The sequence below is a fragment of the Halobacterium jilantaiense genome, assembly GCF_900110535.1.
In the GTDB taxonomy this organism is placed as follows: Archaea; Halobacteriota; Halobacteria; order Halobacteriales; family Halobacteriaceae; genus Halobacterium; species Halobacterium jilantaiense.
The window spans coordinates 2,634,359-2,688,644 of the sequence record NZ_FOJA01000001.1 but is presented as its reverse complement, the minus strand read 5'-3'; the positions used below and the strand labels follow the sequence as shown (position 1 = coordinate 2,688,644).

The following is a 54,286-nucleotide window of genomic DNA, read 5'->3' as shown; positions in this document are numbered from 1 at the left end:
CTCTACGGCGACGACCTCCTCCGCCTGAAGATGCGGGACTTCGACCGCGGGCGGGTGGAGTTGCTCATCGAAGTCGGGGACACGAAGCGCGCGCACGTCGCCGACCCGACCCACGTACCGGACGCGCCGGGCCGGCCGCCGAACTTCGCGAAGATGCTGCGGAACCGGCTCTCGGGCGCGGACTTCCACGAGGTGCGACAGCACGGGTTCGACCGCATCCTCGAGTTCGAGTTCCGGCGCGAGGACGCCGACACGACCGTGGTCGCAGAGCTGTTCGGAGACGGCAACATCGCCGTCCTCGACCCGCAGGGCGAGGTCGTCGACAGCCTCGACACCGTCCGGCTGCAGTCCCGGACGGTCGCGCCGGGCCGCGAGTACGGCTTCCCGAGCGCCCGCGTGAATCCGCTCGAACTCGACTACGAGGGGTTCGCGGCGAAGATGCGGGAGTCCGACACCGACCTCGTGCGCACGCTCGCCACCCAGCTCAACTTCGGCGGGCTGTACGCCGAGGAGCTGTGTTCGCTGGCCGGCGTCGAGAAGACGAAGGATGTCGGCGAGGCGACGGAGTCCGACCTCGAAGCCCTCTTCGAGGCGAGCGACCGCCTGCTCGGCGCAATCGAGGCGGGCGACCTCGACCCGCGCGTCTACTACGAGCCGGCCGACGACGAGGAGGACGCCGACCGAGGAGCGCGCGTGGACGTCACGCCGGTCGACCTGCAGGAGTACGACCACCTGCCGAGCGAGGCCTTCGACTCGTTCGACGCCGCGCTCGACGACTACTTCACGAACCTCGACACGAGCGAGGACGAGGACAGCGGGGAGACCGTCGAGCGCCCCGACTTCGAGAACGAGATCGAGAAACAGCAGCGAATCATCGAGCAGCAGGAGCAGGCAATCGAGGACTTCGAACGGCAGGCCGAGGCCGAGCGCGAGAAGGCCGAGGCGCTGTACGGCCACTACGACCTCGTCGACGACCTGCTGACCGCCGTCCAGGAGGCCCGGGAGGCCGGGCACGGCTGGCAGGACATCGCGGAGACGTTCGAGGACGCGGCCGGTGACGTGCCGGGCGCGGAGGCGTTCTCTGGCGTCGACGAGTCAGAGGGCATGGTCCTCGTGCGCATCGACGACCACACCGTCACCCTCGACCCGGAGTCCGGCGTAGAGAAGAACGCCGACCGCCTCTACACGGAGGCCAAGCGCATCGAGGAGAAGAAGGCGGGCGCTCGCGCGGCCATCGAGAACACCCGGGAGGACCTCGAAGCGGTCAAGCAGCGCCGCGACGAGTGGGAGGCCGAACCCGAACCCGAGTTCGAGGAGGACGACGAGGACGTCGACTGGCTCGCCCGAGCGTCGATTCCGATTCGCCACCAAGAGCAGTGGTACGAGCGGTTCCGGTGGTTCCGGACGAGCGAGGGCTTCCTCGTGCTCGGCGGCCGGGACGCCGACCAGAACGAGGAGCTGGTGAAGAAGTACATGGACCGCTACGACCGCTTCTTCCACTCGCAGGCCCACGGCGGCCCCATCACGGTGCTGAAGACGAGCGAACCCAGCGAGCCGTCGAACGACATCGAGGTGCCCGACCGCGACAAGCGCCAGGCCGCCCAGTTCGCCGTCTCGTGTTCGTCCGTCTGGAAGGACGGCCGGGGCGCTGGCGACGCCTACATGGTCTCTCCCGACCAGGTGTCGAAGACCCCGGAGTCCGGCGAGTACCTGGAGAAGGGCGGGTTCGCCATCCGCGGGGACCGCACGTACTTCCGGGACCTCCCGGTCGATTGGGCAGTCGGCATCACCTGCGAGCCGAACACGCGCGTCCTCGGCGGACCCACGGACGCCATCCGCGACCAGGTCGAGACGCTCGTCGAAGTCGAGCCCGGTCGGTACGCGCAGGGCGACGCCGCCAAGCGCATCTACCGGGAGTTCCGCGAACGCTTCGCCGACCAGTCGTTCGTCCGGAAGGTCGCCAGCCCGGGCGAGATTCAGAAGTACATGCCGCCGGGCGGCAGCCGCATCCGCGACTGACCCGGCACTCCGGCCCCTTGCGACTGGGCCGACGAACGACGCGCAGCGCGTCGCTGTTGGCCTCCGGCAGACGGCCGTCTCTGAACACACCAGCCGTCCTGTGGCGGGTGTCGTCGGATCACGTGCGGAACGTCTCCGGGGTCGACGCGGCCGCGATGCGACCCGGATTCGTCGTGGCTGGTGCTGACACGGACCAGAACGTTCACGTGGCGAGCGCGTCCACCACCGACCATGTACGGTTCCCGACGCGCGGACGCCGTCGCCGTCGGCCTGCTGGCGGCCGCGGCGCTCGCCGGCCTCGCGCTGTGGGCGTCGCTGCCCGACCAGATGGCGATTCACTGGAGCGGCAGCGAACCGAACTCCTACGTGTCGAAGCCGCTCGGCGTGTTCGCGGTGCCCGCGCTCGGCGTCGCGAGCGTCGTCCTCGTCCGCCTCGTCCCCGACTCGCTGACCAGCACCCCCGGCGGTGTCGGTCCGACAGTCCTCTTTCTCGGCGTCGTGCTCGCGTGGGTGCAGGGCATCGTGTACGCCTGGAACCTCGGCTACCGATTCGACGTTGGCCTCGCTGTCGTCCCCGTCCTCGTCGGCGCGGGGCTGCTCGTCGCGTACGCGACGACCCAGGGGTAGCGCGGCCCCGGGCGGCGACCAAAGGAGAGAGCCTTTTCTCGTGGGGGTCCTCGGTCCGGGTATGCAACTGAAAGACCGCCACACCGTCGAGGGCGGCCGGGAGCGAATCACGCTCGTCCCCGAGTCCCTCGACGACCTCTGGCACCTCGCGTACGTCCTCGAACCCGGGGACTTCGTGGCGGGGGACACCCACCGCCGCATCCAGCGCAACGACGACCAGATGCGGGACACCGGCGGCGAGCGCGAACACATGTTCGTCACGCTCGACGTGGAGGACGTGGAGTTCCACAAGTTCTCGAACCGGCTGCGGGTGTCGGGCACCATCGAGGACTGCTCGCGGGAGGACCAGCTCGGCCTGCACCACACGCTGAACGTCGAGGAGCGCGAGGAACTGGAGGTCGAGAAGCACTGGAAACCCGACCAGCTCGACCGCCTGAACGAGGCCGTCGAGGCCACCGACCAGCCGGACGTCGCCATCGCGACCGTCGAGGAGGGGGAGGCGCACATCCACGTCGTCCAGCAGTACGGCGTCGACGAGCAGGGATCGTTCACGGCGACCACCGGGAAGGGCGAGCAGAACGACCGCGGCCGCGACGAACTGTTCGCGACGCTCGCCGACGCGCTGGCCCGCATGCAGGCCGACGCCATCATCCTCGCCGGCCCCGGGTTCACGAAACAGGACGCCCTCGACTACGTCACCGAGGAGTACCCGGACCTGCAGGAGAAAATCACGATGGTGGACACGAGCGCGGTCGGGGGCCGCGGTGTCCACGAGGTCCTCAAGCGCGGCGCGGTCGAGGACGTCCAGGAGGAGACCCGCATCGCGGAGGAGTCCGAACTCATCGACGAACTCACGACGGAGATGGCGACCGACGGGAAGGCCGCCTACGGCATCGACGAGGTCCAGAAAGCCGTGGAGTTCGGTGCGGTCGAGGACCTCCTGATTCTCGACGAGCGCCTGCGACTGGAGCGCGCCGGCGAGGGCGAGTGGGTGGACGTCGACGTCAACGACCTCGTCACGAGCGTCGAACAGCAGGGCGGCGACGTGACGGTGTTCAGCCACGAGTTCGCGCCCGGCGAGCAGCTCCGGAACCTCGGGGGCATCGCGGCGGTGCTGCGCTACCGGCTCGACTAGCGGTATATTTCGGTTACCGTCGGTAAAGCATAAAAAGTGGCGACGGATACCGGAGGTATGGTCGCTGACAAGCCCCCCGCTGTGACCGACGACGTCCGACGCGGAGTCGACGGTGCAGCCCTCGCCGACAGAATCGGACTCGACGACGACGAGATCGCCTGGCGGAAGGCGTTCACGGGTCTCGACGACGACGACGAAACCGCGCTGGCCGACGAGGCCGACCTCTTCGACCGGATCGCCGACGACCTCGTCGACGACTTCTACGACCACCTCCAGCGCCACGACCGCACGGTCGACATCATGGGTCGCTCCACGAAGGCCGTCGACCAGCTGAAACGCACGCAGACGCAGTACCTCCGAGGGCTCGGCCGCGGCGAGTACGACCGCGACTACGTCGAGGGTCGCGCCCGCATCGGGAAGCTCCACGACTTCCTCGACCTCGGCCCGGAAGTGTATCTGGGCGCGTACACCCGCTACTATGAGGGCTTGCTGGACGCGCTCGCCGAGGACGTGACGGCCGACCGCGGCGACGAGGCGGCGGCCGCCGTCGACGAACTCGTGTCCCGGTTCCTCCCGATGCTGAAGCTGCTGACGTTCGACCAGCAGGTGGCGATGGACACCTACATCGACTCGTACGCCCAGCGCCTCCAGGAGGAGATCGACCGCCGTCAGGAGCTGGCGGACGCCGTCACGGAGGACGTCGAAGCGCCGCTGTCCTCGCTGGAGACGACCTCCCGGGACGTCGCGGAGCGGACGGACGACATGCGGGCCGCGACCGACGAGCAGGTCGACCGGATGACCGACGTCAGCCGCGAGATATCCAGCGTGTCGGCGAGCATCGAGGAGGTCGCTGCGACCGCCGACGACGTCCGCCAGACCAGCGAGGACGCGGAGGCGCTCGCACAGCAGGGCGAGGCCGCCGCCGACGACGCGCTGGACACGATGACCGAAATCGACGAGGCGACCGACGGTGTCGCCGCGGACGTCGAACAGCTCCGGGAGCGCGCGGCCGACGTGGAGTCCGTGACCGGCGTCATCGACGACATCGCGGAGCAGACGAATCTGCTCGCGCTAAACGCCTCCATCGAGGCCGCTCGCGCCGGCGAAGCCGGGGACGGGTTCGCCGTCGTCGCCGACGAGGTGAAGGCGCTCGCCGAGGAGTCCCGCGAGCAGTCCACGCGCGTCGAGGAGCTCGTCGAACGGATGCAGGAAGACACCGAGGAGACCGTCGACCAGCTCGACGAGGTGAGCCAGCGCATCGGGGAGGGCGTCGAGCGCGTCGAGGAGGCGATGGAGACGCTCCAGGACATCACGGACGCGGTCGAGGACGCCGCCACCGGCGTGCAGGAGGTGTCGTCGGCGACCGACGACCAGGCCGTGAGCGCCGAGGAGGTCGCGGGGATGGTCGACCAGGTCGACGACCGCGCGCGGGAGATTGCGGACGCTCTCGACGACATCGCCGACGCGACCGACGACCAGGTGCAGACCGTCGAGGAGGTCCGCGAGACGGTCTCGAAGCTCAGCTAGACGTCGACGCCGAGGCCGTCGCGGGCGACGTGAACCTCGCCGTCGAAGCCCGCCTCGCGAACCGCCTCCGTCATGGCGTCGTGTTCGCCGTCGGTGTGCGGGTAGAGGTGGGTGAGGTAGAGGTCCGGGATTTCGACGCCGTCGAGCGACGCGCCGAGCTGGGTGGGCGTCGGGTGGTTGGAGACGTCGACGGAGTCGGGGAACGAGCAGTCGTGGACGAGCACGGACGCGCCGTCCGCGAACTCGGCCATCCCCTCGAACGCCTCGGTGTCGGCGCTGAAGACGAGGTCGCCGTCCTCGCCGCCGTCGAACCGGTAGGCGAGCCCGGGCATCGAGTGCTCGGTCTCGATGGCGTCCACGTCGAAGCCCGCCACGTCGAAGCTGCCGACGTCGACCTCGCGCAGTGTCAGGTCCACCCGGTCTCGGAGGTACTCGTGAACGTCGAGGAGGTCCTCGACGAGCGCCTCGGTGCCGTCGGGGCCGACGACGGTCAGCGTCTCCTCACCAGCGAGCCAGCGCGCCTTCAGCAGCGGGAGGAGGTCGCTGACGTGGTCGAGGTGGTGATGGGAGAGAAGGACGGTGTCGACGCCCTCGTAGCCCACCTCACTGCGGGCGAGCGTGTGCAACACGCCGCTCCCGCAGTCCACCAGTAGTCGGTCCTCGCCGTCCTCGACGAGGAGGCCGGTCTGCATTCGCTCGCCCGTCGGCATCGCCGAGCCCGTGCCGAGGAACGTCAGTTGCATACTCGGAGTGGGGGTACCGCGCCCGTTAACGATTCCGGGGTCGTGCTGGTGAGGTGACTACATCTGCGTCGTCTCTGCCCAGACTTGGTACCAGAGCTCGAAAGCCCCTGCTCGCTCAACGAACCCGGCCGACGTAAGCACCGCAGGGAGCGCAGCGACCGAGGCGCGCAACGAGGCCCGGGAGTCGAGCGAGCAGCCCCGTTCAGTCCACCCAATGCCGGCTGATCAGCTGGCAGCGGACCGACTGAAGGGGCGAGGAGTTATAGACCACGGATGCGGCGGCATCAAGAGAACACGCAGTCCCAGGTCGTCGTCAGACACTTGTCGTGCGCGTCCCAACTCCGAGCCAGACAATGGGGAGCGAGTCGGGGGCGCTGGCCGGGTCGGCCGCCAGCGACCGCGAGATTCTGGACGTCCTCGACCCCGCCGTGCGCGACTGGTGGGTCGACCGGTTCGGCCCGCCGGAGCAGGACGGCGGCTGCCTGACGCCGCCGCAGCGCGAGGCCATCCCCCTGATTCACGAGGGCGAGAACGCGCTCGTCGCAGCGCCGACCGGGTCGGGGAAGACGCTGGCGTCGTTCACGGCGATTCTGAACGAGCTGTTCGAGCGCGAGCAGCGCGAGGACGGGCTGGACAACGGCGTCTACTGCCTGTACGTGTCGCCGCTGAAGTCGCTCGCCAACGACATCGAGCGCAACCTCGCGAACCCGCTCGACGGCATCGCCGACCGGCTCGCCGAGCGGGGCGTGGAGACGGACGTACGGCAGGCGATTCGCCACGGAGACACCTCCGACTACGAGCGCCAGCAGATGCTGGAGACCGCGCCCCACATCCTGAACACGACGCCGGAGACACTGGCGATTCTGCTGAACTCGCCGAAGTTCCGGGAGCGCCTCGCATCCGTGGAGTACGTCGTCGTCGACGAGATCCACAGCCTCGCGGACTCCAAGCGCGGCACCCACCTCTCGGTGAGCCTCGAACGGCTCCGGCGGCTCGCGGGCGAGTTCACGCGCGTCGGCTGCTCGGCGACCGTCGAGCCCCTGTCGGACATCGCGCGGTTCCTCGTCGGGTTTGACGCCAACGAGGACGCGAACGGCGACCCGGAGCCCCGCGACTGCGAAATCGTGGACGCGCGGTTCGCGCGGGACTACGACCTCCAGTTGCACTGCCCGACGCCGGACCTCGTGAACACCTCCCGTGGCGCGGTCAACGACGCGTTCTACGAGACGCTCGGCGGGCTCGTCGAGGACCACGAGAGCACGCTCGTGTTCACGAACACGCGGTCGGGTGCCGAGCGCGTGCTGGAGAATCTCCGGGGGCGCGGCGTCGTCGACGAGGGCCGCTCGGCGTGCCACCACGGCAGCCTCTCGAAGGACCGCCGGCAGGCGGTCGAATCCCAGCTCAAGGAGGGGGCGCTGGACGTGACGACGACGTCGACGAGCCTCGAACTCGGCATCGACATGCCTCACATCGACCTCGTGGTGCAGGTCGGGTCCCCGAAGTCCGTCGCCAGCCTCCTCCAGCGGGTGGGGCGCGCGGGCCACCGGCCCGGCCGGACGGTGACTGGCCGCGTCATCGCGCTCGACCGGGACGAACTCGTGGAGTGTGCAGTGATGCTCCGACAGGCCGAACGAGGGTTCGTGGACCGCGTCCACATCCCCGAGCGGTGTCAGGACGTGGCCGCCCAGCACGTCTACGGGATGGCAATCGAGGGCCCGCTTCGGGAGGCCGCGGTGGCGGCGACACTGCGGTCGGCGTACCCCTACCGCGAGTACAGCGAGGCCGACTACGAGTCGCTGATTCGGTACCTGCGCGCGGACTACGACGGCTTCGAGGACCGCAACGTCTACGCGAAAATCTGGCGCGACAAGAACGACGCCCCGGACGGGGAACACCACTACTCCGAGTTCGACGTGGGCGAGACACTCGTCGGGAAGCGCGGGCGGCTGGCGCGCCCGATTCTCCTCCAGAACATCGGCACCATCCCGGACTCGTTCTCGGTGAACGTCTACGTGCGCGGCGGCGACGAGTGGGTCGGCCAACTCGACGAGAGCTACCTCGACACCCTCGAATCCGGGGACGTGTTCGTGCTGGGCGGCGACCGGTTCGCGTACCGTTACCGCCGCGGGTCGAAGGTGTACGTCGACCGCACCAGCGAGCGCCCGACCGTGCCGTCGTGGTTCTCCGAACGGCTGCCGCTGTCCTTCGACCTCGGCCGCGAAATCGCGCGGTTCCAGGGCGACCTCGTCGAGAAACACGCGCAGGGCGGGGCGTCTGCGGTCCGGCGCTGGCTCCGAGAGTTCCCAATCGACGGCAACGCGGTGCGGGCGCTCGCCCGGATGTACGACGACCAGCTAGCCTACGCCAGCGTCGAGAGCGTGAGTACGGACGAACGCATCGCCGTCGAGACGGTAAAAGACCGCGACGACTACCGGCGGCGCTACCACGTCCGCACGCCGTACGGCCGGCGGTTCAACGACGGGCTCTCCCGGCTGCTCGCGTACCGGTGTGCGAACGAGACGAACGCGAACGTCGCCGTCTCCGTCGCCGACAACGGCTTCACGCTGGCGATGCCGCTGAACCGCAAGGTCGACGTCGCGGGGCTGCTGCGAGACACCGACCCGGAGAGCGTGAGGGAGACGCTCCGAGACGCGCTGGACGGCACCGACCTCCTCGAACGGTACTTCCGCATCGACGCGACCCGCTCGCTGCTCGTGCTCAAGCGCTACAAGGGCCGCGAGAAGTCCGCGAGCAAACAGCAGGTCGCCAGCGAGATGTTGCTCGCACTCGCCGAGGAACTGGAGGACTTCGCGGTCATCGACGAGACGTACCGGGAGCTCATCGAGGACAAACTCGACCTCGCTGGCGTCCGAGACGTGCTCGCGCGACTCCAGGCGGGCGACGTCGACGTGACCGAGACGAGCCTGGACACGCCGTCGCCGCTGTCGTTCGGGCTGGCGACGCTGTCCGCGAGCGACGTGGTGCTGGCCGACGACGAGGACGCCGTGCTGCGGGAGTTCCACGAGCGCGTCCACGAACAGCTCGAAGACTGACCGGGCCGCCGAACCCTCCGAGTGTACTTCCGACGCATTGACAGTCTGTGCGCCGATGTGTAGGGCTAGACTATGGGGGCACGCGCTCGTGGCTCGTCGCCGGCCATCCACTGGTGGTTCTACGCGTACGCGGTTCTCGGTGTGGTGGCCGGCGTCGCCTACGGGTTTCTCGCCGGCTGGACGCTCTCGACTGCGCTGGAAGTCCTCATCGTGCTCTCGCTCGCCTCGACGCTCGTGTACTCCGGAGTCGACGCCCGTGACCGGCCGCTCAGCGCCCGCGGACTCGCCCGCGCCGTCGGGCTGACCACCGCCACTGGCGCGAGCTTCGCGCTGCTGGCGGTCGCAATCGCGGCCATCTGGCTGCTCGAAGGCCACCCGGTCGTCGACGCCGAGTTCATGGTGGTGTTCGGGATGTGGCTGGGGCTCGCCGTCGGCGCGCAGGCCAGCCTCTACGTCGCTGCGTCCGAGGAGAAGCGCACGCGGCTCGCAGACCTCGTGAAGCTGTTGACGATGAACCAGCGCGTCCTCCGGCACAACCTCCGGAACCAGCTGTCGGTCGTGGACGGCCACCTCCAGAACCTCGAACGCGATGCGGGAACCGACGACCACGACATCGAGGTGGCGCGCCACCACCTCGAGAAGCTGCTCGAGACCAGCGAGAGCGCGCGCCGGATTCTGAACATCTGGGAGAGCGACGAGCGCCGGGCGCTGGACGCCGCCGCCGTCGTCGCGGCTGCCGCCGAGCGAGCGCAGGACGACTACCCGGACGCGGACATCGGGCTGGGAGCCAGCGAGGACGCGACCGTCTCCGCCCACCCCGCGCTGGAGGACGCGGTGTACGAGCTGCTCTCGAACGCCGTCGAACACAACGACGACGACGTGTCGGTCTCCGCGAGCGTGCGGAACCCACCCGGGAGAGAGGTCGTAATCGAGGTCGCAGACACGGGGCCGGGCGTCCCGGCGAGCGAGCGTCAGGTCTTCGACCAGCCCGAGGAGACCTCGCTGTCGCACGCGAGCGGGCTCGGGCTCTGGTTCGTCTACTGGACCGTCCGAGAGTCCGGCGGGCGCGTGGCGTTCGACGACACGTCCGGGGGGCAGGTCAGCGTCAGGCTACCGGACGCGGACGGGCGACAGTCTCCCTGGGCGAGCCTGCTCGGCCGGTAGGTATCAGTCGAAGAACGGTTTCACCACGGCACCGAAGCCGGCAGCGCAGTAGGGTCAGCCGAGAGTCGCCCAGTCGACCATCCGGTCGTACAGGGGCTCCGAGCGCAGCGCCGTCTCGTCGCCGACCAGGACGAGACTCTTCTTCGCGCGGCTGAGCGCGACGTTCACGCGCCGGTGGTCCTCGAAGATGGGGCCGTCGAGGCCGCCGCGAGCGACGAACGAGACGACGATGACCTCCTTCGAGGAGCCCTGGAAGCGGTCGACGGTGTCGACGGCGACGCCGTCGGGGGTGCGGCGGCCGATTTCTGCGACCTGCGCGCGGAACGGCGCGATGACGCCGACCTCGCCCGGGTCGACTCCAGCGTCGACGTACTCGGTCACAATCTCGGCGACGCGGTCGGCCTCCTCGGGGTCGACGTGCGCGTCGTCGGTGCCGGGCACGTCGCGGAACGAGACACCGTCGCAGACCATCCCGCCCGTGTCGACGCCGAGGTCGGCGAGGCGCTGGCCGGCGACCTCGCCGGTGGCGGGGCGGAGCTGGCCGTCGTAGAACTCCGTGCTGGAGAACGCCTGGATGCGCTGGCTCATCCGGTACTGCTGGTCGAGCATCGTCGACGCCTCGGGGTACGTCTCGTGGAGCCGCTCGAAGAGGGATTTCGAGAGGCGGCCGCCGGAGCGCACGACCGGCGGGAGCTGTTCGTGGTCGCCGACGAGCACGAAGCGGTCACCGCGGTTGATGGCGGCCAGCGTGTCCGGCTCGGTGAGCTGGCTGGCTTCGTCGACTAGCACCACGTCGAACTCCAGTTCGCGCAGGATGCGGGAGCCACAGGTCGCCGTGGTGGCCGCGACCACCGGCGCGGACTCCAGGGCGGCCGCGCGCTCCCCGGGGTCCCCGGATTTGTCGAGTCGGAGGTCCTGCATGTCCGGCCGCACGCCGGTCTCCGTACCGACTCGCACGATGTGGTCGGCGGCATCGCCGCCTCCCTCGTTCGGTTGCCCCTCCGGGCCAACCCCGTCCTCGAATCCCTGTTCCCGGAGCGCTTCGAGGGCGTTGTCGACCGCGCGGTTCGTGAACGCCGAGAGCAGGACGCGGTCGCCGCGCTCCACGAACGCCCGGATGAGCGTCGCGATGGTGTACGTCTTCCCGGTGCCGGGCGGCCCGTGGACGAGCGCGAAGTCCTCGGCGTTCAGCGCGCGGTTCACGGCCTCGTTCTGGGCGTCGTTGTTCGGAATCAGGCCGTGGTCCTCGCTCCCGAACTCGGGAGCGGCGCGGTCGAACAGGAGGTCCTTGCGGCGGGGCTCGCCCTTCAGCACGGCGTCGTGGAGCGCGGTCAGCATCCGGTCGACGGAGAGCTCGGAGGGGTAGACGTCGAGTCGCCGCAGCGCCACGGGCTCGTCTGCCGTGACCTCGACGCGGTCGGCGTCCAGTCGTTCGACGCGCGCCATCTCCGCCGTCCCCGTCACCGGGTCGCCGTCCGACGCGAGCACGCGGTCGCCCTCCCGAATCTTGGAGGCGGCGCTGCCGGGCCGGTCGGCGGCCATTCGCCAGCGGCCGTCCGGGAGTTCTTTCTGGCCGGCCGGCTCCAGGTCGACGACTGCGCGGTCGTCGTCGGCGCGCTCCTCGGGTGTCTGCTCCCAGAGCTTGCGGTACTCGTCGTGGACTGAGGCGCGCTCGGACTCGATTGCCTCGTACAGCTCGTCGAAGTACTCGCGTTCCTCCTCGGGGACGGGGTTCCCGAGCTGGCCGGCCTTCGATTCCTGGTCGAGCCGACCCGAGACCACCATGCAGGTGTCCTGCTCGAAGCAGTACTCGCACTTCGCGTCGGCCTCATACCCCGTCGGCGGGCCGTCGCTGGCTTCGAGGGCGGCGAGGTGGTTGCGCTCCCGGACGACGAACTCTAGGAACCCGCGACCGATGGAGAACTCTTTGGCGGGCGAGAGGTCGCCGGACTCCTCGTTCCGGTCCACCGCGGCGTTCTTCGTGTACAGCAGGGTGCCGGTGTCCGCGGGGACGCCGCGCTCGTCGAGCATCAGCGCGTAACACGCCGCCTGCACCTTGTCGTGGAACCGGGGGTCGCGGTTCGTGTTCTTCCCCGTCTTCAGTTCCACCGGCATCCCGCGCCGGATGGCGTCACACCGACCCTTGATACCGAAGCGCTCCGAGACGAGCGTGTACTCCGAGCGCCACTCGTCTTCGTCCGTGAGTTTGCCCTGCTGGAGCCAGCCCTCGATGGCGCTGGCGTTGTCCCGCACGTCGGCCTCGACCTCCTCGCGGCTCCGGCCGAGCAGCCCGAGTTCCAGGCCGGCCTCGTCGACGCGCTCCGCGACGGACTCGTCGAGGTCGCGGCCCCGTAGCAGGTCCCCGAACACCTCGTGGACGATGGTCCCCTTCGTCACCGGGTATTTGAGGGGGAGGCCCTGCAGTTTGTTCAGGTAGTACATCCGCGGGCACTGCACGAACTCCCGGATGTTCGTCACGTCCACGAGGAAGTCGGGTTCGACCACCACCAACGAGTCCTTGCCCGTGGAGAACTGCGTCTCCCCGTTCCACTCTTTCTCCTCCACGTCGGTCACCAGCAGGTCCATCCCCGCGTCGAGGTAGTCGGCCGTCTCGGTCCACTTCCCCCAGAGCGTGACCTGCACGGACTCGGCCCCGGGCTCCGGCCGCACCCACGCCTCGAAGATGTCCTTCTCGCCGTACTGCGTGCTCACCGAGCGAACCCCGTCCACGTCGGTGACCTCGCCCCGAACGTTCACGCAGCAGGTGTGGTTCGGACGGCGAATAACGGTGTCGCTCTCTGGAGTCTCTGGGTGTGGGTATGGTTGCGAATCGGTAGGACTCTCCAACACCTCGAAAGCCCCAGCGTGCTCGGCTCGCGCGGCTCGCTGCGCTCCTCGGTTGCTACGCTCTCTGCGGTGCTGCCGTCGCCGTGCTTCGCCGAGCACGCTGCCCCTTTCATTCCACCCGTCTACCGGGTTCTCAGTCGGCTGTAGCCAGCTGGGTGGCCGACATCCTGGCGGTCGCCGAGAGAGCTTCGCTCTCTCAAGACCTCGGAAATCTCTGATTTCCGGTGGACTGGAAGGGCGAGGCGGTGTCGGCGACGGCGGCCGACGAAAGCACTGCAACGACCGAACGAAGTGAGAGAGTGAAGCGCGCAGCAAGGCCCCCGAGCCGAGAACGCCGAGGGCTTCCTATCGGCGAAAACCCAGAGAATGCGAACGAACCAACTCCCAGCAAGGGAATCTAGCGAGGACACGACTTAAGTCTACGAGCAGTCAATGAGTGAGCGAGATGCGCGTACGGGACTGGGACGACATCGTGGAGGACGTCGTGGAATCGTCGGGCGACCCGGACGACTGGCGGGCCGTCGCGGGCGACCGGGCGTCCGGGGTCGGCGAGGACCTCTACCTCGGACACCCCGCAGAGGGCGTGTTCCACCTCAAGACGTACGCGAAGAACCCCTACGAGGTGCGCGGCGTGGGGACGCAGGTCGCCCGCAAAGTCGACGACGGACTCGCTGATTTCCTGCCGACCGACGACGACGCGGGCGGGCGCTTCGCGGTCCAGCAGCCCGTCGAGGAGGACGACGCCGAGGAGAAGGCCAGCCAACTGGAGCAGGTCGTGCAGGCGCACGCGGACGCGCCGACGACCCCGGACGACTTCTTCGAGGACGTGATGGACGCGCTGGACAGTCCGGCGTTCGGGCCGATGGAGTACGACCCCTACGACCGGCCGGAGCCCGTCGAGGGGCTGGCCGACGAGTTCCCCGACGCAGAAGAGTTGCTGGACGCGGAGCTCGACGACCTCGTCGACGAGGACGAGGTCGGCCGCGGCTTCCAGTAGGCGCTCGTCGACCCGACGGCGTTGGCTGTCACGCGACCAGCGGCGCGAGTTCCGCCCGGTAGCACGACCGACAGACGTACTCGTCGAGGATGCCGGCGTCGGCTTTCGTGTTCACGGTGACGTGGACGGCGTTCCGGACGCCGACCACCTCCCCGCAGACTGGACACGTCTCTGGCACTCCACTCACCTGCGGGATGGTACCACACCGAATGCAATAGAACCCCGGGTCGGTCGACGCACGCCACAGCCCCGAGAGCTACGCGGGAACGCGGGCGAGCCAGCGCGGCGGCACGTCGAGTTCGTCGTCGGTCGGGAGGTACTCGGGGTCGTCCCAGACGACCGACGCGCCCTCGAGCCCGCGCTCGCCGGCGACGTAGGTGAAGAACTCCTTGCCGCGCTCGTACTGCTCGCGCTTGAGCTGGAACCCCAGCAGGCGCTTCACGAGGTCGTTGATGGGGCCGCCGCCCTGTCGGCGGCGGGCGTCGAGTTTGCGCCGGAGGTCGGCGTACTCGCCGTCGAACGCCTCGTCCATGAGGAGTTCGGCGTACCCCTCGACGGCCGTCATCGCGACGTTCAGCTCGTCGAACGCCTCCGTCCGGAGGTCGCCGTCGCCGAGCGCGTCGATGCCCGCCTCCATGCGGGATTCGAGGTAGTCGGGGAGCCAGGGCGCGGCACCGAACTCGGCGGCGTGCGTGACCTCGTGGAACGCGATCCAGCGCCGGAACCGCTCGAAGTCGACGTCGAGGCTGTCCGCGACGCGGACGATGTTCGGGTGGACGAAGTACAGCGCGTGGGCGTCGTCGCCGTCGGCGAGCAGGAGCGGGTCGTACTGGCCGAGGACGTTCCGGGAGACGAACGCGAGCGCGCCCGCCGTCGTCGCCGTGTTGAGGGCGCGAGCCACGCCGGGGAGCACGGACGCGCGCTCGTTCAGCGGCTCGAACGCGCGCCGGAACGTCGCGACGTTCGCGTCGACCCAGTGGTGGCGGGTCTGGAGTTCGACGGTCTCCGGGACGTCGAAGTCGAGACCGGACACCTCGCGGATGCGGCCGCGGGCGTCGCGCACGTCGGCCGCGTACGCGTCGGCCTCGCCGGGCCCGAGGTCGAGACTGCCGGGCGGCGTGGCGGCCTTCGCGGCGCTGGCGACGGCGTCCCAGTCGACCGCGCCGTCGCCCTCGGCGTCGGCGACGGCGCGCGCGCTGTCGAGAATCGTCATACAGAACGTCGGGCTTCGGGACGCAAATCCCTTCCGGGGGTGGCGGTCAGGCCGAAATCGAAATCTCCTCGTCCTCGCCGTACTCGCCGCCCTCCTCGCTGCCGCCGTTGCGGCGGCGGCGCAGGCCGACGAGCACGCCCAGTACGACGAGCACGCCGAGCGCGAGCAGCGCGCCGGCCCCGCCGTCGTCGGGGTCGCTGTCCGGTTCGAGCATCGTGCCGTCCTCGCTGTTCGACTCGAGGATGTCGTCGTCGTCGTTGGCACCGACGGACGGCGCGAAGTTGAAGTCGGACTCGTGGAAGTGGAGTTCGAGGATTCCCATGCTCATTTGTTCGCCATGTGAGCATTTAGCCGTTGTGGCGCGACTCGCGGACCCGCATCCCCGAAGTTGATTGGGGACCGGCGCGGACGGAGTCTATGGACGAGACGCGACGCGCGTTCCTGGAAGACCTGCTGGCGGCCCGAGGGCCGTCGGGCCACGAGACCGCCGCCCAGCGAGCCTGGGTAGAGTACGTCGGCGAGTACGCCGACCGCGTGGAGACCGACGCGTACGGCAACGCGGTCGCCGTCCACGAGGGCGGCGACACGTCGGTTGCGTTCGCCGGCCACGCGGACGAAATCGGGTTCGCCGTCTCCGAGATTTCCGGCGACGGCTTCCTCCGCATCTCGCCGGTCGGCGGCCTCGACAAGACGGTGACCCGGGGCAGTCAGATCCGAATCGAGACCGACGACGGCCCCGTGAACGGCGTCGTCGGACAGGCCGCGGTCCACCTCCGCGGGAAGAAAGACGAGGGAGTGCCGTCGGTCACCGAGCAGCACGTCGACATCGGCGCGGCGGACGAGGACGAAGCCCGCGACCTCGTCTCGGTCGGCGACCCCGGAATCGTCGTCGCAGAGACACAGGACCTCGCCGGGAGCCGGCTGAACGCCCGGGGGCTCGACAACCGGGCGGGCCTCTGGGTCGCGGCCGAGGGGTTCCGGCGCGCCGTGGCGAACGACGTGGACGCCACCGTCTACGCCGTGAGCACAGTTCAGGAGGAACTCGGCACGAAAGGCGCGAAGATGGTGGCCTTCGACCTCGACGCCGACGCCGTCGTGGCGGTCGACGTCACGCACGCCGCCGACGACCCGAACTACCCCGCAGACCGGGCCAGCGAGGTGGCGCTCGGCGACGGCCCGACTGTCACCCGCGGGGCCGCGAACCACCCTGAGGTCGTCGCCGAACTCCGGGAGGCGGCGGAGAACGGCGACCTCCCGCTCCAGGTGGAGGCCCAGCGGCTCACGACGGGCACCGACGCCGACGCGTTCTTCACCGCCCAGGGCGGCGTCCCGACGGCGAACCTCGGCGTGCCGAACCGCTACATGCACACGCCCGCCGAGGTCGTCGACACCGCGGACCTGACCGCGGGCGCGGACCTGCTGGCGGCATTCGCGGCGCGGGCGAGCGACCGCGACTCGTTCGCCGTCGAGTTCTGACCCGGCTCACGGTGGTCTCTGTGGCGTTTTCGCCGGCCGGGAGCGGTCCGGTACGCTTATGGACGCCACCGCCGCCCGTACGAGTATGAGCGGCCGACCACTGGACGTGCTGGAGGAGTCCCTCGAGGAGACTGTCACCGTCCGACTGAAGGACGGCGAGGAGTTCACAGGCGTCCTCACGGGCTACGACCAGCACATGAACGTCGTCATCGAAGGCGAAGACACAACGATTATCCGTGGCGACAACGTCGTCACCATCAAACCATGACTGGCGCAGGAACCCCGAGCCAGGGGAAGAAGAACACCACGACGCACACGAAGTGCCGGCGGTGCGGCGAGAAGTCCTACCACACGAAGAAGAAGGTCTGTAGTTCCTGTGGCTTCGGCGACTCGGCGAAGCGCCGCGGCTACGACTGGCAGGGCAAGACCGGCGACAACTGAACGGTTTCTCCTCTCTCGGGTCTCTCACTGCGTAGCCGCAGCGCCGTGTACACAGACATCCGCCGCACCAGATAGCGACGCGTCCGTCTCCCCGACCAGAAGATAGCACGTTCGTGTATACTTACTCGCCATAAGTGAGTGATTTCGACACGGTTGCGGAAGCTTTACCGGGTGGTGTCCGCAAGGCGAGGGTATGCAAGGGGGCCCCTCGGACCCACCCGAGTTCGACCACCCGACCGAGAAGTGCGGTGTCGTCGGCGCGTCGCTCGCCGACCGCGACGCCGCCCTGCCGACGTACTACGCCCTGTACGCGCTCCAGCACCGCGGTCAGGAGTCCGCTGGCATCGTCTCCCACGACGGCTTCCAGCAACACCAGCACGTCGGCATGGGCCTCGTCGGGGACGCCTTCGACGAGGACGACATCGACGCCCTCCACGGGCCGGCTGCCATCGGCCACGTCCGCTACCCGACGGCGGGCAGCGTCGACGAGTCCTGCGCACAGCCGTTCTCGGTCTCGTTCAAGGGCGGCGCGCTCGGCCTGAGCCACAACGGCAACCTCGTCAACGCCGACGAGCTCCGCGACGAACTCGCGGGCAGCGGCCACGCGTTCACGAGCGACGGCGACACCGAGGTCATCGCCCACGACCTCGCCCGGAACCTCCTCGACGCCGACATCGTCGACGCCGTCGAAGCCACGATGGGGCGCATCCACGGGTCGTACTCGCTGACCATCATGCACGACGACACCGTGCTCGGCGTCCGGGACCCCCGAGGAAACCGACCGCTCGTAATCGGAAAGCTCGACGACGGCTACATCATCGCCAGCGAGTCCGCCGCCATCGACACCGTCGGCGGCGAAGTCGTCCGAGACGTCCGCCCCGGCGAACTGGTCGTGCTTCACGAGGACGGCGGCGGGTTCGACTCCCACCAGCTCGTCGACGTCGACAACACCGCCCACTGCTTCTTCGAGTACGTCTACTTCGCGCGCCCGGACTCCGTCATCGACGAGGAACTCGTCTACGAGGTCCGCCGGGAACTCGGTCGCCAGCTCTGGCAGGAGGCCGGCGTCGACAGCGACGTGGTGATGCCCGTTCCGGATTCGGGACGCGCGTTCGCCTCGGGCTACGCCGAGCAGGCCCAGCAGGAGGGCGAGAGCGTCGACTTCGCCGAGGGCCTGATGAAGAACCGCTACGTCGGCCGGACGTTCATCATGCCGACACAGGAGGCCCGCGAGCGCGCCGTCCGCCTCAAACTCAACCCCATCAAGTCTACCGTCGAGGGGAAGTCCGTCACCATCATCGACGACTCCATCGTGCGCGGCACGACGAGCAGCCAGCTCGTCGACCTCGTACGGGAGGCGGGTGCCGAGGAGGTCCACGTCCGCATCGGCGCGCCTCCCATTCAAGCGCCCTGTTACTTCGGCATCGACATGGCGACCAGAGACGAGCTCATCGCCGCCGACAGGACCGCCGACGACATCGCCGCGGAGGTCGGCGCTGACAGCCTCTCGTATCTCTCGCTGGACGCCGTCACCGCGGCCATCGGGAAGAGCCGCGCCGACCTCTGTGCGGGCTGTGTCACCGGCGAGTACCCTTACGAGGTCGACGGCGAGGCGACCGACCGCCCGGTCCAGCGGCCGGACGTCGACTCGGTCGCTGACGACTGACACCGTTCTGGGTGTCCGGTGTGGGTTGGGGGATGCTCTCGCCGCGGGCGGCGGGAACGAAACCGACAGTGAGACAGTCGAAACAAGTGTGAACGCGCCGCACAGAGTTGCAGTCGCTGTACAGCGTCGGATGGCTTATGCCTCGGGAACCGAGAACGGTGGCGTGTGCGACGCCTCCTCCTCACCGTCGCCGTCGCGGCGCTGCTCGTGACCGCCGGCTGTAGCGGCGCGGACGGGCCCGCAACGACGGCGACCACCGACGCGACCGAACCGACAGCCACACCGGCCACGACAACGGTCGGGCCGCCCGAGTACCCGGCTGGCGTCTCGGCGGACGGCATCGAGAACGTCTCCGCGCTCGTGGACGCGCACCGCGCCCACGTCGTCGAGCACGGCGCGGTCCTCGACAGCGTCACCGACACGAGCGGCACCGTAGGCAACCGAAGCGTCGCCGTGGAAGCGAGCGAGACGGCGGTGCTCTCGCCGAACGCTACCTACTTCTCGTGGACACTCGACGGCTCCCGGACCGTGAACGGGACGAGCGAGACGACCCTCGACGAGTCCTTCTGGGCGAACGACTCCGTGCTCGTGTCCCGCGTCGCCACCACCGGGAACGTGACGATTCGAACCCGGAACCGGACCGGCATCTCCGACGACGTAGTCGTGAACGCCGGGGTGAAAGACCGCGTCCTGGAGGCCGCGCTGTCGAACGCGAACTACACAGTCTCCGGGACCGAGTACGTCGACGGCCGCTGGCGCACCACACTCGAGTCAGTGAACGACACGTACAGCGGCCAGCGGCCGCTCGTGGAGTTCGACGCGACCATCGTCGTCGCGTCCTCTGGACGCGTGCTGTCGATGGAGCGCGGGTGGGTCAGAGAGACCGAACGCTCCCGGAGCCGGCACCGCGACGAGTTCACGTGGTCACCCACCGAACCGGTCGAGCGCGCGGACTGGGTGCCCGCGAACGCGTCCGCGGACACCTGATTGCCTGTAACGCGCTCAGAACAGCACGTACAGCATGAGGTAGACGACGATGCCGAGCGCGAACGATACGAGCCAGGCCCCGGCCGCGAACCGGCCGACTGTCGGGTGGCGTGTCTGGGGGAGTTCGGCGACGGAGTGGGTGCCGGCGAGCAACAGGGCGTAGTAGACCAGCGGAATCGACACCATCGCCAGCCCCATGTGGACGACCAGAATCGGGAGGTAGACGAACGTGTAGACGGTTTCGGGGCCGGCGAACTCCGTCGTTCCGTGGACGACGAGCCGGTAGAGGTAGAGGCCGAGAAACGCGAAGAAGAGGACAGTCGTCGCCAGCATCGCTCTCCGGTGGGCGTCGACGTTGCCCGCCCGAATCTTCCGGACGCCCACGACGATAGTGCCGATGGCGGCCGCGGAGATGGCGGCGTTCAGCGGCGGGATGGCGTCGACGAACCACTGCGGGGCGTGCGGGAGTGCGCCGCTCGGGACGACGCCCCGGACGGCGGCGACGACGAGCGCGATAGAGGCGACCGAGAGCACGGCTGTCAGCGACCGAACGTGGCGGCGCGCGAACCCCTCTTGCATGCGCCGGGCTTCGGCCGGACGCCCCATAGCGGTTTCCGTGTGAGTCCGAGACGCGGGACAGCCGAATCGTAGGGGTTTTAATTCGGGGGCGGGTACGGTTGAGTGCGGAAAGCACGCGCGAGCGTGGGTAGCCGAGCTAGGTCAAAGGCGCAGCGTTGAGGGCGCTGTCCTGTAGAGGTTCACCGGTTCGAATCCGGTCCCACGCATCGCACGGGTGAGCGTTCACGCTCACCGAACGCCGAGGCGTTGCCGCCGAGGCTTCCGCGATGCACGGTGATTTCCCCTTTCGGGACATCACCCACGCACAATCCTACCGAAGTTACGTTCGACAGCCGGCTGGCTGTCCAACTGTACAGTCGTCCCGGATAGCGGCGGTGCTGTTCGCTGGTGCGTGCAGGCGGAGACGAGCGCAGAATGTCAGTAGTCGTCGGTGTCCGCGAGCTGTGCGGCCATCGAATCAGTCGGCGAAGGGGTTCGCGAGGTCGGTGACGGCGGGTTCCGTGTGGGAGACGGAGAGTTCGACGCCGGAGTCGCCGACGGAGAGCGTGACGTCGTCGATGGCGCAGGCGTACTCGCTGACGTGCTTGCCGGAGCGCCGGATGCGGAGTTCCTCGGTGAGGAGGTCGGCATCGTCGAGGAGATCGATCTTGCGGTACGCCGTCGAGGAGGGGAGGTCGCACTCCTCGGAGATTTCGGCGGCGGTCAGCGACTCCTGCTTGGTGGCTTCGAGGATGGCGCGGCACTCCTCGTCGTCGAGCGCGTCGAGGACGCCCTGCACGGATTCGGTGGTTGTGACAGTTTCCTCGGCGTCGTCCTGCCGGGTCGCGCGTGCCATCTGGGACTGACTCATTGTACTCGATGGGAGGCACCACGGGGGGAGGTATTCTGACCCCCAGTATCGTGGGTGGTTTAAGTCCCCTCGGCTGTGCTGGCGTCAGTCGTCGGTGTCGAGCGCGTCACCGAGGAGCTTGCGCTGGGCGGCCAGCAAGTGCTCGGTGAACGTCGACGGCGCGATGCCGAGGTCGGCGGCGAGCTCTTGGGCCGTCGCGCCGCGCGGTCGCTCGAAGTAGTCGGCGTCGAAGGCAGTCTCCAGGACTTCGAGCTGGCGGTCGGTGAGCCGGCCGCGGTCGACGAACACCGTGTCGCGGGCCGAGGTGCCGGTGGGCGCACGCACCAGCCGCTCGATGTCCACGTCGTCGAAGCGCGACCGGAACTCGCCGACGATGGCCTGCACGTCGTCGAACTCGCGGGCGTGGAAGACGACCTGGAGGTCGCCGCCGGCCGCGTGGAACCGGTCGACGGGCGTGTCGTACTCGCCGAGCGTCGTACACGGGCAGGTCGTCTCAGCGCCGTGGCAGACACGGTAGAGGTGGCGGTCCGTGTACGTGAACACTGGGTCGTGCTCGTAGTCGTCGGGGACGGCGTCGGCGTCGACGAGGAACTCCGTGACGGGGTCGCCGTCGACGCTCACGCTCGTGGACACGTCCTCGACGGTGGTTCCCGCCCGCTCGGAGAGGTCGGCGATGGGACAGACCGGTGGCCGCGGGAACGAGACGGTGACGCGGATACCGGCGGGCATCTACAGACAACAGGAACGCAGCGGTACAAGAATCCCGGGGAGGACGCCGCGGTCCGCGCGGCGACCGGCGACACCGCGTTACGCGTACTCGCTGGGGTCCAGTTCGATGTACCGGCCGCTGATGTCGTGGGCGTCGAGTTCGTACAGCTGGATGCGGAGGTCGGTCTTCGACTCGCCCCAGATTTCGAACAGGGGGCGTTTGGCGTCGCCGAACTGCTCGATGCGCTCGACGGTCATCTCGTCGGTCGACACCTCCCGGAGCGTCCCCTTCGCGACGACGCTCCGGTACTCGGGCTCGGTCTCCTCCGAGACGACGAGCCGCACGGGCGGCGACGAGGAGAGGAACGTCCGCTTCTCGCTGTCGGGCGTGGACACCAGCCGGAGGAAGAACGTCTGTGCCTCGGCGTCGTACCCGTAGGAAATCGGAATGGCGTACGGTTCGTCGCCGTCCGCCAGCGACAGCACCCCGGTCTCGTGGCGGGCGAGCAAGGCGTCCGTCTCCGCCCGCGACATCTCGGTCTGTTGGTCCAGGGCCATCGGTCGTTGGCTCACCTTACCCTCGATAATCTTTATACTTGGCCATCTCGCTCCGGGGGTGGCTGCCGGCCAGCGACGACTAACGGAGAGAAACAGCGTGCCCGTAGCGTGGTTACTCCTGGGGGGCGTCCGCGACTTCGAAGGCGCTCTCGGCGACGGCCGCGCCGCAGACGACGCAGCCGTTGGCCACGAGCGCGTCCCGCATCGCGGGGTTGACCACCATGGTCTCCCCGCAGTCGGGACAGGTGAAGACGATGTCCTCGCTGGCGCTCATCGTACCAGCGTATTCGGCAGCCCGGGATAAATGGCCCGCCCTCGTTCCAGTGGTCTGGGAAGAACTCACAGCGGGCCGCTCGCGCCTACCGGAGGCGGCCGGCGAACGATGCGAGTCGCCGCCGGAGTGCGTCGAGGCGCGCTGCGAGCGCGTCACCGACGCCCGGTGGCCGCGGCACGTCCGGGACAGAGACCGACGGCAGATTCGGCGTCGGGAGGTCGCTGTGCTGGGCGAGCACGTAGGCGGCGGCCGCGACACAGAGGACGGGGAAGCCGACGAGCGCGACCGGCGACAGCGGCCGGATTGCGGACGTGACCTGGGCGGCGAGGCCGTACGCGACGTAGACCGACCCGCCGAGGACGCCAACGGTGGCGGCGGCCGTCGCGACGCCGACCCGTCGCGTGACGGTGTGGAGGTGCGCGCAGTAGGCTCTGGTCGTGCTGGCGACGTGGCTGGCGGCGTCCGCGCCGCGGTCGGTGGTGCCGGCGCGTTCGACCGCGCCGGTCTGCTCGCGCGTGAACGCCGGCAGCCCCGGCCGGGGACGGAGCGCACCGTGAACGACGACGCCTGTCGCGAGCGCGCCGCCGACGACGAGGCCCGCGATGCCGAGCCAGACGGCGGGCGTGAATGCGAACGACGACTCGGGGTTGACGCGGTAGCGCTCGACGACGGCGAGCGTCGCCGCCAGCAGGAACGACCCGAGCGCGAGCACGCGGAACGCGGTCGCCCGAACGTCGTCGAGCGCGTCGAGGTGTGCGTCGACCGGGGTGTCCGGGAGGTCGAGGCTATCGCTCGCACGACCCGTGCTCTCCGGGCGGCGGTCCGGTGGCGTGCCGCCGGGCGGGACATCGAAGGCCAGTGGGTTCGCTACCAGTTCCTCCACGAACCGCGCAGGCGTCGTGTATCTGGCTCGGAGGTCGGCCGCGGTGTCGTCGTCGAAGCGGTACAGCGACAGGCTCCGGCGGGCGTCGTCCACGTCCAGAGACTTGAGCGAGACGTGGTCGAGCGCGGGCTGGACGTTCGTCAGCGTCACCAGCCCCCACTCGCCCGCGGGGTCGTCGAGTCGCGTGTGTCGCGCCACCTCGTCGCTGTCGGCGGTCGTCGACCACACCTGGCCGACGGCGCGCAGCCCCCAGTCGCGGTGGAAGACGACGTAGTCGCCGCGCTCCAGGTCGGCGACCACGTCCGTCTCGCGTGTCGCCCACGCGTGCGTGTCCGACAGCGACCGCAGGAGGCCGGAGACCGCGGGCGGCTCGGCTGCCGTCTCGTAGCCCTCGCCGAAGGCGTCGGCGAGGTCTTGGCTGCCGAGCGCCGCGAGGTAGACGCGGGCCGCGAAGTCGCCGGGCATACCACCGGGATTTCGTCCGGGGGTACTTAGTGATACCCTGACCGCAAACCGGGTATTGAAATGGCGGCGCTCTCATACGGCAACGTATGCCGAAGTACTCGACCGGCGGCGCGGGCAGCGGAGGCGGCGGTCAGACCTGCGAGCTCTGCGGGTCGACCGCTGACTCGCTGCGCGAGGCGAACGTCGCCGGAGCAGAGCTCACCGTCTGCCCGGACTGCGCGAGCCACGACGAGAGCCCGCAGGCCGACGACGACGGTGACGACGCCGACGCAGACCGGAGGAAGCGCGCCGCCCAGAATCAGGCCAAGCAGTTCGACGCCGTCACGCGCGGCGACTCCAGCCACTGGGAGGAGGAGGGGACGAACTACGAGCGCGACCGTCTTCCCTACCTCGTGAACGATTACGGCGAGCGCGTGGTGCGCGCCCGTCAGGACGCCGGTCTCCAGCGCGAGGAACTCGCCGAGGAACTGGACCTCGACGAGTCCGACCTGCTCGCGGTCGAACAGGGCCGCGCGACGCAGGCGAGCGTCGGCGGCTCCGTGGTCGCCGCCCTCGAGGAGTTCCTCGACGTCGAGTTGAGCGACGAGTAGCGCCGCCCGACGGTTTTTCACCCGGGAGCGAGTGCACCCGAGCATGGCAGACAGTCTCGCGCCCGCCGACCCGTACACGATGTCGTTCGCGGCCGACGTGACCGGCGTGGCGGGCACCGACGTGCGACTCGCGGAGACGTACTTCTACCCGGAAGGCGGCGGGCAGCCCGCCGACCGCGGCACCGTCGGCGGCGTGACGGTCGACCACGTGTACGCGGACGAGGACGGCGTCGTCCACGCGCTCGCCGAAGAGCCCGACTTCGGCGAGGGCGACCACGTACAGGCCGAAGTCGACCCCGAGTTCCGGCGGTACTGCATGCGCGCCCACACGGCGAGTCACGTGCTGTACGGCGCGGGCCGCCGCTTGCTCGACGACCTCGGGTACGGCGGCTTCGACATCAGCCGGGAGAAGGTGCGCGTGGACTTCGAGACGAGCACCGACATCGACGACGCGGTGCTCGCGGACCTCGAACGCCTGACGAACCGCGCGGTCTGGGACAGCCACGACGTGACCTGGGCGGAGATTCCGGCAGACGAGGCGCGTTCCCGTGACGACGTGGCGTTCAACACGAAGACGGAGGAGGGCGTGATGGCCGACGCCGACGCAGTGCGCATCGTCACGGTAGGGGGCTGGGACGTGGCGGCCTGCGGCGGCACGCACGTCGCGAACACCGAGGAAATCGGTCCCGTCTCGGTGCTCTCCCGGTCGAACCCCGGCGAGGGCCTGACGCGCGTGGAGTTCGCGGTCGGTCCCGCGGCCGTCGAGCGGCAGGCCGACGTGCGGCGCGCGTCCCTCGACGCGAGCGCCGCGCTCGGCGTGCCCGAGGACGAACTCGGCGACGCTGTCGAGCGCCTGCAGAGCGAGAACGCCGACCTCGAAGCCGAACTCGCCGACCTGAAGCGCGAGGTCCTCGGCTCCAGCGTCGCCAGCCTCCCCACAGTCGAGCGCGACGGGGAGACGTGGCGCGTCGGCACCGTCGACGGCTTCGACGCCAACGAGGTCGGCGAGGCCGCGAAGGACGCCGCGGGCGACGCGGCCGACGTGGTCGTGGTCACCGGCGGCGACGGTGCGACGTTCGTCGTCGCTGCCGCGCAGGGTGCGGATGCGAACGCCGGGGACGTGATTGAGGACGTGACGGGCGAGTTCGGCGGCGGCGGGGGCGGCGGCCCGCCGTTCGCACAGGGCGGCGGCATCGACGCCGACCCCGAGGACGTGGCCGACTACGTCCGAGAGCAGTAGGCAGACGGAACCAGATACCTTTTCTCGGGAGCGTCCGAGAGAGTGTGTATGGACCTGTCTGCGGAGCAGCGACGGATGCGGGACTCCGTCCGCGAGTTCGCCGTCGAGGAGATTCGGCCGGTGGCCGCCGAGGGCGACCGCGAGCAGTCGTTCCCGGAGGACGTCTGGGACGGCCTCGGCGAGATGGGCGTCACGGCGATGACGACGCCCGAGGAGTACGGCGGGCTAGACGTCGACTCGGTGACGTACAGCGTCGTGAACGAACAGCTCGCGTACGGCGCGCTGTCGGTCGCGACCGCGCTGTCGGTGCACTGTCTCGCGACCTCCTGTATCGCCGAGTTCGGGGACGACGACCAGCAGGAGCGCTGGCTGCCGGAGATGGCCGACGGCCGGCCGGTCGGCGCGTTCGCGCTCTCCGAGCCCGAGGCCGGCTCGAACCCCGCCCAGATGGACACCGAGGCCGTCCGGGATGGCGACGAGTTCGTGCTGAACGGGAAGAAGCAGTGGATCACGAACGGCCAGCGCTCGGGCGTCGCGGTCGTGTTCGCCAAAGTCGACGGTGACGACGACAAAATCACGCAGTTCCTCGTGCCGAAGGACACCGACGGCCTCGAAGTCGGGAAGAAAGAGGACAAACTCGGCCTGCGCGCCAGCGACACCACGAGCCTGCTGTTCGACGACTGCCGCATCCCCGCGGAGAACCAGCTCACCGAGACGGGCGCGGGGCTGTCGGCCGCACTGCACATTCTGACTGGCGGCCGCATCGGTATCGCGAGTCAGGCCGTCGGCCTCGCGCAGGCGGGCCTCGACGCCGCCCTCGACTACGCCGACGACCGCGAGCAGTTCGACCAGCCCATCTCCCAGATTCAGACCATCCGCCACAAGCTCGCGGACATGGAGACGCAGACGCAGGCCGCTCGCCTGCTCGCACGGGATGCGGCTCGGAAGGCCGACGCGGGCGAGAACTACCGGGACGCCGCCGCGAAGGCGAAGTACTTCGCCAGCGAGGCCGCCGTCGACGTCACGAACGAGGCCGTCCAGATTCACGGCGGCTACGGCTACACGACGGACTTCGACGTCGAGCGGTTCTACCGCGACTCGAAGATTACGACCATCTACGAGGGTACCTCCGAGATTCAGAAGGAAGTCATCGCGCGCGGCCTCATCGACTGACGCGACGCACTCACTCCTCGACTTCCGCGCCGTCGTCGACGCGCTCGGCGGGGATGCCGGCGACTGTCGCGCCCGCTGGAACGTCGTTCGTGACGACCGAGGCAGCGCCGACACTGGCGTTCTCCCCGATTTCGATGTCGCCGATGAGCGTCGCGTTCGCGCCGAGGGTCGCACCGTCCCGGACCGTCGGGTGGCGTTTCACCGGTCGCGGGTCGTTCCCGCCGAGCGTGACACCGTGGTACATGTGGACGTCGTCGCCGAGGTCGGCGGTCTCACCGACGACGACACCGTCGCCGTGGTCGATGGTGACGCGCCGGCCGAGGTCGGCGTCCGGGTGAATCTCGACGCCCGTGAGGAACCGCGCGACGTACGCGACGAGTCGGCCCGCGAGCGGCCAGCGGGCGTACAGCGGCGCGGCGAGGAAGACGTGCAGCCAAACGGCGTGCAGCCCCGGGTACGTGAGCGCGACGTCGAGTCGGCCGCCCGCCGCGGGGTCGCGCCGCCGCATCGCGCGGACGTCCTCACGCACGCGGGCGAGCATCAGTAGTGGCCTCCACGCTGCCGGCGGCCACGCCGACAGTCTTGTTTCGTTCGTACATACCCGAATCTCGGTCGTCGCGCGGGAAAAGTCCCCCGAGGTCGGCCCGAGTCACACCGACACCAACTCGCCGCGCTCGTCACTCTCCTCGACGGCGGCGAGCACGCGCTGGACCCGGAGCCCGTCCTGCACGCTCGGCGCGTGCCTCCTGCCGTCTGCGACCGCCGAGAGGAACTCGTAGTCCTGGTGGACGACGGAGTGCTCCCAGCCGAGCACGTGGCCCGGCGGCCACCAGTGCTCGCCGTACGGGTCGGTCTCCTCGGTGACCAGCACCGTCTCGAAGCCCCGCGAGTCCGGCCACTTGACATCGAGTTCGTTCGGCCGCTGGAGGTCGAACGCGAGCGCGCCGTCGCTCGCGTCGATCTGGACTGTGTGGCCGTTCTTCCGGCCGGGCGCGCACCGCGACGCCTCGAACGTCCCGAGCGCCCCCGACTCGAACGCGGCCTGCGCGGTGAAGGCGTCGTCGACGGTGACCGGCCGCGGGTCGTCCCCGTCATCGGGGACGCGCTCCTCGGTGAAGGTCGCGAGGTGGCCGCTGACGCGGGTGAGGTCGCCGACGAGGAAGCGCGCGAGGTCGACGCTGTGCGCGCCGAGGTCCCCGAGCGCGCCGGCTCCCGCCCGTTCGGCGTCGTGTCGCCACGTCCACGGCGCGTCGTCGTCGACGAGCCAGTCCTGGAGGTACTGGAAGCGGGCGTGCCGGACGGCTCCGAGGTCGCCCGAGGCGAGCAGTTCGCTAGCGTACTGGACGGCGGGCAGAAAGCGGTAGTTGAAGCCGACGCCCGCGGTGGCGTCGCTGGCTTCGGCCGCCTCGGCGACGCGCTCGGCTCCGTCGACGGTGGGTGCGAGCGGTTTCTCGCAGAGCACGTGGACCCCCGCGTCGAGGGCCGCGACCGTGGGTTCGACGTGGACGTGGTTCGGGCCGAGGTTCAGGAACACGTCCGCGTCCGCGACGGCGTCCCGCCAGTCGGTCTCGACCCGGTCGAAGCCGAAGCGGTCGGCGGCCGCCCGGGCAGCGTCTTCCTCCCGGCCGACGAGCACGTCGTGTGAGACCGCTGGCGCGTCCGGAAAGAACTGGGGGAGGCGGGCGAGCGCGTTCGCGTGGGCTTCGCCGACGAAGCCGTAGCCGAGCGCGGCCAGCGAGAGTGAATCCGTCATACCGGACTGACCGCCGACGCCCACGTAAGCGTTCCCACCCCCGAAGCACTAACCCGGGTGGCGTCGAAGGTGGTGGCGTGACTGAGGACTACGACGCCGTCGTGTACGACCTGGACGGCACGCTCGTCAGGCTGGACGTCGACTGGCAGGCGGTGGAACGCGAGGTCGGAGCGATTCTGCGGGAGGCGGGCGTCGACCCCGACGACCACGACACCTGGGGGCTGCTCACGGCCGCCGAGGACGCGGGCGTCGGAGACGACGTCCACGGCCTCATCGCCGACCACGAGCTCGACGGCGCGGAGACCGGTCCGCTGCTGGCGACCGCCGACGAACTCCCGCTGGACGTGCCCGTCGGCGTCTGCTCGCTGAACGCCGAGGTGGCCTGCCGGCGCGCGCTCGACCGCCACGACCTCTCGGAGTGGGTGGCGGTCGTCGCCGGCCGGGACAGCGTCCCCGCGAGGAAGCCGGACCCGCGCGCTCTGGAGTGGGTGGCCGACAAACTCGGCGTCGACGTCGAGAACGTCCTGTTCGTCGGGGACTCCGCGAGCGACGAGGAGACCGCAGAGCGCGCCGGCGCGGACTTCCGCTGGGTGTAGTCAGGCCTGCTGGCGGCGCGCGTAGAGGAACGTGGCGAGAGCCGTCAAAAACCAGACGACAGCGCCGACGCGCACGGCGAACGACACTCGGGACGCCCACGTCGGCAGCGTGGTGAACGTAGAGAGCACTGCGACCGTCGGCGCGCCGACGACGATGGTGGCGACGAAGGTCGTCTGCATCACCCACCCGTAGTCGACGCCCTCCGGGTCGGTGCGCTCCTCGAGTTCCGGCACGCTCCCAACGTGGCCCGGACGGTGCTTAACTCTCCCGTCATCGGCGCGCCGGACCGCCGATTCGCGTACGTTTAACACCCCGTCCGTCCGAGTCAGGTGTATGCCGACCGTCAACTCCGTGCGACGAAACGACGGCGAGGACCCCGTGACGATGCTCACCGCCTACGACGCCCCCACCGCGGAGGTCGTCGACGAGGCGGGCGTCGACGTCATCCTCGTCGGGGACAGCGTCGGGAACGCGAAACTCGGCTACGACACGACGCTGCCCGTGACCGTCGACGAAATCGCCTCCACAACGGGTGCCGTGGCGCGCGCCACCGAGGACGCCGTCGTGGTCGCCGACATGCCGTTCCTGAGCTTCGGTGCCGACGAGGCCGAGAGCGTGCAGAACGCCGGCCGGATGCTCAAGGAGGAGGACGCCGACGCCGTGAAACTGGAGTGTGGCCCCCACACCGTCGACCTCACGCGAAAACTCACCGACCTCGGAATTCCCGTGATGGCCCACCTCGGGCTCACGCCCCAGCACGTGAACCAGCTCGGCGGCTACTTCCGGCAGGGCACCGACCAGGACGCCGCCCAGAAGATGCTCGACCTCGCGCGCCAGCACGAGGACGCGGGCGCGTTCTCGCTCGTGCTCGAACACGTCCCCGCGAACGTCGCCGCCGACATCACCGACGCGATCGACATCCCCACCATCGGCATCGGCGCGGGCCCGGACACCGACGGCCAGGTGCTCGTCGTCTCCGACGTGCTCGGACTCTCCGAGCGCAGCCCGCCGTTCTCGAAGCAGTTCGGCGACCTCAAGGGCGAGATGGAGGACGCCGTCGGCGACTACGTCGACGCCGTCGAGTCTGGGGAGTTCCCCGCCGACGAGCACAGCCACGTCGAGGACGACGTCGACGACCTCTACTGACGGGCCTGGTAGGTCCGGTAGCCGGCGTACAGCGCCGCGACGCCCGCGGCCACCAGCGACCACTCCAGCGTCTGGTTCGTGATGACGCCGAGCGCGACGAGGCCGACGACCACGAGGACGAGCGGCGGGTACGGCGCGGTTCGGCCGGCCGACGACCGGTCCGGACGCGTCATCGCGGTGCCTCCCCGCTGTCGAGGAACTCCGAGAGAGCGTCGTTGAACTCCTCTGGCACTTCCAGCATCGAGAGGTGGGCGGCGTCGCCGACGGTGGTCCACGCCCCGTCTTGCACGTGTTCTGCGACGTGCTCGTGGAACGCAGGGGGCGTGAGACGGTCGTACTCGCCCGTGAGCGCGAACACCGGCACGTCGACCTCGCCGAGTCGGTCACGGACGTCGAAGGTGTGGCAGGACAGGAAGTCGCGTTCGACGACCGCGCGGCCGCACTCGCGCATGGCCGTCTTCGAGAACGCGAGTTCGCGGTCGTCGGGGTCGTGGAACAGGAGGTCGTCGCCGTGGAGGAACTCGACAGCCCGAGAGAAGTCGCCGTCTTCGCCGGCGAGCCAGTCCCGGAGGTCGTCGAGGACCGTGAGTTTCGCGCCCGAGCCCGCGAGAACGACGGCGTCGGGGCTGGCGTCGTGGTCGAGGACTGCGGTGAGGACGACAGCGCCACCGAGGCTGTTGCCGACGAGGACGCGAGCGTCGACTGCGTCCGCCACAGCCAGCACGTCGCGTGCGTACGCGTCGAGCGTCGCCGGCCCGGAGTCGGTGGCGATGTCTTCGCTCTCGCCGTGGCCCGAGAGGTCGAGCGCGGCGACGGGTCGGTCGCCGGCGAGGCGGGCGAGCTGGGACTTCCAGACGGCGTGCGTGCCGCCGCTGCCGTGGACGAAGAGGGCTGGCGCACCAGCGCCGTCGCCCCGGACGCGGTAGGCGGTGGTGCGGCCGTGGTGGGAGACCGTCTGCATGGTTGCGGCGAGAGCGACCAGAGGCATAACTTCTACGGAGGTGTGAACCGCAATTCTACTCGTAATCGTACAACCCCACCACGTCCCCCGACCAGCGACGACACATTTAAATACTAGTGACGATTACTCTACGTTAGTCAAATGAACGTGGAGACACTCAACCGCGAGACCGACGCGCTGGCCCGCCGCTACGACTACGGCGACCTGCGCGTGCTCGCCGCAGACATCGGTGTGGAGGACGACCGAGTGTCCGTCGACGTCGTCGACGACACTGTCATCCTCATTCTGACCGGTGAGACGGACGCACAGTACGAGCTCGACGCCCCCGAGGGCGACGTGACGCGAGCTTTCATCAACAACGGCGTCGTCACTGTCGAGGTGGAGCCATGAAACTCACTGTCAAACCCCTCAAGCAGAAGGACGCCGGTCGCGGCCTCGCGGCCGTCGACCGCGCGTCTATGGAGGAACTCGGCCTTGAGAACGGCGACTACATCGTCATCGAAGGCCGCGGCGACCAGGGGCGAGCGGTCGCCCGCGTCTGGCCCGGCTACCCCGAGGACGAGGGCGAGGGCATCGTCCGCATCGACGGCCGACTCCGCCAGGAGGCCGATGTTGGCATCGACGACAAGGTCACCGTCGAGCCAGCGGACATCAAACCCGCGGCCGCCATCACGGTCGCGCTCCCGCAGAACCTCCGCGTGCGCGGGAACATCGCACCGATGGTCCGTGACCGCCTCAGCGGCCGCCCCGTCACCGCCGGGCAGACCATCCCCATCTCGTTCGGGTTCGGCGGCATGAGCACCATCTCCGGCCAGCAGATTCCCGTCAAGATTGCGGAGACCGAGCCAGACGGCACGGTCGTCGTCAGCAACGACACCGAGATTCAGGTGTCCGAGCGCCCCGCCGAGGAGATTGCGCCCGGTGCCGGTGACGCCCCCGAGGGCGGCGACGGCACGCCGAACGTCACCTACGAGGACATCGGCGGCCTCGACCGCGAACTCGAACAGGTCCGGGAGATGATCGAACTCCCGATGCGCCACCCGGAGCTCTTCCAGCAGCTCGGCATCGAACCGCCGAAGGGCGTGCTCCTGCACGGCCCGCCGGGCACCGGGAAGACGCTCATCGCGAAGGCTGTCGCCAGCGAGATCGACGCGCACTTCCAGACCATCTCCGGCCCGGAGATCATGTCGAAGTACTACGGGGAGAGCGAGGAGAAGCTCCGCGAGGTCTTCGACGAGGCCGAGGAGAACACGCCCGCCATCGTCTTCATCGACGAACTCGACTCCATCGCGCCGAAGCGCGGCGAGACCCAGGGCGACGTGGAGCGCCGCGTCGTCGCCCAGCTGCTCTCGCTGATGGACGGCCTCGAAGAGCGCGGTGACGTCACCGTCATCGCGGCGACGAACCGCGTCGACGCCATCGACCCCGCGCTGCGGCGCGGCGGTCGCTTCGACCGCGAGATCGAAATCGGCGTCCCCGACCAGGACGGCCGCAAGGAGATCATGCAGGTCCACACCCGCGGGATGCCGCTCGCCGAGGACATCGACCTCGACGAGTACGCCGAGAGCACGCACGGCTTCGTCGGCGCGGACATCGAGAGCCTCGCGAAGGAGGCCGCGATGAACGCACTGCGCCGCGTCCGCCCCGAGATCGACCTGGAGTCCGACGAAATCGACGCCGAGCTCCTCGAATCCATCAAGGTCATCGAGACCGACTTCAAGCAGGCGCTGAAGGGCATCGAGCCGTCGGCGCTCCGCGAGGTCTTCGTCGAAGTGCCGGACGTGACGTGGGCCGACGTCGGCGGCCTCGAGGACACGAAAGAACGCCTCCGTGAGACCATCCAGTGGCCGCTGGACTACCCCGAGGTCTTCGACGCGATGGACCTCCAGTCCGCGAAGGGTGTGCTACTGTACGGCCCGCCGGGCACCGGGAAGACCCTGCTCGCGAAGGCCGTCGCCAACGAGGCCAACTCGAACTTCATCTCCGTGAAGGGCCCCGAACTCCTCAACAAGTACGTCGGGGAGTCAGAGAAGGGCGTCCGCGAGGTCTTCGAGAAGGCGCGCTCGAACGCCCCGACGGTGGTGTTCTTCGACGAGATCGACGCCATCGCGGGCGAACGCGGCCGCACGACGAGCGACTCGGGCGTCGGCGAACGCGTCGTCTCCCAGCTGCTCACCGAACTCGACGGCATCGAAGCCCTCGAGGACGTCGTCGTGGTCGCCACCTCGAACCGCCCCGACCTCATCGACAGCGCGCTGCTGCGCCCGGGCCGCCTGGACCGCCACGTCCACGTGCCCGTGCCGGACGCCGACGCCCGGCGCGCCATCCTCGAGGTCCACACCCGCAACAAGCCGCTCGCCGACGACGTCGACCTCGACGCCGTCGCCGACCGCATGGACGGCTTCGTCGGCGCGGACGTCGAAGCCCTGGTCCGCGAGGCCACGATGAACGCGACTCGCGAGTTCGTCAACTCCGTCGACCCCGACGACGCCGTCGAGTCCGTCGGCAACGTCCGCATCACGATGGCGCACTTCGAGACGGCCCTCGACGAAGTCACGCCCAGCGTCGACGAGGAAGTCAAAGAAGAGTACGAGGAGATCGAACAGCGGTTCAACTCCGCCGACGCGCCCACCGACGACGAACCCACGCCCGGCGCGTTCCAGTAACCCCAGTCCACGCGCCGGCCCCACCAGGGTCCGGTAAAAACTTATTTTCTGTCCCGGTGACCGGTCGACACGTCATGCCGAACTACCGCCTGTTCCGGTTGCCCCTAGACCCGGCGCGGGTCGACGCCGTTCGGGACCACTTCGACGCGCTCGACGAACAGCGGGAGACCTTCGAAGCCGGGCTCGAACTGGAGAACATGAACGCGGAGGCCGCGTGGCTGGACGACGACGCGCCCGCGCTGTACTACCTCCACGAGGAGGGCGACGACTACCCGGCGGACATCGAGTTGGACGACGTCGAGGACCCAGCAATCATCGAACTCAGCGAGAGCCACCACGGCCTCTTTGCCGAGGTCGCGGCCGAGGACCACGACCACCCCGAGGACCTCGAAGAACTCGAAGCCCTGTTCGCGGCGTCGGTCCGCGACTAGTCCAGTCGCTCGGCGGCGTCCTTCTCGACGAGCGGCGTGGCGTTCTCCTCGGGGAGCGTCACGATGTCCTCGGCCCGCAGGTCGTAGGGGCGCTCGTCGACGCCGAATATCTCGCCGACGTCGTCGGTGACACGCACCCGGACGCGGTCTTCTCCCGGGGCTGGTCCGGCGTCGCCGGTCTCGCTCTGCACGCCGCCGTCCGGCGTCGGGTCGTCCTCGTCGGCCTCGCCGTTGACTTTCGCGAGGTCCTCCGCGATTGCCGCCGGCGGCTCCTCCTCCGGTGCTGGCTCGGCGTCCGCCAGCGGCTCGTCGCCCGGCTCGCCCACCGGCTCCGGCTCGGAGCGGTCGTCGTCGTCGAGGCCACCCCCCATTGCCGCCGCAGCGGACGACTCGCTCGGCGTCGGGTCAGCAGTCGGCTCGCGGTCGGGCTCTGTCGGCGCTGGGGGCGCACCGGCGTCCGCCTGCACTGGGTTCGCGCCGGCGTCCGGCGTCGCGTCGTCCCCGCCGCTCGCCTCGGCGTCGCCCGCGATGACGTCCAGCACGTGAGCCTTGTTCGACTCGATGCGCTCGACGAGGTCCGTGTAGAGGTCCTGTTCCTCCGCAGTGAGCCCGTTCTCGTCGTCGGGCATCCCCGCAGCCGCCAGACTCGCCTGCTTCACGAGCTTCCCCATCCGGCGCTCGTAGATGGCTTCGACGACCTGCTCGGCGGTCTCGATGCGGTCGGTGAGCTCCTGGACTTCGGGGTCGCCGAACGGGTCGTCGGCGGCCTCCGCGGCCGCGTCCCGTCGGTCCTTGAGCTCCTGAATGAACTCGGCGACATCGCCGTAGAACGAGTCCCGTAGGTCCTGCAGGCCGTCCGTCGCGCGCTCCCGGGTCTGGGCGGAGCGTAAGTCCTCGAGATTCATTCTTTGGCCTTCTCCGCGGTCCCGCGGGCCATCAGGAAGACGCCCGCGTACTCTGGTACTGTGTGGTCGCCCGGGGTTACTGTAAGCGTTTCCCCGAGCAGTTCGAGCGTCCGCTCCGCCTGCACCTCGACGGTGATGTCGTGGCCGACGAACGTCTCGGGGACGGCGTCGACCAGCGGGTCGAAGTCGTCCAGTTCCTCCCGGTCGAGGCGCTGGACCTCCAGCCCGCTGCCGCCGTGCAGCGTCCCCGGCAGCCGAATCAGCCGGTTCGTGTCCGTCGTCACGGGCTCGTCGATGGGCGCGTTCTCGGCTTCGACGGTCTCCGCGACGTACTTCCGGGCGACCTTGAGGAACGCCGGGTGGACGTCGACGTTCCCGGCTCGCACCGCCTCCGTGTTGTTCGCGACGACGTTGTAGATGGCGCGAGCGGACTTCTCGCCGACGCCGTCGAAGCCCGCGAGGTACTCGACGGCGTCGTCCTCGCCGCGCGCCAGCAGGTCGTCGGCGAACTCGCCGAGGCGGTCGGTCACCCGCCGCCCCCAGCCGCCGTCCGCCGGCAGCGTGCGCTTCGTGGTCGGGTTCTTCAGCCCGAGGCCGTCGACCGCCTCCTCCGTCACCAGCGTCTCCAGGTCGAGTTCGTTGCCCCGAACGTAGTCCACGATTTCGCGGCGCTGCTCGCGTTCGAGGTCGTAGACGCCCTCGTCGCGGACGTGGACGTGGTACCCGCGGCCGCCGGAGAACGTCACCGTCAGGTCCTCGAAGCCGAAGTCGCGTTCGAGGAAGTCCAGCAGCCGCAGCAGCGCGTCCTTGCACTTCGCCAGCATCTCCGCGTAGGAGTCCTCGCCGAGCGTGACACTCGGCAGGTGGTCGGCGTCCAGGTCGAAGACGAGGTCGCTGCCCAGCCAGGTCTTCTCCTGCATCGTCGACGCCCCCGGCTCCTCGTAGAAGCCCGCCGAGAAGTAGACGTGCCGGGGCCGCTCGCGTTCGAGGAACGCCGCCGTGTCGCCCAGGTCGAGCGTGGACTTGTGCCGGACCATCGTCGTGTCCGGCCCGCTCGTCCACGGGATGTACCCCCACTCGCGCTCGTCGGCTCGCGGCGGGAGTCGTATCTCCGTGCGGCGGTAGAAGTCGCCGAACCGCCCCCGGAGATAGGCTCGCGTGCGTTCCTCCATTACCGGAGTCGCGTAAGCCCACCGGCCCCATAGGCGTGTCGTCTTCGCCGTCGACCCGTGTCACCGACGCGTCCGCTCCCGTCTACGCGAACCCGGGGACGACGGCGCGGTCGCTGGCGCGTCGCAGTGGTCGCCGGCGAACCGAACTACCGGCCGCGCAGCAGTTCGGAGATGCGGTCGCGGATGCGGTCGTGGTCGCCGAGCCGGAGGTAGTAGGCACCGGTGCCGTCCTCGTAGTAGTCCTCGATTTCGCGCTCGATGGTGAACCCGAGGTTGCGGTAGAAGCCGATTGCGTTCTCGTTTGTCGTTCGGGCGTGACAGGACGCCTTCCCCGCCTCGGACGCGACCGAGGCGACGAGGCGCTCGCCGTAGTTCTCGCCGCGGTACTCGGGCGCGACCGCGAGGAACAGGATGTAGCCGTCCGAGCGCGCCGCCGCGAACCCGACAAGGTCGTCGCCGTCGAGGAAACAGTGGACTGTCGCCCGCCGGTAGGCGTTCGCGAAGAAGCCCCGTCGCTGTTTGAGGAGGTCCTCTCGCTCTCGGATGCCCTCTTTCAGCGCCCAGGCGTCTTCGAGGTACTCGTCGTCGCCCGGGGGCACCACCCGTTCGTCTACCGTGACGCTCACCCGAGTGGGTAGCGCGGCGACGAATATAATTCCACCGTCCGGCGGAACGCGGGACGGCGGTCGAAATCCTGACGGGGCTGCTCGCCGTCCGCGGGGACGATGACCAGCGAGACCACCCGGGGGCGGTCGGGGTGAGCTTCGAACTCCGCGACCACACGGCCGACGTCGCCGTCGAGGCCGACGCCGGCTCGCTCGGCGGCGTGTTCGCCGCGCTCGCCGACGGGATGGCGGCTGCGATGACCGACGAGCGGCCCGACAGCGGCGAGCGCTTTGGAGTCGAGGAGCGGGCTGAATCCCGGGAGGCCGCGCTCTACGACTACCTCGGCGAACTGGTCTACGAGCGCGACGTCCGCGGCGTCCTCCCCGTCGACAACGACGCGACCGTCCGCGAGGTCGAGACCGACGGCGGGAGCGAGTGGGTCGTCGAGGCGTCGGCGCGCGGCGTCCCGCTGGCCGACGTCCGCGCCCGCGACCTCAAGGCCGTGACGTACTCGCAGATGGAGCTCTCGCAGCGCGAGGACGGCGGCTGGCACGCCTACGTCGTCTTCGACGTGTAGCGCGCCTCGCGGCCCGGCGAGGGCGTAAAAGTATTCCCGGGAGCCCGACCGACTACCGTGCATGACCACGTTCGACGCCGGCGACCACCGGCTCACCGAGGTGGAGCCGAACGTCTGGGAACTCGACCGGGACGACGACAGCATCCCCGCTCGCGTGCTCGCCAGCGAGGCGCTGCTCGAACACATCGGCGACGACATGACCCTCGACCAGCTGCGGAACGTCGCCGCGATGCCGGGCGTGGTCGCGCCCGCGCTCTGCACGCCCGACGGCCACCAGGGCTACGGCTTCCCGGTCGGTGGCGTCGCCGCCTTCGACGCCGAGGACGGCTGTATCTCGCCCGGTGGCGTCGGGTTCGACATCAACTGCGGCGTCCGGATGGTGCGCACGAACCTCACCTACGACGACGTTCGGGGCCGCGAGGACGAACTCGTCGACGCGCTGTTCGACGCCGTGCCCTGCGGACTGGGCGGTGGCGGCGTCCACGACCGGAGCCACGCGGACCTCGAAAAGGCCCTCGAACGCGGCGTCGACTGGTGCGTCGAAGAGGGGTACGCGACTCGTGAGGACCGCCTGCGCTGCGAGGACGAGGGGATGCGGCCGGACGCCGACCCGGACGCCGTCTCGAAGAAGGCCAAAGACCGCGGCACCAGCCAGATGGGGTCGCTGGGGTCGGGCAACCACTTCCTGGAAGTCCAGCGCGTCACCGACGTGTACGACGACGACACGGCCGACGCGTTCGGCCTCGTCGAGGACCAGCTCGTCGTCCTGATTCACTGCGGCTCCCGGGGGCTCGGCCACCAGGTGTGTTCGGACTACCTCCGCCGCATCGAGCAGGAACACCCGGACTTCCTGGCGTCGCTGCCGGACAGGGACCTCGCGGCGGCACCCGCAGACTCGGACCTCGCCGACGAGTACTACGGCGCGATGTGCGCGGCCATCAACTTCGCGTGGGTGAACCGCCAGCTCGTCACGCACGCCGTCCGGGAGACGTTCGCCGACGTCTTCGACGCGCCGGACTGGGAGGCCTTGGAGATGGACCTCCTGTACGACGTGGCGCACAACATCGCGAAACGGGAGACCCACACAGTCACCCGGACCGGGGACGGCTACAGCCTCGGCGGCGACGGCGAGCGCGTCGAGCGCGACCTCTACGTCCACCGGAAGGGCGCGACGCGGGCGTTCCCCGCCGGCCACCCCGAGGTCCCGTCGGCGTACCGCGACGTCGGCCAGCCGGTCATCATCCCCGGGAGCATGGGCGCTGGCAGTTACGTCCTGAAGGGCGGCGAGCAGTCGATGGGTCGGTCGTTCGGGTCGACCGCCCACGGTGCGGGACGCCTGATGAGCCGCACGCGGGCCAAAGACGAGTACTGGGGCGGCGACGTGCAGGACGACCTCCGGGAGTCTGACGAGATCTACGTCAAGGCGGCGTCGGGAGCCACCATCGCCGAGGAGGCACCGGGCGTCTACAAGGACGTGGACGACGTGGTCGGCGTCTCGGACGCGCTCGGCATCGGTGACCTCGTCGCGCGCACGTACCCCGTCTGCAACGTCAAGGGGTAGGCGGTCGGCGGTCGACGCGCAGTCCGATGGAGACGGGGGAATGGCTCCGGACCTGTCACGCACAAACTACTATTTGGGGTGCGACAGAACCTCGGGACATGGCACCAAGCCACAATCTGTCGAACTACGACGCGGCCCGTGACTCCTTCGCGTGGGACGACATCTACGCGGAGACCAGCGGCGACGCGCCCGACGAACTGAACGTCGCCACCGAGACGGTGGACCGCCACGCCGAGCGACGCGGACGGGTCGCCCTCTACCAGGTCGACACGGACGGCGACCTCTCGAAGACGACGTTCTGGGAGCTCTCCCAGCAGTCGAGCGCGTTCGCGAACGTCCTCGACGGCCTCGGCGTCGAGCGCAGCGACCGCGTGGTGTCGTACATGCCCCGCATCCCCGAACACTACGTCGCGCTCCTCGGCACGCTCAAACACGGCGCGGTCTGGGGGAGCGTGAACGAACGGTACGGCCCCGACGGCATCTCGTACCGCCTCGACGACTGCGACGCGAGCGTCGTCGTCACGACCACGGACAACCGCGAGACGGTCGGCGAGGCGCTCGCCGACGCGCCGAGCGTCGACCACGTCGTCACGGTCGACCGCGGCACGGGAGCGCCGCCCGAGGACGTGGTGTTCGATACGGCCGTCGAGGCCGCCAGCACGGAGTACGATGCCGCCGACACGAGTGCGGACGACGAGGCCTTGCTCTACTACACGTCCGGCACGACCGGGCCGGCGAAGGGGGTGCTCCACGAACACCGGTGGGTCGCGGGGGTCGCCGCCACCCAGCGGTACGCCGTCGACCTGAACGAGGACGACCTCTACTGGTCGACGGGCGACCTCGGCTGGCTCACGGGCGTCATCAACACGCTCGGCGCGTGGTTCTGGGGCGTCCCGCTGTTCACCTACGAGGGGGAGTTCGACCCGGAGACGTGGGCCGACCTGCTCGACGAGTACCCCGTCTCGGTGCTGTTCTCCGTGCCGACCGCCTACCGGATGCTCCGCGAGCACGAGGACGTCCTCGACGGCGTGGACCTCGACCTGCGGCACGCGCTCTCCATCGGCGAACCGCTGTCCGCGGGCGTCGTGGAGTGGGGAGAGGACACGCTCGGCGTCACCATCCTCGACACGTACGGCCAGACCGAGACCGGGAACATGATCATCAACAACTACCCGACGATGGAACTCCGCCCCGGGTCGATGGGGAAGCCGTTGCCCGGCATCGAGGCCGCAGTCGTGGACCCGCAGACCGGCGAGGTGCTGCCGCCCGGCGAGACCGGCGAGATTGCGCAGCGCGGTGACTACCCGTGTTTCTTCGCCGGCTACTGGGAGAAACCGGAACAGACCGCGGGCTGCTTCGTGGACGGTCCGGACGGCGAGTGGTACCTCTCCGGCGACCTCGCGCACAGAGACGAGGACGGCTACTTCTGGTTCGAGGGGCGCGCGGACGACGTCATCATCTCCTCCGGCTACCGCATTGGGCCCTTCGAGGTGGAGAGTTCACTCGGCGAACACGACGCCGTCGCCGAGGCCGCGGTCGTCCCCAAGCCCGACAGGGAGCGCGGCAACATCGTGAAAGCCTACGTGGTGCCCAGCGAGGACGCCGACCCGTCGGACGCGCTCGTCGACGACGTGAAAGCCCACGTGAAATCCGAGCTAGCGGCCCACGAGTACCCCCGGGAAGTCGAGTTCGTCGACGAACTCCCGAAGACGGTGACGGGGAAGATTCGCCGCACCGAACTCCGCGACGAGGCCGACGCCGAAGCGGACGACTGAGGACCGGCGCTACCCGCTGTCGGCCGTGGTCTGTGCGTCACTGCGCGCGTTCGAGACAGCCGACCGGCAGGCCCGAGGCGCGTCACTCCACCCAGAGAGTCTTGCGGTTCACGAACTCGCGGATGCCCGCCCCGGCGAGTTCGCGGCCGTAGCCGGACGCCCCGACGCCGCCGAACGGCACCCGGGGGTCGGACTTCACGAGCTGGTTCACGTAGACGCAGCCGGCGTCGATGCGGCGGGCGACGCGCTCGCCGCGCTCGCGGTCCTCGGTCCAGACGCTCGCGCCGAGCCCGAACTGGGTGTCGTTCGCCCTCCGCACCGCCGCGTCCTCGTCGTCGACTTCCCAGACGGCCGCGACCGGCCCGAACAGCTCCTCGCTGTCGGCGGGACAACCCTCGGGGACATCCGTCAGCACCGTCGGCGCGTAGAACGAGCCCTCGCGGTCGATGGGCTCGCCGCCCGTCTCGACGGTCGCGCCGGCGTCGACGCTCGCCTCGACCTGCCCGTGCAGGTCCTCCACGAGGTCCTGGCGCGCCTGCGGCCCCATGTCCGTCTCCTCGTCCATCGGGTCGCCGACAGTGTAGGACTCGACTTCGTCGACGAAGGCGTCGAGGAAGTCGTCGTAGACGTCCGTGTGGACGACGAAGCGTTTCGCGGCGATGCAGGACTGCCCGCCGTTGAGGTTCCGCGCCCACGCACCAGTCTCCACGGCGGCGTCGAGGTCCGCGTCGTCGAGCACGACGAACGGGTCGCTGCCGCCGAGTTCGAGGACCGTCTTCTTGAGTTCCGCCCCCGCTTTCGACGCGACGGCTCGGCCGGCCGGCCCGCTGCCCGTCACAGTCGCCGCCTTCACGCGGTCGTCCGCCACGACGCCGTCGACGAGGTCGGAGGGAATCAGCAGGGACTGGAAGACGTCCTCGGGGTAGCCGGCCTCCGCGAACACCTCCTCGATGGCGAGCGCGCACCCCGGGACGTTCGAGGCGTGTTTCAGCAGGCCGACGTTGCCGGCCGTGAGGTAGGGCGCGGCGAACCGGAACACCTGCCAGAGGGGGAAGTTCCACGGCATCACCGCCAGCACCGGGCCCAGCGGCTCGTAGACGGTCTGCACGTCCGCTCCGGGCGGACTCGCGTGACCCTCCGGCTGGAGGTACGCGCTCGCGTGCTCCGCGTAGTGGTCACAGACCCACGCGCACTTCTCGACCTCCGAGCGCGCCTGCTCGATGGGTTTCCCCATCTCTCGGGTCATCGTCGACGCGTACTCCTCGATGTTCTCCCGGAGCACGTCGGCCGCGGACGCGAGCAGTGCCTCGCGCTCCCGGAGCGGCCGGTCGCGCCAGTCCTCGAAGGCGCTGTCTGCCCGCGCTATCGCGTCGTCGACGTCGCGCTCGGTGTGGTCGTCGTAGGAGTCGATTCGCTCGCCGGTGGTCGGGTCGACGACGTCCATGCTCGTGCCAACGCGACCCAGCGGAATCAACGTACAGGTACTCGATGCGGGTCCGAGCCGGGACGCAGTCTACCGTGAGAACCCGGGGCCGGATGGGCCGCCGGGACCGCCCGGATTCTGGGGGCCCAGAGTCTCCGAGAGGCGGACGCGCTCGGACTCCGCCTCGCCCTCGACCTCCCGGCCGTCCTCGAAGCGCACGAAGTTCAGGTAGAACGCCTCCCCGCAGCCCGGTTCCTCGTCTGACCGGCGTTCGTCTTCGGTCGGTGGCCGAGCCCACAACAGACCGTCGTGGGCTGTGCCACAGTCCAGTCGCACGCCGTCCCAGTCGTCGCTCTCGAAGTCGTCGTCGGGGCTCGCGTACGTCCAGCCCTCCAGCGGGAACGGCGTCACGGACTTGTCCGCGAGGTACGGGTCGCGGTCGAGTTCGGCGACGGCACCACACCGCGGGCAGTAGTAGGAGACAGCGACCATAGCCACGCTAGACGCCCGAGCGACTACAGGGTTCTGGAGGACGAAGGCGGCTTGAACCCGGCATAGAGAGCGCACACGGCGAACGACAGCGCGCCGAACACCCAGCCGAACAGCCGGCCTCTGGTGGACTGTGAGGGCGAGGGAGGGAGCGTCCGCGACCGAGCGAGGGCTCACGACGGAAAGACCTATGCGCGAACCAGCAGACGATACGGGTATGATAGACGAGACTGCCGAGGAGATTCGGGAGATGCGGACGCACTCCTCCTCGGTCGTCGCGGTGAAGGCGGCGCGAGCCCTCGAAGCGCTGCTGGACGAGGAGTACCCGACCGTCGAGGAGTACGTGCGGGCGCTGGAGCGCAACAGCACCGCACTCCGGCGGGCGAACCCCTCGCACGCGTCGCTGGTGACGACCCAGCGCGAGGTCGTCGAGCGGGTGCGTGACGTGAACCCGGCGTCGGTCGTGGAAGCCCAGGAGGTGACGGCCGCCGCAATCGACGACGTGGTCGAGCGCGTGAACACGGGCAAGCACGAGGCGGCGGCGGCGGTCGCTGACCGCATCGAGGACGGCCAGACCCTCCTCACGCACGACTACTCGTCGACCGTGCTGGAGGCCATCGAGCTGGCCGCGCGGGACGGGAAACACCTCGACGTGTTCGTGACGGAGGCGCGTCCGCGGCACCTCGGCCGGAAGACAGCGCGAACGCTGGCGGCCATCGACCGCGTGGACCCGACGCTCATCGTCGACGGCGCGTCGGGCTACTACCTCGACGACTGCGACGAGGTCCTGCTCGGGATGGACTGCATCGTCGGCGACACGTACTACAACCGCGTCGGCACCTACCCGCTGGTGGCGACGGCGGCCGACGTGGGGACGCCGGTCTGTGTCGCCGGGTCCGGCGCGAAACTCGTCGAGGAGGGGTTCCACTTCGAGAACGACTACCGGGACGTCAGCGAGGTCATCCGGGAGCCGCCGGAGGGCTTCGACGTGAAGAACCCGGCCTACGACGCCACGCCGACGCGGCTGCTGGACGCGGTCGTCACGGACGAGGGCGTCGAAGAGTACTAGCTCGGGGCAGGGGAGCGCGCGTCCACGCCGATTCCGTCACCCGAGTGCGCGGTGCGTACCTGCTGTTCGGGTAGCGGTTCAGCCGAGCCAGTTCGGTAGCTCGTCGTCCCACAGCAGTCGAACGGCCGAGTACCCCACTGCGAGGAAGACCAGCGTCGCGGCGAGTTCGGCGGCGAGTTCCATGCCGAGTGGTTGGCGTTTGAGAGTAAAGACGTTTGGTTGGCACGCGCGGTCCCGGTCCGACACGGCCGAAGCGAGAAACGTGAAACGAACCGCCGTGAGGCTGGTGCCGCGGCACGCGGCCCGGTACGCTGCCCCTACAGTGCTGGCGGCTCGCCGCGTCCGACCGCGATTTCGTGGGCTTCGATGTCTTCGAGCGCCGCGACCCGCCCGCCGACCTCGACGCGGCCGTCGTCGGTCTCCAGGACCATCGTGGCGACCTCGCCGGTCTCCTCGAAGCGCGTCTCGTCGACGAGGCCGCTGACGGTGCGGCCCTCGCCCGTGAGCACGTCGCGGCCGCCGACGGTGGCGTAGATGTCGCCGTCGAGGGTCTGGAGGTCGCGGACGCACCGCCGGATGGCGGCGTACGTCCGCGGCAAGTCGACGGTGTCGGTCTCGGGTTCGTGGAGCGGTTCGGTGGCCGTCGACCAGATGACGGTGTCGAAGAACCCGGAGACGAGGAACCCCAGCGCGGAGCGGTCGAAGATGACGCCGTACTTCTCGGGGTCGTCGCGGACGGCGTCCTGCGTGGCGTACACCGAGTACCGGCCGTCGGCGACGGCGATGACCGGCGTCGTGATGCCGCGGCGACCGCGGGCGCTCGTCGTGACGCGCTCGTAGTCGAACTCCTCGGGGTCCGGCGCTTCGCTCGCGGGCGTGACGACGACGTCGACGCTGACGCCGCGGTCGGTCGCGGCGGCGAGGTCGTCCGCGAACCGTTCGAGGAGGCTCGGCGTCAGCGAGCAGACGAGCTCGAAGTCCGCCGAGCCGATGACCTCCTCGAAGTACCGGACGATGGTCGACCGGGACTTGACGAGGGAGACGGCTTCGGTGTCTCTCGCCGGCTGCGTGTACTCGTCTTCGAGCGCCGACACCATCTCCGTGAAGTTCTCCTGGAGGCCCTGGAAGGCGTCCTCGGGGCTCAGTGCGACCACTTTCATCGGCCGGGACTCCCGGAGTTCGACGAGTCCGCGGTCGCCGAGACTCCGGACGGTGTCGTAGACGCGTGGCTGCGGGATGTCGGTGCGGTCGGCGATGTCGCTGGCGGTGAGTTCGCCGTGCCGCAGCACCGTCAGGTAGGCTTCGACCTCGTACTCGCCGAGGTCGAACCCCCTGCCGACACGCTCGACCGTCCCGCGGAGGTCCTCGTCGCTCATACTCCAAGCCACGAACAGCCCCGCCTTCTAGGTGGCGGTCGGGCCGGACGCGCCCGGGGGTCCGCCGCCGCCAGCCTACATGAACATGCGGTCGTCGGGACGCTCGTCTTCGGTGGTCTCCGCGAGGTGTTCGCTGAGCTGTTCGTAGTGGTCGGCGACTTCGGCCGCGAACGCCTCCAGCGGGCCGGTGTCGACGTCGAGGTCGTAGACGTCGCTGGCGGTCTCGACGAGCCGGACGGCGGCCTCGGCGTCCGGTGCCTGCGCGTGGACGGGCGTGCTGAAGACGGCGGCGCGGAACGGCGAGTCGATGCCCCGTTCGAGCAGGCTCGCTTTCACGCCGTCGAGGAAGCCGTTGCCCATCGGCGGAATGTCGGTGTCCGCGAGGCGGGCGTTCTGGTAGTCCTCGGTGGCGACGTAGAACGTCCGGTGGTCCTCCGGGCCGTGCGCGATGGGGACGCCGGAGAGCACGGCGACCTCGGTGATGTCGCTGGCGTCGAGCCAGTCGGCGAGCGCGCTCGTGAACGGCTCGGCGGCCGAGACGGGGACGAACAGTTCGCCGACAAGCACGGTGACGTCGAGGTCCGGGCGGGAGAACAGCCGGGTGTGGTGGCGCGGCGTCCCGTTCTCGAACGGCGTGATTGCGGGGAGGTCGTCGGCGGCGACGTAGCCGGTCTGTTCGAGGTCGAGGTGGTCGACGAGGTAGTCCACGGCCGTGAGGCCGGCGAGCCCGAACTCGGAGAACCCACACAGCAGGCTCTCCCCCGGCTCGCTGTCGTGCGTGAATCGGAACGACCCCGCGTCGGCTGTCGGCGGTTTCGCCATGGCGACTACGTCGGCGAGCATCGACTTATCGCTTGCCCGGCTGACAGGCGCGCCGCGTCAGTCGTCGGCGTGCAGGCGGATGCGGCCCTCGACGCGCGGGTCGATACCCTGCTGGCGCGCGTACGCGGCGAGCACCTCGTGCTGGACGTCGAGGCGGTCGACGCGGTGGCGTTCGTCGAGCGCCGGGAACTCGTCGTCGGAGTAGAACAGGTAGTCGGTGGTCGCGACCGTGTACGTGGCGTCGGGATCGACCGGCTCGCCGCCGACGCGCGCCGACGCCAGCCCGTCGCCGTCGTGCCACTCCAGTGCCGCGCCGGAGACGTGGGCGTGCCACCAGTCCGGCTGCGCGAACCCGAGTTCGCCGCCCTTCGCCGCGCGGAAGACGTCGAGGAGTTCGGCCCCGGTCAGCTCGGCGACGGACACCGGCTCCTCGAAGGGCACGACGCTGACGAGGTCGGCGACCGTCACGTCGCCGTCGAGGGCCGGGCCGTCGCGGACGCCGCCGGAGTTCTGGAGGCCGACGTCGGCGTCGGCGGCCCACCGGTAGGCGTCGGCGACGAAGTTCCCGATGCGGGACTCGCCCCGGAACAGCGTGCGCTCGGTGCGCTCCATCGGCTCCTCGACGCGGCCGACCACCTCGTCGAGGCCGGCGTCGGCCATCCGCTGGCGGAGCGACGACGCCACGCCCTCGTGGACGGGCGACTCGTCGACGACGTAGCGGGCCACGTCGCCGGAGTCGAGGTCGACTTCGAGGACGACCTCGCCGCCCGAACCGGGCCGCGTGAGCAGGGTGTCGTCGAGGCGTTCGACGCGCTCGCTGGCGATGTGGCCGCCGAGCACGGCGTCGACGGTGGTCGCGGCGGCGAGCTCTTCGTCGCCGCGACCGAGATGCGAGAGCGCGACGACGTAGTCCGCCCCGGCTTCGCGCAGTTCGGTTTCCGCCTCCGTCGCGGCCGCGACGGGGTCGGTGACAGTGAGGTCGCTGGCCATGGGATTCAGCGCGGGGGTCGAGTCGTCCAGTACGCCGAAGAAGCCGACCGCGACGCCGTCGCGCTCGACGATTGTCCACGGGTCGACGCCGGCGACGCGCTCGTCGTCCAGGTAGACGTTCGCCGACACCCACGTCTGCTGGGACGCCGAGACCAGTTCCGCAGTGGTCTCCGGCCCGTAGTCGAAGTCGTGGTTGCCGAACGTCGCGACGTCCGGGTCGACGGCGTCGTAGAGGTCCATCGCCTGCCAGCCGTCGGTCACGAGCGAGAGCACGCCCGGCGACGTGTTGTCGCCGCTGCCGGCGGCGATGGCGTCCCCGCGCTCGGCCAGCAGGGTCGCGAGCCGGCCGGCTCGCTCGGGCGTGTCGTAGACGTTCTCCAGGTCCGAGTAGTGATAGATGGAGGGGGCCACGATGTCGACAGGAGGCGGTTTCGAGCCAAGGGGGTTTCGGAAGCGGCACCCGGGGGAGAAAGGGATAAATGCGGGACTGCGGTACGCGGGAGTATGTTGACGGTCGAGCGCGACGACGGCGAGACGCTGTACGTCGCGGAGGACGAGGGCGAGCGCGGGCAGGACGGGCCGTTCTTCGTGGTCTACGGGACGCCCGAGCGCGAGAACCGCTGGGGCTGGTACTGCTCGAACTGCGAGTCCGTGGACAACGCGATGGACTCGATGGGGCGCATCAAGTGCAACGTCTGCGGGAACTTCCGGAAGGCCGAGGAGTGGGACTCGGCCCACGAGTAGGCTGCCGCCGTCGTCACTTCTCTGCCGGTCGCTACCACATCTGGGCGTGTCAGAGGTGCGCCCGTTCAGCAGTGCTGGCGTCTGAGCGGAGCGTCACCGACGAGCCATGCCACTAGATGTCACGGCAAGAAAGCTTATGACCCATGCCCGCGAAGGAAGTAGTTGCATGGGGACTGTTACCACCCCTCCCGACGAGCAGGCCCGGTCGATCTTCGACGACCTCGGGTACAGCCTCGCTGGCGACGGTGCCGAATTCTCCGCCACGCGCGACTGGAAGGAGATACGAGTGCGCGCCGTCACAGACGACGTCGACGAAGCCACCCACGACGGCGGTTATCGCTGCTTCGTCACGTGGGCCGACCAAGCGCCGGCACTCGAGCGAGAACTCGAACGGCTCGACCCGCCCTGCGAGTGGGCGGTACTCGGCGTCGAGGAGGACGGTGACTACGAGGTCGCGCGCGCTCCGCCCGCCGAGTAACGCGACCCCCCGACGCTCCCGTTCTACCGCAGCTGTTCGCGAGCCGCCGCCATCCCGGCCGCGCCGTCCACGTCCGCGCCGAGCGCGTCGAACGCGTCGGCCAGCGCGGCGAGCACGAGCGTGACGTTCTCCGGTCGCGCGCCGTGGCCCATGCAGCCGATGCGGAAGATGTCGCCCTCCAAGTCGCCGAGCCCCGACGCGATTTCGAGGTCGTAGTGCTCCAGCACGTAGTCGATAACCGCGCCGTCGTCGACGCCGTCGGGGACGCGAACGGCGTTCAGGCTCGGCAGCCAGTAGTCCGGCTCGGGGTTCAGCCCGAGTCCCATCGCCTCGACGCCCGCCTTCAGCGCGCCGGCGACGCGCTCGTGGCGCGCCCAGCGCTCCTCGATGCCTTCCTCCGCGACGAGCCGCAGCGCCTCCCGGAGCGCGTACACGTTCGAGATGGGTGCGGTGTGGTGGTACGCGCGCTCGTCGCCCCAGTAGCCCTCCAGCAGCGAGAGGTCGAGGTACCACGAGCGAGCCGGCGCGTCGCGGTCGAGCACCTTGTCCATCGCGCGGTCGTTCAGCGTCAGCGGGCTCGCGCCCGGCGGACAGGAGAGACACTTCTGCGGGCCGGAGTACGCCGCGTCGATGTTCCAGTCGTCGACCCGGAGCTCCACGCCGCCGAGGCTCGTGACGGTGTCTGCGACGACGAGCGCGTCGTGTTCATGGGCGGCTGCCGTGATGGCGGGGACGTTCGTCTGCTTCGCGCCCGTGGAGGTCTCCGCGTGCACGAACCCGAAGACGTCCGGGTCGAACTCCTCGCAGGCGTCGGCCACGTCGTCGGGGTCCAGCGGCTCGCCCCAGGGCGCGCCGACGCGCACCACGTCGCCGCCGGCCCGGCGCGCCATCTCCGCCATCCGGTCGCCGAAGTAGCCGTTCGTCGGCGCGAGGAAGGTGTCACCGGGCTCGACGAGGTTCCCGATGGCCGCCTCCATCGCGGCCGACCCGGTGCCCGAGACCGGAATCGTCCACTGGTTGTCGGTCTGGAAGGCGTACCGCAGCAGCTCCTGGGTCTCGTCCATGATCTCCACGAACGACGGGTCCAGGTGGCCGACCAGCGGCGTGCTCATCGCCTTCAGCACGCGCGGGTGGACCGGGCTCGGACCCGGCCCCATCAGCGTTCGCTGCGGGGGCGACAGCTCTCCGACGTCTGGGGTCTCCTGCATAGGCTACCCGGGTCGCGCGGCCAGCAAGAAGGTTCGGAAATCGGCACCCCGGTCAGTACGAGCGCTCGTCGACGGTGTCACCGTCCGCGTCAGTCAGCGTCGCAGTGTCGCCGTCGTCGTTCCAGACCTCCGAGCCGAAGGCCGCGTAGCGGTCGTCGGCGTCGTCGGTCCCGCTGCCGGAGTGCACCCAGACCGACGCGCCGGGGTCGAGGGTGAAGCCGTCCGGGAAGGCGTACTCGTGGTCGGCCGCGTCCGAGAGCACGAAGCCGGACATGTCCACGGCGCTGTCGCCGTCGTTCGTGAGTTTCACGCGCTCGTCGTTGAGGGCGTCGGCCTCGGCGTACACCCAGTCGATGGACACCGCGTCCGTCTCGCCGTCGCCGCCGTCGTCCGGGCTCTGGCACGTCCAGAGGCCGTCGCCGGCGTCCTGAGCGTCGGCCTCGGCGTCGTAGAACGTCTCGCTCTTCGAGAACGCGGAGTCGTAGACGCGGGCGTTCCCGGTCTCCACGAGGTCGCGGTTGACGTTCTCGCCGTCCGCGTAGACGTACGCGAGCAGGCGGCCGTAGTCGCCGCGGCGGTCGGCTTCGCTGTCGAATTTCAGTGTCACCGTCTCGCCGGCGAGCGCCGACGTGGTGTACTGGCTCGCGTCGTCGCCGGCGGACGCGAGACACTCCGAACCGGCCTGCGTGTCCGGCACGCCCTCGTACTCGCTGGGCGTGTTCTCGCCGTTCACCTCGGGCGTGTCGACGCCGAGCAGGCGCACGGTGTCGGTGCTGCCGTTCTGGTACTCGACGTCGACAGTGTCGCCGTCGGTCACGGACGTGACGGTGACTGTCACCGAGTCCGTGATGCTCACGTTCGACGGCGAGTCGGCCGCGACCCCGGCGGTCGCCACGCCGGCGCTGGTTACGAGGAGCGCTGCTACGAAGACTGCCACGAGTGAGTGGTTTCCACGCACGGTTCGTTACTAATTACTCTACGTAAAATCAATTTCTAGGAGTTGTTCATACTATTTTGCACGAGTGTTTTTCACACACTACGCGGGTACCGGCGGCCACCAGAGCTTACGTACCCGGCCTGTGAGGAGTCGGCATGGCAATCCAGACCTCGGCCGTCGTCGAGGAGGCGTTCGCGGAGTTCGTCGACAGCGTCACGGGCGCGGTCCCGAACGTCCTCGCCGGCGTCGTCTTCCTCGTCCTCGCGGCCGTCACCGTGCGCGTCCTCGTGACCGTCGTGCGCGCGGTGCTCCGTCGGACGTTCGCCGACCAGCCGGTCTACGTCCAGCTCGGGTCGACGCTGGCCTCCATCGCGCTCTGGTTCGGCGTGCTGCTGGCGTTCCTCTCGGCGGTCGGCCTCCCCGAAATCGCGGCGGCGCTCGGCACCGCGTCTGGCTTCCTCGCGCTCGGCGTCTCGTACGCGCTCTCCGGGATGCTGGCGGACGCCGTCGCCGGCCTCTACCTCCTCCGCGACCCCGACTTCAACCCCGGCGACCAGGTGACGACGGGCGACGTCACCGGCACCGTGACGGCCATCGAACTCCGGAAGACGCGCTTCGACGTGGACGGCGACACAGTCGTGCGAGCGAACGCCGACGTGGAGAAGAAGTGGACGAAGCGGGCCGAGTAGGGGCTTAGCGGTGGCGCACAGGAGCCCCGCTCTGGCCGGGCAAGGGAATCTTTTACTGCTGTGATTTATATGACAAATCACATGGGAGAGTATGAAAAAGAAGACGCGACGCCCGTGCTCGCGGGGCTGAGCTACGGCACTCTGCTACTGGCGGGAACCGTGGTTCTCGTCCTCGGGCTACTGGAGAGAAATCCCGCACGGGCCGCCACGGGGCTGATGATGTTCCTCCCGGGAGCGGGGGCGACTGCGTACCTAGTCAAGAACGGAGAGCCGGTCCACGAATAATCTCCCAGCCGTCACGTTCCGGTGCCCCCTCGCGTACGAGCGTGGACGACTGAACGAGTCGTGCGGAGCAGGTGGCGTGATTCTGGAGCGTAGATTGAACGGGAGGCGGTCTTCGTCCGCGCAGACGGTGGATGAACGAACAGAATCACGCTGGCCGACTGACTTATAGCCAATCGCCTCGTACGCTCGCGCATGTTCGTCGGACACGCCACGGCCGCCTTCGGCGCAGTGGCACTGCTCGCCCTGTTCGCCGGCGTGTCCAGACGGCGGGCCGCCGCGCTCGCGGTGACCGCCGGCCTGTTCGCCGCGGTTCCCGACGTCGACATGGCGTACGCCCTCGTGGGGCTCGTCGGCGTCGACCCGACCCAACCGCTCTCGGCCGCCAACTCGTTCTGGGGCGCGTCCACGGTCGTCCACCGGGGCGTCACGCACTCGCTGGCCGTGGCGCTGCCCGCGGCCGCCGCGTTCGCGCTCGCGCCCACCCGCCGCCGGACGGCAGCCGGCGTCCTCGCGGCGCTCGTCGCCGTCGTGTTCGCCGTCTCCGGGCCGGTCGCAGCCGCCGTCGCCGCGCTGTTCGCGGCGTTCGGCTGGATGTTCGCCCGCTTCGGGCACGCCGTCGGCGTGCGCGGCCGCAGCCTGCTCGCCGTCGCTGCGGTCGGGCTCGCCAGCCACCCCTTCGGGGACCTGCTCACCGGCGAACCGCCCGCGCTCCTCTACCCCCTCGACGTGGTCGTCTTCGGGGACACCGTGGTGCTGTCAGCCGACCCGACGCTCCACCTCCTCGGCGCGTTCGGCGTCGAACTCGCCGCCATCTGGCTCGGCGTCCTCGGTGCGCTCGCAATCGCGGACCTCCAGGTCCGGGAGTTCGTCGACTACCGGGCGGCCGCCGGCGCGGCGTACGCACTCGCCGTCGTCGCCGTCCCCGCGCCCACCCTCGACACCTCCTACCAGTTCGTGTTCAGCGTGCTCGCCGTCGGCACCGTCGGCGTCACGCCGAAGCCGACTGCGCCACGGACGCTCCCGGGGCTGCCGAGCGCGGCAATCACCGGGCTCGCCGCAGTCACCGTCGCTGGCGTCGCGTACGCCGTCGCCTACGCCGCCGGCGTCGCCTGACCGGCGGTCGGCGGCGACACCTCACGCTTAATGCCGGGGACACTCGTAGCCGCGAGCATGAACAGCACCGCCTCGCTCGCGCCGCTCGTACGGAACGAGCGCGCGAACGCCGCACTCTCGTGGCTGGTCGCGGCGGTCGTCGCGGCCGTCGCCGCCGCCAGCGCCACCAGCGACCTCGCGTGGGCGGCGTTCGCCGTCGGCGTGCTCGTTGTCGTCGCCGTGCCGCCGGTCGCGTTCCGCCGGCCGGCCGCGATGCTCCCCTGGGAGGTCGTCGCCGGCGTCGCCGCCCCGTGTGTCTGGCGGGCGGTCGCGACCACGCCGCTGACGGCCGACGTCGCCGCCTACGTCTCCGTCGCCGCGCTCGCGCTCGTCGTCGCCGTCGAACTCGACGTGTTCACGCCCGTCGCGATGACCAACTGGTTCGCCGGCGTGTTCGTCGTCGTGACGACGATGGCGACCGCTGGCGTCTGGGCGATCGTCCAGTCGGCGTCGGACCTGCTGTTCGGGACGCGGTTCGTGCTGCCGGCCGCTCCGCCGCTGACCGACGCCCAGGAGGCCGCCGCTGTCGACGCGCTGATGCTGGACTTCGCCGCGGCGACGGCCGTCGGCGTGCTCGCCGGCGGCGTGTTCGTCTACTACGTCCGGCGGTACGCCGACCCGCACGGCCGGCTCCCGACGGAAGTCGCGGAGGTGGTCGCCGAGTGACGCTCGCGGACCGCATCCGGGTCTCCGCGCGCCGCCAGCGGCAGGCCGCTCGCGGGATGCAGCTGTCGCTGGTCGGGTTCCTGTTCGTCGGCGTCTACGAGGGCGACCCGGGCATCGTGGCGAACGCCGGACTCGGGCTCGCCGTCACGTACCTGCCGGCGGTCCTCGAACGCGACTACGGCATCCCGATGGACGCCGGGCTGACGCTGTGGATTACGTCGGCGGTGTTCCTGCACGCGCTCGGCATCGTGGGGCTGCCGGGCAGCGAGACGAACTTCTACGCGCCCGGCGGCATCCCGTGGTGGGACCACCTGACGCACGCGCTGTCCTCGTCGGTCGTGGCCGGCGGCGGCTACGCGGTGGTGCGGGCCGTCGACGAGCACAGCGACGACGTGGAGTTGCCGCCGCGGTTCGTGTCGGTGTTCATCCTCTCGACCGTGCTCGCGGCGGGCGTGTTCTGGGAGGTCGTGGAGTACGCGCTGATGGCAGTCAGCGACCTGACCGGCGGCAGCCTCCTCGTCGTCTACGGCCTCGGAGACATCGTCCTCGACCTCGTGTTCAACGCCGCGGGGGCCGTCGTCGCCGCCGTCTGG

At 69.6% G+C, this 54,286-nt stretch carries 57 protein-coding genes and 1 tRNA gene (2 of these 58 cut by a window edge); 32 read left to right on the top strand and 26 right to left on the bottom strand.

Annotated features, from left to right (window positions below):
- The 4 genes from rqcH to BMW35_RS13985 all read left to right on the top strand — a co-directional run.
- Window positions 1–2,019: the 3' portion of a ribosome rescue protein RqcH gene (rqcH, locus tag BMW35_RS14000; protein WP_089670154.1), read on the top strand. Its footprint begins 93 nt before the window's first position; 2,019 of the gene's 2,112 nt are visible here — the last part of the coding sequence; the start codon falls outside the window, past its left edge; its stop codon occupies window positions 2,017–2,019.
- A 231-nt stretch (window positions 2,020–2,250) separates the two neighbouring features.
- Window positions 2,251–2,646, top strand: coding sequence for a DUF1648 domain-containing protein (locus BMW35_RS13995; RefSeq protein ID WP_089670153.1), 396 nt, complete (start codon window positions 2,251–2,253; stop codon window positions 2,644–2,646).
- A 61-nt stretch (window positions 2,647–2,707) separates the two neighbouring features.
- Window positions 2,708–3,781 carry an mRNA surveillance protein pelota gene (locus BMW35_RS13990; protein ID WP_089670152.1) on the top strand — a complete coding sequence of 358 codons (1,074 nt, stop codon included), beginning with the start codon at window positions 2,708–2,710 and terminating at the stop codon, window positions 3,779–3,781.
- A gap of 57 nt (window positions 3,782–3,838) precedes the next feature.
- Window positions 3,839–5,308, top strand: a complete 1,470-nt coding sequence (locus tag BMW35_RS13985; protein ID WP_089670151.1) for a globin-coupled sensor protein — start codon at window positions 3,839–3,841, stop codon at window positions 5,306–5,308.
- Here BMW35_RS13985 and BMW35_RS13980 read toward each other — a convergent pair.
- Window positions 5,305–6,051: an MBL fold metallo-hydrolase gene (locus BMW35_RS13980; RefSeq protein WP_089670150.1), complete on the bottom strand. Its 747-nt coding sequence runs from the start codon at window positions 6,049–6,051 to the stop codon at window positions 5,305–5,307. The two genes, BMW35_RS13985 and BMW35_RS13980, sit on opposite strands and share 4 nt — an antisense overlap.
- Window positions 6,052–6,404: 353 nt before the next feature.
- Between BMW35_RS13980 and BMW35_RS13975 the strand changes: the two genes are divergently transcribed.
- Together BMW35_RS13975 and BMW35_RS13970 are read left to right on the top strand one after the other, a co-directional pair.
- The gene (locus BMW35_RS13975; RefSeq protein ID WP_089670149.1) at window positions 6,405–9,104 is read left to right on the top strand and encodes an ATP-dependent helicase; all 2,700 of its coding nucleotides are present in this window, start codon (window positions 6,405–6,407) and stop codon (window positions 9,102–9,104) included.
- Between the two features lie 72 nt (window positions 9,105–9,176).
- Window positions 9,177–10,268 carry a sensor histidine kinase gene (locus BMW35_RS13970; protein WP_089670148.1) on the top strand — a complete coding sequence of 364 codons (1,092 nt, stop codon included), beginning with the start codon at window positions 9,177–9,179 and terminating at the stop codon, window positions 10,266–10,268.
- A 54-nt stretch (window positions 10,269–10,322) separates the two neighbouring features.
- Here the strand turns inward: BMW35_RS13970 and BMW35_RS13965 are convergent, their stop codons facing one another.
- Complete coding sequence (locus BMW35_RS13965; RefSeq protein ID WP_089670147.1) at window positions 10,323–13,025, bottom strand: ATP-dependent helicase; 2,703 nt, start codon at window positions 13,023–13,025, stop codon at window positions 10,323–10,325.
- Window positions 13,026–13,560: 535 nt separating this feature from the next.
- Between BMW35_RS13965 and BMW35_RS13960 the strand changes: the two genes are divergently transcribed.
- Window positions 13,561–14,112, top strand: a complete 552-nt coding sequence (locus BMW35_RS13960) for a hypothetical protein (protein ID WP_089670146.1) — start codon at window positions 13,561–13,563, stop codon at window positions 14,110–14,112.
- A 28-nt stretch (window positions 14,113–14,140) separates the two neighbouring features.
- Here BMW35_RS13960 and BMW35_RS15735 read toward each other — a convergent pair whose 3' ends face one another.
- The 3 genes from BMW35_RS15735 to BMW35_RS13950 all read right to left on the bottom strand — a co-directional run bounded on the left by BMW35_RS15735 (window position 14,141) and on the right by BMW35_RS13950 (window position 15,647).
- Window positions 14,141–14,290 carry a hypothetical protein gene (locus BMW35_RS15735; protein WP_177170852.1) on the bottom strand — a complete coding sequence of 50 codons (150 nt, stop codon included), beginning with the start codon at window positions 14,288–14,290 and terminating at the stop codon, window positions 14,141–14,143.
- Window positions 14,291–14,368: 78 nt separating this feature from the next.
- On the bottom strand, window positions 14,369–15,325 hold the full coding sequence (locus tag BMW35_RS13955; protein ID WP_089670145.1) for a zinc-dependent metalloprotease: 957 nt from the start codon (window positions 15,323–15,325) through the stop codon (window positions 14,369–14,371).
- 46 nt (window positions 15,326–15,371) lie between these two features.
- A complete protein-coding gene (locus BMW35_RS13950) occupies window positions 15,372–15,647 on the bottom strand; it encodes an MYXO-CTERM sorting domain-containing protein (protein ID WP_089670144.1) in 276 nt (91 codons plus the stop codon).
- A 95-nt stretch (window positions 15,648–15,742) separates the two neighbouring features.
- Here BMW35_RS13950 and BMW35_RS13945 point away from each other — a divergent pair, with 95 nt between their 5' ends.
- The 5 genes from BMW35_RS13945 (at window position 15,743) to BMW35_RS13925 (ending at window position 19,895) form a co-directional block, all read left to right on the top strand.
- Window positions 15,743–16,801, top strand: coding sequence for a M20/M25/M40 family metallo-hydrolase (locus BMW35_RS13945; protein ID WP_089670143.1), 1,059 nt, complete (start codon window positions 15,743–15,745; stop codon window positions 16,799–16,801).
- A gap of 85 nt (window positions 16,802–16,886) precedes the next feature.
- Window positions 16,887–17,069 carry an LSM domain-containing protein gene (locus tag BMW35_RS13940; RefSeq protein WP_089670440.1) on the top strand — a complete coding sequence of 61 codons (183 nt, stop codon included), beginning with the start codon at window positions 16,887–16,889 and terminating at the stop codon, window positions 17,067–17,069.
- A complete protein-coding gene (locus BMW35_RS13935) occupies window positions 17,066–17,242 on the top strand; it encodes a 50S ribosomal protein L37e (protein WP_089670142.1) in 177 nt (58 codons plus the stop codon). Before BMW35_RS13940 ends, BMW35_RS13935 begins: the two co-directional genes overlap by 4 nt.
- Before the next feature lie 193 nt (window positions 17,243–17,435).
- Window positions 17,436–18,908, top strand: coding sequence for an amidophosphoribosyltransferase (purF, locus tag BMW35_RS13930; protein ID WP_089670141.1), 1,473 nt, complete (start codon window positions 17,436–17,438; stop codon window positions 18,906–18,908).
- Between the two features lie 165 nt (window positions 18,909–19,073).
- The gene (locus tag BMW35_RS13925) at window positions 19,074–19,895 is read left to right on the top strand and encodes a hypothetical protein (RefSeq protein ID WP_089670140.1); all 822 of its coding nucleotides are present in this window, start codon (window positions 19,074–19,076) and stop codon (window positions 19,893–19,895) included.
- A 15-nt stretch (window positions 19,896–19,910) separates the two neighbouring features.
- On the opposite strand, the gene BMW35_RS13920 is transcribed toward BMW35_RS13925, so the two are convergent.
- The gene (locus tag BMW35_RS13920) at window positions 19,911–20,474 is read right to left on the bottom strand and encodes a DUF420 domain-containing protein (RefSeq protein ID WP_089670139.1); all 564 of its coding nucleotides are present in this window, start codon (window positions 20,472–20,474) and stop codon (window positions 19,911–19,913) included.
- Between the two features lie 121 nt (window positions 20,475–20,595).
- On the opposite strand from BMW35_RS13920, the gene BMW35_RS13915 reads away from it, so the two are divergent.
- Window positions 20,596–20,680 (top strand) — tRNA-Leu (locus BMW35_RS13915).
- 251 nt (window positions 20,681–20,931) lie between these two features.
- Here BMW35_RS13915 and BMW35_RS13910 read toward each other — a convergent pair.
- The 5 genes from BMW35_RS13910 to BMW35_RS13895 form a co-directional block, all read right to left on the bottom strand.
- Window positions 20,932–21,324, bottom strand: coding sequence for a winged helix-turn-helix domain-containing protein (locus tag BMW35_RS13910; RefSeq protein WP_089670138.1), 393 nt, complete (start codon window positions 21,322–21,324; stop codon window positions 20,932–20,934).
- Between the two features lie 84 nt (window positions 21,325–21,408).
- On the bottom strand, window positions 21,409–22,053 hold the full coding sequence (locus BMW35_RS13905; RefSeq protein WP_089670137.1) for a helix-turn-helix domain-containing protein: 645 nt from the start codon (window positions 22,051–22,053) through the stop codon (window positions 21,409–21,411).
- 78 nt (window positions 22,054–22,131) lie between these two features.
- Window positions 22,132–22,590 (bottom strand): pyridoxamine 5'-phosphate oxidase family protein, encoded by a 459-nt coding sequence (locus tag BMW35_RS13900; RefSeq protein ID WP_089670136.1) that lies wholly within the window; start codon window positions 22,588–22,590, stop codon window positions 22,132–22,134.
- A 112-nt stretch (window positions 22,591–22,702) separates the two neighbouring features.
- Entirely contained in the window at window positions 22,703–22,864 is a 162-nt protein-coding gene (locus BMW35_RS15730) for a DUF7560 family zinc ribbon protein (protein ID WP_177170851.1), read from the bottom strand.
- Window positions 22,865–22,949: 85 nt separating this feature from the next.
- The gene (locus BMW35_RS13895; protein WP_089670135.1) at window positions 22,950–24,212 is read right to left on the bottom strand and encodes a hypothetical protein; all 1,263 of its coding nucleotides are present in this window, start codon (window positions 24,210–24,212) and stop codon (window positions 22,950–22,952) included.
- Between the two features lie 86 nt (window positions 24,213–24,298).
- On the opposite strand from BMW35_RS13895, the gene BMW35_RS13890 reads away from it, so the two are divergent.
- From BMW35_RS13890 to BMW35_RS13880, 3 genes are read left to right on the top strand one after another with little or no spacing between them, the layout of a single operon-like run.
- A complete protein-coding gene (locus BMW35_RS13890; protein ID WP_089670134.1) occupies window positions 24,299–24,802 on the top strand; it encodes a helix-turn-helix domain-containing protein in 504 nt (167 codons plus the stop codon).
- 43 nt (window positions 24,803–24,845) lie between these two features.
- On the top strand, window positions 24,846–26,042 hold the full coding sequence (locus tag BMW35_RS13885) for a DHHA1 domain-containing protein (protein WP_089670133.1): 1,197 nt from the start codon (window positions 24,846–24,848) through the stop codon (window positions 26,040–26,042).
- A 48-nt stretch (window positions 26,043–26,090) separates the two neighbouring features.
- Window positions 26,091–27,215 carry an acyl-CoA dehydrogenase family protein gene (locus tag BMW35_RS13880; protein WP_089670132.1) on the top strand — a complete coding sequence of 375 codons (1,125 nt, stop codon included), beginning with the start codon at window positions 26,091–26,093 and terminating at the stop codon, window positions 27,213–27,215.
- Between the two features lie 10 nt (window positions 27,216–27,225).
- Here BMW35_RS13880 and cysE read toward each other — a convergent pair whose 3' ends face one another.
- Both cysE and BMW35_RS13870 read right to left on the bottom strand, forming a co-directional pair.
- On the bottom strand, window positions 27,226–27,756 hold the full coding sequence (gene cysE / locus BMW35_RS13875) for a serine O-acetyltransferase (RefSeq protein WP_089670131.1): 531 nt from the start codon (window positions 27,754–27,756) through the stop codon (window positions 27,226–27,228).
- Window positions 27,757–27,864: 108 nt separating this feature from the next.
- Window positions 27,865–28,968: a Gfo/Idh/MocA family protein gene (locus tag BMW35_RS13870; RefSeq protein ID WP_089670439.1), complete on the bottom strand. Its 1,104-nt coding sequence runs from the start codon at window positions 28,966–28,968 to the stop codon at window positions 27,865–27,867.
- 77 nt (window positions 28,969–29,045) lie between these two features.
- Between BMW35_RS13870 and BMW35_RS13865 the strand changes: the two genes are divergently transcribed.
- Window positions 29,046–29,564: an HAD family hydrolase gene (locus BMW35_RS13865; RefSeq protein ID WP_089670130.1), complete on the top strand. Its 519-nt coding sequence runs from the start codon at window positions 29,046–29,048 to the stop codon at window positions 29,562–29,564.
- Here the strand turns inward: BMW35_RS13865 and BMW35_RS13860 are convergent, their stop codons facing one another.
- Window positions 29,565–29,798 carry a DUF5822 domain-containing protein gene (locus BMW35_RS13860; RefSeq protein ID WP_089670129.1) on the bottom strand — a complete coding sequence of 78 codons (234 nt, stop codon included), beginning with the start codon at window positions 29,796–29,798 and terminating at the stop codon, window positions 29,565–29,567.
- A gap of 100 nt (window positions 29,799–29,898) precedes the next feature.
- Here BMW35_RS13860 and panB point away from each other — a divergent pair, with 100 nt between their 5' ends.
- Complete coding sequence (gene panB / locus BMW35_RS13855) at window positions 29,899–30,711, top strand: 3-methyl-2-oxobutanoate hydroxymethyltransferase (protein ID WP_089670128.1); 813 nt, start codon at window positions 29,899–29,901, stop codon at window positions 30,709–30,711.
- On the opposite strand, the gene BMW35_RS13850 is transcribed toward panB, so the two are convergent.
- Both BMW35_RS13850 and BMW35_RS13845 read right to left on the bottom strand, forming a co-directional pair.
- Window positions 30,705–30,884: a hypothetical protein gene (locus BMW35_RS13850; protein WP_089670127.1), complete on the bottom strand. Its 180-nt coding sequence runs from the start codon at window positions 30,882–30,884 to the stop codon at window positions 30,705–30,707. The genes panB and BMW35_RS13850 overlap by 7 nt on opposite strands.
- Complete coding sequence (locus BMW35_RS13845) at window positions 30,881–31,672, bottom strand: alpha/beta fold hydrolase (protein ID WP_089670126.1); 792 nt, start codon at window positions 31,670–31,672, stop codon at window positions 30,881–30,883. Before BMW35_RS13845 ends, BMW35_RS13850 begins: the two co-directional genes overlap by 4 nt.
- 141 nt (window positions 31,673–31,813) lie before the next feature.
- Here BMW35_RS13845 and BMW35_RS13840 point away from each other — a divergent pair, with 141 nt between their 5' ends.
- From BMW35_RS13840 to BMW35_RS13830, 3 genes are all read left to right on the top strand, one after another.
- A complete protein-coding gene (locus BMW35_RS13840; RefSeq protein ID WP_089670125.1) occupies window positions 31,814–32,062 on the top strand; it encodes a DUF7127 family protein in 249 nt (82 codons plus the stop codon).
- Window positions 32,059–34,338 (top strand): CDC48 family AAA ATPase, encoded by a 2,280-nt coding sequence (locus BMW35_RS13835; RefSeq protein ID WP_089670124.1) that lies wholly within the window; start codon window positions 32,059–32,061, stop codon window positions 34,336–34,338. Before BMW35_RS13840 ends, BMW35_RS13835 begins: the two co-directional genes overlap by 4 nt.
- Window positions 34,339–34,412: 74 nt before the next feature.
- The gene (locus BMW35_RS13830) at window positions 34,413–34,769 is read left to right on the top strand and encodes a hypothetical protein (protein WP_089670123.1); all 357 of its coding nucleotides are present in this window, start codon (window positions 34,413–34,415) and stop codon (window positions 34,767–34,769) included.
- Here BMW35_RS13830 and BMW35_RS13825 read toward each other — a convergent pair.
- The 3 genes from BMW35_RS13825 to BMW35_RS13815 all read right to left on the bottom strand — a co-directional run bounded on the left by BMW35_RS13825 (window position 34,766) and on the right by BMW35_RS13815 (window position 37,472).
- Window positions 34,766–35,674, bottom strand: a complete 909-nt coding sequence (locus BMW35_RS13825; RefSeq protein WP_089670122.1) for a DNA replication complex subunit Gins51 — start codon at window positions 35,672–35,674, stop codon at window positions 34,766–34,768. The two genes, BMW35_RS13830 and BMW35_RS13825, sit on opposite strands and share 4 nt — an antisense overlap.
- Window positions 35,671–36,846, bottom strand: coding sequence for a DNA primase small subunit PriS (gene priS / locus BMW35_RS13820; RefSeq protein ID WP_089670121.1), 1,176 nt, complete (start codon window positions 36,844–36,846; stop codon window positions 35,671–35,673). The genes BMW35_RS13825 and priS overlap by 4 nt, the downstream gene beginning before the upstream one ends.
- 146 nt (window positions 36,847–36,992) lie before the next feature.
- A complete protein-coding gene (locus tag BMW35_RS13815) occupies window positions 36,993–37,472 on the bottom strand; it encodes a GNAT family N-acetyltransferase (RefSeq protein WP_089670120.1) in 480 nt (159 codons plus the stop codon).
- 131 nt (window positions 37,473–37,603) lie between these two features.
- Here BMW35_RS13815 and BMW35_RS13810 point away from each other — a divergent pair, with 131 nt between their 5' ends.
- From BMW35_RS13810 to BMW35_RS13800, 3 genes are all read left to right on the top strand, one after another.
- The gene (locus BMW35_RS13810; RefSeq protein WP_089670119.1) at window positions 37,604–38,029 is read left to right on the top strand and encodes an archease; all 426 of its coding nucleotides are present in this window, start codon (window positions 37,604–37,606) and stop codon (window positions 38,027–38,029) included.
- A 61-nt stretch (window positions 38,030–38,090) separates the two neighbouring features.
- On the top strand, window positions 38,091–39,590 hold the full coding sequence (locus BMW35_RS13805) for an RtcB family protein (protein WP_089670118.1): 1,500 nt from the start codon (window positions 38,091–38,093) through the stop codon (window positions 39,588–39,590).
- A 98-nt stretch (window positions 39,591–39,688) separates the two neighbouring features.
- Window positions 39,689–41,365 carry an acetate--CoA ligase gene (locus BMW35_RS13800; RefSeq protein ID WP_089670117.1) on the top strand — a complete coding sequence of 559 codons (1,677 nt, stop codon included), beginning with the start codon at window positions 39,689–39,691 and terminating at the stop codon, window positions 41,363–41,365.
- 82 nt (window positions 41,366–41,447) lie between these two features.
- On the opposite strand, the gene BMW35_RS13795 is transcribed toward BMW35_RS13800, so the two are convergent.
- Window positions 41,448–42,809 carry an NAD-dependent succinate-semialdehyde dehydrogenase gene (locus tag BMW35_RS13795; RefSeq protein WP_089670116.1) on the bottom strand — a complete coding sequence of 454 codons (1,362 nt, stop codon included), beginning with the start codon at window positions 42,807–42,809 and terminating at the stop codon, window positions 41,448–41,450.
- 69 nt (window positions 42,810–42,878) lie between these two features.
- Window positions 42,879–43,280 (bottom strand): DUF7969 family protein, encoded by a 402-nt coding sequence (locus tag BMW35_RS13790; protein ID WP_089670115.1) that lies wholly within the window; start codon window positions 43,278–43,280, stop codon window positions 42,879–42,881.
- 214 nt (window positions 43,281–43,494) lie between these two features.
- On the opposite strand from BMW35_RS13790, the gene BMW35_RS13785 reads away from it, so the two are divergent.
- Window positions 43,495–44,346, top strand: coding sequence for an eIF2B alpha/beta/delta subunit family protein (locus BMW35_RS13785; protein WP_089670114.1), 852 nt, complete (start codon window positions 43,495–43,497; stop codon window positions 44,344–44,346).
- A gap of 317 nt (window positions 44,347–44,663) precedes the next feature.
- On the opposite strand, the gene trmB is transcribed toward BMW35_RS13785, so the two are convergent.
- The 3 genes from trmB to BMW35_RS13770 all read right to left on the bottom strand — a co-directional run bounded on the left by trmB (window position 44,664) and on the right by BMW35_RS13770 (window position 47,945).
- Window positions 44,664–45,722: an HTH-type sugar sensing transcriptional regulator TrmB gene (gene trmB, locus BMW35_RS13780; protein ID WP_089670113.1), complete on the bottom strand. Its 1,059-nt coding sequence runs from the start codon at window positions 45,720–45,722 to the stop codon at window positions 44,664–44,666.
- Between the two features lie 75 nt (window positions 45,723–45,797).
- Window positions 45,798–46,544: a proteasome assembly chaperone family protein gene (locus BMW35_RS13775; RefSeq protein WP_089670438.1), complete on the bottom strand. Its 747-nt coding sequence runs from the start codon at window positions 46,542–46,544 to the stop codon at window positions 45,798–45,800.
- A gap of 57 nt (window positions 46,545–46,601) precedes the next feature.
- Window positions 46,602–47,945 carry a bifunctional metallophosphatase/5'-nucleotidase gene (locus BMW35_RS13770; RefSeq protein WP_089670112.1) on the bottom strand — a complete coding sequence of 448 codons (1,344 nt, stop codon included), beginning with the start codon at window positions 47,943–47,945 and terminating at the stop codon, window positions 46,602–46,604.
- 93 nt (window positions 47,946–48,038) lie between these two features.
- Here BMW35_RS13770 and BMW35_RS13765 point away from each other — a divergent pair, with 93 nt between their 5' ends.
- Both BMW35_RS13765 and BMW35_RS13760 read left to right on the top strand, forming a co-directional pair.
- Entirely contained in the window at window positions 48,039–48,278 is a 240-nt protein-coding gene (locus BMW35_RS13765) for a DUF5816 domain-containing protein (RefSeq protein ID WP_089670111.1), read from the top strand.
- A 166-nt stretch (window positions 48,279–48,444) separates the two neighbouring features.
- Window positions 48,445–48,756: a DUF7116 family protein gene (locus BMW35_RS13760; RefSeq protein WP_089670110.1), complete on the top strand. Its 312-nt coding sequence runs from the start codon at window positions 48,445–48,447 to the stop codon at window positions 48,754–48,756.
- Window positions 48,757–48,779: 23 nt separating this feature from the next.
- Here the strand turns inward: BMW35_RS13760 and BMW35_RS13755 are convergent, their stop codons facing one another.
- A complete protein-coding gene (locus tag BMW35_RS13755) occupies window positions 48,780–49,964 on the bottom strand; it encodes a pyridoxal-phosphate-dependent aminotransferase family protein (RefSeq protein ID WP_089670109.1) in 1,185 nt (394 codons plus the stop codon).
- 52 nt (window positions 49,965–50,016) lie between these two features.
- Window positions 50,017–50,901, bottom strand: coding sequence for a lamin tail domain-containing protein (locus BMW35_RS13750; protein ID WP_218138610.1), 885 nt, complete (start codon window positions 50,899–50,901; stop codon window positions 50,017–50,019).
- Between the two features lie 155 nt (window positions 50,902–51,056).
- On the opposite strand from BMW35_RS13750, the gene BMW35_RS13745 reads away from it, so the two are divergent.
- The 5 genes from BMW35_RS13745 to BMW35_RS13725 all read left to right on the top strand — a co-directional run.
- On the top strand, window positions 51,057–51,590 hold the full coding sequence (locus BMW35_RS13745; RefSeq protein ID WP_089670108.1) for a mechanosensitive ion channel domain-containing protein: 534 nt from the start codon (window positions 51,057–51,059) through the stop codon (window positions 51,588–51,590).
- 81 nt (window positions 51,591–51,671) lie between these two features.
- Entirely contained in the window at window positions 51,672–51,875 is a 204-nt protein-coding gene (locus BMW35_RS13740) for a hypothetical protein (protein WP_089670107.1), read from the top strand.
- 192 nt (window positions 51,876–52,067) lie between these two features.
- Window positions 52,068–52,988 carry a metal-dependent hydrolase gene (locus BMW35_RS13735; protein WP_089670106.1) on the top strand — a complete coding sequence of 307 codons (921 nt, stop codon included), beginning with the start codon at window positions 52,068–52,070 and terminating at the stop codon, window positions 52,986–52,988.
- A gap of 57 nt (window positions 52,989–53,045) precedes the next feature.
- Window positions 53,046–53,693 carry a hypothetical protein gene (locus tag BMW35_RS13730; RefSeq protein ID WP_089670105.1) on the top strand — a complete coding sequence of 216 codons (648 nt, stop codon included), beginning with the start codon at window positions 53,046–53,048 and terminating at the stop codon, window positions 53,691–53,693.
- Window positions 53,690–54,286, top strand: the 5' portion of a protein-coding gene (locus tag BMW35_RS13725; RefSeq protein WP_089670104.1) for a DUF2238 domain-containing protein. 72 nt of this gene lie beyond the right edge of the window; 597 of the gene's 669 nt are visible here — the first part of the coding sequence; its start codon is at window positions 53,690–53,692; its stop codon lies beyond the right edge, outside the window. The genes BMW35_RS13730 and BMW35_RS13725 overlap by 4 nt, the downstream gene beginning before the upstream one ends.

Bases quoted from the DNA above. Each gene is read 5' to 3' on its own strand.
- BMW35_RS13995 (WP_089670153.1), top strand. From the start codon at position 2,251: ATGTACGGTTCCCGACGCGCGGACGCCGTCGCCGTCGGCCTGCTGGCG.
- BMW35_RS13990 (WP_089670152.1), top strand. From the start codon at position 2,708: ATGCAACTGAAAGACCGCCACACCGTCGAGGGCGGCCGGGAGCGAATC.
- BMW35_RS13985 (WP_089670151.1), top strand. From the start codon at position 3,839: ATGGTCGCTGACAAGCCCCCCGCTGTGACCGACGACGTCCGACGCGGA.
- BMW35_RS13980 (WP_089670150.1), bottom strand. From the start codon at position 6,051: ATGCAACTGACGTTCCTCGGCACGGGCTCGGCGATGCCGACGGGCGAG.
- BMW35_RS13975 (WP_089670149.1), top strand. From the start codon at position 6,405: ATGGGGAGCGAGTCGGGGGCGCTGGCCGGGTCGGCCGCCAGCGACCGC.
- BMW35_RS13970 (WP_089670148.1), top strand. From the start codon at position 9,177: ATGGGGGCACGCGCTCGTGGCTCGTCGCCGGCCATCCACTGGTGGTTC.
- BMW35_RS13960 (WP_089670146.1), top strand. From the start codon at position 13,561: ATGCGCGTACGGGACTGGGACGACATCGTGGAGGACGTCGTGGAATCG.
- BMW35_RS13955 (WP_089670145.1), bottom strand. From the start codon at position 15,325: ATGACGATTCTCGACAGCGCGCGCGCCGTCGCCGACGCCGAGGGCGAC.
- BMW35_RS13950 (WP_089670144.1), bottom strand. From the start codon at position 15,647: ATGGGAATCCTCGAACTCCACTTCCACGAGTCCGACTTCAACTTCGCG.
- BMW35_RS13945 (WP_089670143.1), top strand. From the start codon at position 15,743: ATGGACGAGACGCGACGCGCGTTCCTGGAAGACCTGCTGGCGGCCCGA.
- BMW35_RS13940 (WP_089670440.1), top strand. From the start codon at position 16,887: ATGAGCGGCCGACCACTGGACGTGCTGGAGGAGTCCCTCGAGGAGACT.
- BMW35_RS13935 (WP_089670142.1), top strand. From the start codon at position 17,066: ATGACTGGCGCAGGAACCCCGAGCCAGGGGAAGAAGAACACCACGACG.
- purF (WP_089670141.1), top strand. From the start codon at position 17,436: ATGCAAGGGGGCCCCTCGGACCCACCCGAGTTCGACCACCCGACCGAG.
- BMW35_RS13920 (WP_089670139.1), bottom strand. From the start codon at position 20,474: ATGCAAGAGGGGTTCGCGCGCCGCCACGTTCGGTCGCTGACAGCCGTG.
- BMW35_RS13910 (WP_089670138.1), bottom strand. From the start codon at position 21,324: ATGAGTCAGTCCCAGATGGCACGCGCGACCCGGCAGGACGACGCCGAG.
- BMW35_RS13905 (WP_089670137.1), bottom strand. From the start codon at position 22,053: ATGCCCGCCGGTATCCGCGTCACCGTCTCGTTCCCGCGGCCACCGGTC.
- BMW35_RS13900 (WP_089670136.1), bottom strand. From the start codon at position 22,590: ATGGCCCTGGACCAACAGACCGAGATGTCGCGGGCGGAGACGGACGCC.
- BMW35_RS15730 (WP_177170851.1), bottom strand. From the start codon at position 22,864: ATGAGCGCCAGCGAGGACATCGTCTTCACCTGTCCCGACTGCGGGGAG.
- BMW35_RS13895 (WP_089670135.1), bottom strand. From the start codon at position 24,212: ATGCCCGGCGACTTCGCGGCCCGCGTCTACCTCGCGGCGCTCGGCAGC.
- BMW35_RS13890 (WP_089670134.1), top strand. From the start codon at position 24,299: ATGCCGAAGTACTCGACCGGCGGCGCGGGCAGCGGAGGCGGCGGTCAG.
- BMW35_RS13885 (WP_089670133.1), top strand. From the start codon at position 24,846: ATGGCAGACAGTCTCGCGCCCGCCGACCCGTACACGATGTCGTTCGCG.
- BMW35_RS13880 (WP_089670132.1), top strand. From the start codon at position 26,091: ATGGACCTGTCTGCGGAGCAGCGACGGATGCGGGACTCCGTCCGCGAG.
- cysE (WP_089670131.1), bottom strand. From the start codon at position 27,756: ATGCTCGCCCGCGTGCGTGAGGACGTCCGCGCGATGCGGCGGCGCGAC.
- BMW35_RS13870 (WP_089670439.1), bottom strand. From the start codon at position 28,968: ATGACGGATTCACTCTCGCTGGCCGCGCTCGGCTACGGCTTCGTCGGC.
- panB (WP_089670128.1), top strand. From the start codon at position 29,899: ATGCCGACCGTCAACTCCGTGCGACGAAACGACGGCGAGGACCCCGTG.
- BMW35_RS13850 (WP_089670127.1), bottom strand. From the start codon at position 30,884: ATGACGCGTCCGGACCGGTCGTCGGCCGGCCGAACCGCGCCGTACCCG.
- BMW35_RS13845 (WP_089670126.1), bottom strand. From the start codon at position 31,672: ATGCAGACGGTCTCCCACCACGGCCGCACCACCGCCTACCGCGTCCGG.
- BMW35_RS13840 (WP_089670125.1), top strand. From the start codon at position 31,814: ATGAACGTGGAGACACTCAACCGCGAGACCGACGCGCTGGCCCGCCGC.
- BMW35_RS13835 (WP_089670124.1), top strand. From the start codon at position 32,059: ATGAAACTCACTGTCAAACCCCTCAAGCAGAAGGACGCCGGTCGCGGC.
- BMW35_RS13830 (WP_089670123.1), top strand. From the start codon at position 34,413: ATGCCGAACTACCGCCTGTTCCGGTTGCCCCTAGACCCGGCGCGGGTC.
- BMW35_RS13825 (WP_089670122.1), bottom strand. From the start codon at position 35,674: ATGAATCTCGAGGACTTACGCTCCGCCCAGACCCGGGAGCGCGCGACG.
- priS (WP_089670121.1), bottom strand. From the start codon at position 36,846: ATGGAGGAACGCACGCGAGCCTATCTCCGGGGGCGGTTCGGCGACTTC.
- BMW35_RS13805 (WP_089670118.1), top strand. From the start codon at position 38,091: ATGACCACGTTCGACGCCGGCGACCACCGGCTCACCGAGGTGGAGCCG.
- BMW35_RS13800 (WP_089670117.1), top strand. From the start codon at position 39,689: ATGGCACCAAGCCACAATCTGTCGAACTACGACGCGGCCCGTGACTCC.
- BMW35_RS13795 (WP_089670116.1), bottom strand. From the start codon at position 42,809: ATGGACGTCGTCGACCCGACCACCGGCGAGCGAATCGACTCCTACGAC.
- BMW35_RS13790 (WP_089670115.1), bottom strand. From the start codon at position 43,280: ATGGTCGCTGTCTCCTACTACTGCCCGCGGTGTGGTGCCGTCGCCGAA.
- BMW35_RS13785 (WP_089670114.1), top strand. From the start codon at position 43,495: ATGATAGACGAGACTGCCGAGGAGATTCGGGAGATGCGGACGCACTCC.
- trmB (WP_089670113.1), bottom strand. From the start codon at position 45,722: ATGAGCGACGAGGACCTCCGCGGGACGGTCGAGCGTGTCGGCAGGGGG.
- BMW35_RS13775 (WP_089670438.1), bottom strand. From the start codon at position 46,544: ATGGCGAAACCGCCGACAGCCGACGCGGGGTCGTTCCGATTCACGCAC.
- BMW35_RS13765 (WP_089670111.1), top strand. From the start codon at position 48,039: ATGTTGACGGTCGAGCGCGACGACGGCGAGACGCTGTACGTCGCGGAG.
- BMW35_RS13760 (WP_089670110.1), top strand. From the start codon at position 48,445: ATGGGGACTGTTACCACCCCTCCCGACGAGCAGGCCCGGTCGATCTTC.
- BMW35_RS13755 (WP_089670109.1), bottom strand. From the start codon at position 49,964: ATGCAGGAGACCCCAGACGTCGGAGAGCTGTCGCCCCCGCAGCGAACG.
- BMW35_RS13745 (WP_089670108.1), top strand. From the start codon at position 51,057: ATGGCAATCCAGACCTCGGCCGTCGTCGAGGAGGCGTTCGCGGAGTTC.
- BMW35_RS13740 (WP_089670107.1), top strand. From the start codon at position 51,672: ATGGGAGAGTATGAAAAAGAAGACGCGACGCCCGTGCTCGCGGGGCTG.
- BMW35_RS13735 (WP_089670106.1), top strand. From the start codon at position 52,068: ATGTTCGTCGGACACGCCACGGCCGCCTTCGGCGCAGTGGCACTGCTC.
- BMW35_RS13730 (WP_089670105.1), top strand. From the start codon at position 53,046: ATGAACAGCACCGCCTCGCTCGCGCCGCTCGTACGGAACGAGCGCGCG.